This window comes from Streptomyces sp. NRRL B-1347 (genome assembly GCF_000720325.1).
In the GTDB taxonomy this organism is placed as follows: Bacteria; Actinomycetota; Actinomycetes; order Streptomycetales; family Streptomycetaceae; genus Streptomyces.
In genome coordinates, this window is sequence record NZ_JOJM01000027.1 from 1 (window position 1) to 56,933 (window position 56,933).

General features: G+C 71.4%; 49 protein-coding genes, 2 pseudogenes and 1 riboswitch (1 of these 52 running past the window's edge). Of the genes and pseudogenes, 17 read left to right on the forward strand and 34 right to left on the reverse strand.

Annotated elements, in window-relative coordinates; genetic code table 11:
- From IG74_RS46070 to IG74_RS0122680, 8 genes and pseudogenes are all read right to left on the reverse strand, one after another.
- Nucleotides 1-288, reverse strand: a pseudogene (locus tag IG74_RS46070) (histidine kinase); the annotation flags it as partial.
- A gap of 327 nt (nt 289-615) precedes the next feature.
- On the reverse strand, nt 616-1,338 hold the full coding sequence (locus tag IG74_RS0122645; RefSeq protein ID WP_030680266.1) for a potassium-transporting ATPase subunit C: 723 nt from the start codon (nt 1,336-1,338) through the stop codon (nt 616-618).
- Nucleotides 1,339-1,344: 6 nt separating this feature from the next.
- Nucleotides 1,345-3,489 carry a potassium-transporting ATPase subunit KdpB gene (gene kdpB, locus IG74_RS0122650; RefSeq protein WP_030680269.1) on the reverse strand — a complete coding sequence of 715 codons (2,145 nt, stop codon included), beginning with the start codon at nt 3,487-3,489 and terminating at the stop codon, nt 1,345-1,347.
- Nucleotides 3,486-5,150, reverse strand: coding sequence for a potassium-transporting ATPase subunit KdpA (gene kdpA / locus IG74_RS0122655; RefSeq protein ID WP_030680272.1), 1,665 nt, complete (start codon nt 5,148-5,150; stop codon nt 3,486-3,488). The genes kdpB and kdpA overlap by 4 nt, the downstream gene beginning before the upstream one ends.
- Nucleotides 5,151-5,158: 8 nt before the next feature.
- The gene (gene kdpF, locus IG74_RS48750) at nt 5,159-5,248 is read right to left on the reverse strand and encodes a K(+)-transporting ATPase subunit F (protein WP_033264828.1); all 90 of its coding nucleotides are present in this window, start codon (nt 5,246-5,248) and stop codon (nt 5,159-5,161) included.
- Nucleotides 5,249-5,593: 345 nt separating this feature from the next.
- Nucleotides 5,594-6,358, reverse strand: a complete 765-nt coding sequence (locus IG74_RS0122670; RefSeq protein ID WP_030680274.1) for a DUF3710 domain-containing protein — start codon at nt 6,356-6,358, stop codon at nt 5,594-5,596.
- A 1-nt stretch (nt 6,359) separates the two neighbouring features.
- Nucleotides 6,360-6,890 carry a dUTP diphosphatase gene (gene dut / locus IG74_RS0122675; protein ID WP_030680277.1) on the reverse strand — a complete coding sequence of 177 codons (531 nt, stop codon included), beginning with the start codon at nt 6,888-6,890 and terminating at the stop codon, nt 6,360-6,362.
- Nucleotides 6,887-7,471, reverse strand: coding sequence for a PaaI family thioesterase (locus tag IG74_RS0122680; RefSeq protein WP_030680279.1), 585 nt, complete (start codon nt 7,469-7,471; stop codon nt 6,887-6,889). Before IG74_RS0122680 ends, dut begins: the two co-directional genes overlap by 4 nt.
- A gap of 58 nt (nt 7,472-7,529) precedes the next feature.
- On the opposite strand from IG74_RS0122680, the gene IG74_RS0122685 reads away from it, so the two are divergent.
- The gene (locus IG74_RS0122685) at nt 7,530-7,976 is read left to right on the forward strand and encodes a DUF3093 domain-containing protein (protein WP_030680281.1); all 447 of its coding nucleotides are present in this window, start codon (nt 7,530-7,532) and stop codon (nt 7,974-7,976) included.
- 51 nt (nt 7,977-8,027) lie between these two features.
- On the opposite strand, the gene IG74_RS0122690 is transcribed toward IG74_RS0122685, so the two are convergent.
- The 4 genes from IG74_RS0122690 to IG74_RS0122705 all read right to left on the reverse strand — a co-directional run bounded on the left by IG74_RS0122690 (nt 8,028) and on the right by IG74_RS0122705 (nt 11,623).
- The gene (locus IG74_RS0122690) at nt 8,028-9,026 is read right to left on the reverse strand and encodes a hypothetical protein (RefSeq protein WP_030680285.1); all 999 of its coding nucleotides are present in this window, start codon (nt 9,024-9,026) and stop codon (nt 8,028-8,030) included.
- A 13-nt stretch (nt 9,027-9,039) separates the two neighbouring features.
- Nucleotides 9,040-9,336 (reverse strand): DUF4193 domain-containing protein, encoded by a 297-nt coding sequence (locus IG74_RS0122695; protein WP_030680288.1) that lies wholly within the window; start codon nt 9,334-9,336, stop codon nt 9,040-9,042.
- Between the two features lie 394 nt (nt 9,337-9,730).
- On the reverse strand, nt 9,731-10,963 hold the full coding sequence (locus IG74_RS0122700) for a sensor histidine kinase (protein WP_030680290.1): 1,233 nt from the start codon (nt 10,961-10,963) through the stop codon (nt 9,731-9,733).
- A gap of 6 nt (nt 10,964-10,969) precedes the next feature.
- Nucleotides 10,970-11,623, reverse strand: a complete 654-nt coding sequence (locus IG74_RS0122705; protein ID WP_030680296.1) for a response regulator transcription factor — start codon at nt 11,621-11,623, stop codon at nt 10,970-10,972.
- A gap of 330 nt (nt 11,624-11,953) precedes the next feature.
- Here IG74_RS0122705 and IG74_RS52775 point away from each other — a divergent pair, with 330 nt between their 5' ends.
- Nucleotides 11,954-12,127, forward strand: coding sequence for a hypothetical protein (locus IG74_RS52775; protein ID WP_199818877.1), 174 nt, complete (start codon nt 11,954-11,956; stop codon nt 12,125-12,127).
- Between the two features lie 90 nt (nt 12,128-12,217).
- Here the strand turns inward: IG74_RS52775 and IG74_RS0122715 are convergent, their stop codons facing one another.
- Both IG74_RS0122715 and IG74_RS0122720 read right to left on the reverse strand, forming a co-directional pair.
- Entirely contained in the window at nt 12,218-13,036 is an 819-nt protein-coding gene (locus tag IG74_RS0122715) for an inositol monophosphatase family protein (RefSeq protein WP_030680298.1), read from the reverse strand.
- Nucleotides 13,037-13,045: 9 nt separating this feature from the next.
- Nucleotides 13,046-14,185 (reverse strand): ferrochelatase, encoded by a 1,140-nt coding sequence (locus IG74_RS0122720; RefSeq protein ID WP_030680300.1) that lies wholly within the window; start codon nt 14,183-14,185, stop codon nt 13,046-13,048.
- A 333-nt stretch (nt 14,186-14,518) separates the two neighbouring features.
- On the opposite strand from IG74_RS0122720, the gene IG74_RS0122725 reads away from it, so the two are divergent.
- Together IG74_RS0122725 and IG74_RS0122730 are read left to right on the forward strand one after the other, a co-directional pair.
- Nucleotides 14,519-15,787 carry an MFS transporter gene (locus IG74_RS0122725; RefSeq protein ID WP_030680301.1) on the forward strand — a complete coding sequence of 423 codons (1,269 nt, stop codon included), beginning with the start codon at nt 14,519-14,521 and terminating at the stop codon, nt 15,785-15,787.
- On the forward strand, nt 15,717-17,066 hold the full coding sequence (locus tag IG74_RS0122730; protein ID WP_030680304.1) for a D-arabinono-1,4-lactone oxidase: 1,350 nt from the start codon (nt 15,717-15,719) through the stop codon (nt 17,064-17,066). The genes IG74_RS0122725 and IG74_RS0122730 overlap by 71 nt, the downstream gene beginning before the upstream one ends.
- A gap of 27 nt (nt 17,067-17,093) precedes the next feature.
- Here IG74_RS0122730 and IG74_RS0122735 read toward each other — a convergent pair whose 3' ends face one another.
- Entirely contained in the window at nt 17,094-18,350 is a 1,257-nt protein-coding gene (locus IG74_RS0122735) for a hypothetical protein (RefSeq protein WP_051855170.1), read from the reverse strand.
- A 499-nt stretch (nt 18,351-18,849) separates the two neighbouring features.
- Between IG74_RS0122735 and sepH the strand changes: the two genes are divergently transcribed.
- A complete protein-coding gene (gene sepH / locus IG74_RS0122740) occupies nt 18,850-19,911 on the forward strand; it encodes a septation protein SepH (protein ID WP_030680309.1) in 1,062 nt (353 codons plus the stop codon).
- A gap of 183 nt (nt 19,912-20,094) precedes the next feature.
- On the opposite strand, the gene IG74_RS0122745 is transcribed toward sepH, so the two are convergent.
- A complete protein-coding gene (locus IG74_RS0122745; protein ID WP_030680312.1) occupies nt 20,095-20,925 on the reverse strand; it encodes a sulfurtransferase in 831 nt (276 codons plus the stop codon).
- Nucleotides 20,926-21,380: 455 nt separating this feature from the next.
- On the opposite strand from IG74_RS0122745, the gene IG74_RS0122750 reads away from it, so the two are divergent.
- A complete protein-coding gene (locus tag IG74_RS0122750) occupies nt 21,381-22,208 on the forward strand; it encodes a VOC family protein (RefSeq protein WP_030680315.1) in 828 nt (275 codons plus the stop codon).
- 19 nt (nt 22,209-22,227) lie between these two features.
- On the opposite strand, the gene IG74_RS0122755 is transcribed toward IG74_RS0122750, so the two are convergent.
- The 4 genes from IG74_RS0122755 to IG74_RS0122770 all read right to left on the reverse strand — a co-directional run bounded on the left by IG74_RS0122755 (nt 22,228) and on the right by IG74_RS0122770 (nt 27,689).
- Complete coding sequence (locus IG74_RS0122755; RefSeq protein ID WP_030680318.1) at nt 22,228-22,905, reverse strand: thymidine kinase; 678 nt, start codon at nt 22,903-22,905, stop codon at nt 22,228-22,230.
- Nucleotides 22,906-22,956: 51 nt separating this feature from the next.
- Complete coding sequence (locus IG74_RS0122760) at nt 22,957-24,156, reverse strand: alkaline phosphatase family protein (RefSeq protein ID WP_030680333.1); 1,200 nt, start codon at nt 24,154-24,156, stop codon at nt 22,957-22,959.
- Nucleotides 24,156-24,761 (reverse strand): DUF5998 family protein, encoded by a 606-nt coding sequence (locus IG74_RS0122765; RefSeq protein WP_030680336.1) that lies wholly within the window; start codon nt 24,759-24,761, stop codon nt 24,156-24,158. Before IG74_RS0122765 ends, IG74_RS0122760 begins: the two co-directional genes overlap by 1 nt.
- A gap of 72 nt (nt 24,762-24,833) precedes the next feature.
- On the reverse strand, nt 24,834-27,689 hold the full coding sequence (locus IG74_RS0122770; protein ID WP_078868967.1) for a bifunctional GNAT family N-acetyltransferase/acetate--CoA ligase family protein: 2,856 nt from the start codon (nt 27,687-27,689) through the stop codon (nt 24,834-24,836).
- 179 nt (nt 27,690-27,868) lie between these two features.
- Here IG74_RS0122770 and IG74_RS0122775 point away from each other — a divergent pair, with 179 nt between their 5' ends.
- Nucleotides 27,869-28,150 (forward strand): HPr family phosphocarrier protein, encoded by a 282-nt coding sequence (locus IG74_RS0122775; protein ID WP_003981826.1) that lies wholly within the window; start codon nt 27,869-27,871, stop codon nt 28,148-28,150.
- 354 nt (nt 28,151-28,504) lie between these two features.
- On the opposite strand, the gene IG74_RS0122780 is transcribed toward IG74_RS0122775, so the two are convergent.
- The 4 genes from IG74_RS0122780 to IG74_RS0122795 form a co-directional block, all read right to left on the reverse strand.
- Complete coding sequence (locus IG74_RS0122780; RefSeq protein WP_030680344.1) at nt 28,505-29,179, reverse strand: GntR family transcriptional regulator; 675 nt, start codon at nt 29,177-29,179, stop codon at nt 28,505-28,507.
- 304 nt (nt 29,180-29,483) lie between these two features.
- Nucleotides 29,484-30,329, reverse strand: a complete 846-nt coding sequence (locus tag IG74_RS0122785) for a M23 family metallopeptidase (RefSeq protein ID WP_030680346.1) — start codon at nt 30,327-30,329, stop codon at nt 29,484-29,486.
- A 12-nt stretch (nt 30,330-30,341) separates the two neighbouring features.
- Nucleotides 30,342-30,504: riboswitch (cyclic di-AMP (ydaO/yuaA leader) on the reverse strand.
- A 240-nt stretch (nt 30,505-30,744) separates the two neighbouring features.
- Nucleotides 30,745-32,145, reverse strand: a complete 1,401-nt coding sequence (locus tag IG74_RS0122790) for a M16 family metallopeptidase (protein WP_030680349.1) — start codon at nt 32,143-32,145, stop codon at nt 30,745-30,747.
- Nucleotides 32,142-33,512 carry a M16 family metallopeptidase gene (locus tag IG74_RS0122795; protein WP_030680352.1) on the reverse strand — a complete coding sequence of 457 codons (1,371 nt, stop codon included), beginning with the start codon at nt 33,510-33,512 and terminating at the stop codon, nt 32,142-32,144. Before IG74_RS0122795 ends, IG74_RS0122790 begins: the two co-directional genes overlap by 4 nt.
- Before the next feature lie 375 nt (nt 33,513-33,887).
- Between IG74_RS0122795 and IG74_RS0122800 the strand changes: the two genes are divergently transcribed.
- Entirely contained in the window at nt 33,888-36,341 is a 2,454-nt protein-coding gene (locus IG74_RS0122800; RefSeq protein WP_030680355.1) for a DNA gyrase/topoisomerase IV subunit A, read from the forward strand.
- 3 nt (nt 36,342-36,344) lie between these two features.
- Here the strand turns inward: IG74_RS0122800 and IG74_RS49585 are convergent, their stop codons facing one another.
- The gene (locus IG74_RS49585; RefSeq protein WP_234334417.1) at nt 36,345-37,862 is read right to left on the reverse strand and encodes a CobW family GTP-binding protein; all 1,518 of its coding nucleotides are present in this window, start codon (nt 37,860-37,862) and stop codon (nt 36,345-36,347) included.
- 382 nt (nt 37,863-38,244) lie between these two features.
- Here IG74_RS49585 and IG74_RS0122810 point away from each other — a divergent pair, with 382 nt between their 5' ends.
- The 4 genes from IG74_RS0122810 (at nt 38,245) to IG74_RS0122825 (ending at nt 40,268) form a co-directional block, all read left to right on the forward strand.
- The gene (locus tag IG74_RS0122810) at nt 38,245-38,715 is read left to right on the forward strand and encodes a DUF6082 family protein (RefSeq protein ID WP_324607507.1); all 471 of its coding nucleotides are present in this window, start codon (nt 38,245-38,247) and stop codon (nt 38,713-38,715) included.
- A 138-nt stretch (nt 38,716-38,853) separates the two neighbouring features.
- A complete protein-coding gene (locus IG74_RS0122815; RefSeq protein WP_030680363.1) occupies nt 38,854-39,090 on the forward strand; it encodes a hypothetical protein in 237 nt (78 codons plus the stop codon).
- 125 nt (nt 39,091-39,215) lie between these two features.
- Entirely contained in the window at nt 39,216-39,476 is a 261-nt protein-coding gene (locus tag IG74_RS0122820) for a hypothetical protein (RefSeq protein WP_030680367.1), read from the forward strand.
- Between the two features lie 93 nt (nt 39,477-39,569).
- Complete coding sequence (locus IG74_RS0122825; protein ID WP_234334419.1) at nt 39,570-40,268, forward strand: DUF6082 family protein; 699 nt, start codon at nt 39,570-39,572, stop codon at nt 40,266-40,268.
- Between the two features lie 67 nt (nt 40,269-40,335).
- On the opposite strand, the gene IG74_RS0122830 is transcribed toward IG74_RS0122825, so the two are convergent.
- The gene (locus IG74_RS0122830) at nt 40,336-41,511 is read right to left on the reverse strand and encodes a citrate synthase/methylcitrate synthase (RefSeq protein ID WP_030680373.1); all 1,176 of its coding nucleotides are present in this window, start codon (nt 41,509-41,511) and stop codon (nt 40,336-40,338) included.
- 120 nt (nt 41,512-41,631) lie between these two features.
- Here IG74_RS0122830 and IG74_RS0122835 point away from each other — a divergent pair, with 120 nt between their 5' ends.
- The 4 genes from IG74_RS0122835 (at nt 41,632) to IG74_RS0122855 (ending at nt 46,523) form a co-directional block, all read left to right on the forward strand.
- Nucleotides 41,632-42,900, forward strand: coding sequence for a citrate synthase (locus tag IG74_RS0122835; protein ID WP_030680377.1), 1,269 nt, complete (start codon nt 41,632-41,634; stop codon nt 42,898-42,900).
- Nucleotides 42,901-42,933: 33 nt separating this feature from the next.
- Nucleotides 42,934-43,962 (forward strand): sucrase ferredoxin, encoded by a 1,029-nt coding sequence (locus IG74_RS0122840; RefSeq protein WP_078868968.1) that lies wholly within the window; start codon nt 42,934-42,936, stop codon nt 43,960-43,962.
- A gap of 147 nt (nt 43,963-44,109) precedes the next feature.
- A complete protein-coding gene (locus tag IG74_RS0122850; RefSeq protein ID WP_078868969.1) occupies nt 44,110-45,849 on the forward strand; it encodes a sensor histidine kinase in 1,740 nt (579 codons plus the stop codon).
- On the forward strand, nt 45,846-46,523 hold the full coding sequence (locus IG74_RS0122855; protein ID WP_030680386.1) for a response regulator: 678 nt from the start codon (nt 45,846-45,848) through the stop codon (nt 46,521-46,523). The genes IG74_RS0122850 and IG74_RS0122855 overlap by 4 nt, the downstream gene beginning before the upstream one ends.
- A gap of 34 nt (nt 46,524-46,557) precedes the next feature.
- Here the strand turns inward: IG74_RS0122855 and IG74_RS0122860 are convergent, their stop codons facing one another.
- The 6 genes and pseudogenes from IG74_RS0122860 to IG74_RS0122885 form a co-directional block, all read right to left on the reverse strand.
- A complete protein-coding gene (locus IG74_RS0122860) occupies nt 46,558-48,147 on the reverse strand; it encodes a cation acetate symporter (RefSeq protein ID WP_030680389.1) in 1,590 nt (529 codons plus the stop codon).
- A complete protein-coding gene (locus tag IG74_RS0122865) occupies nt 48,144-48,665 on the reverse strand; it encodes a DUF485 domain-containing protein (RefSeq protein WP_037825914.1) in 522 nt (173 codons plus the stop codon). Before IG74_RS0122865 ends, IG74_RS0122860 begins: the two co-directional genes overlap by 4 nt.
- 88 nt (nt 48,666-48,753) lie before the next feature.
- On the reverse strand, nt 48,754-49,410 hold the full coding sequence (locus tag IG74_RS0122870; RefSeq protein WP_030680397.1) for a response regulator transcription factor: 657 nt from the start codon (nt 49,408-49,410) through the stop codon (nt 48,754-48,756).
- Between the two features lie 215 nt (nt 49,411-49,625).
- Nucleotides 49,626-50,774, reverse strand: coding sequence for a sensor histidine kinase (locus IG74_RS0122875; protein ID WP_030680400.1), 1,149 nt, complete (start codon nt 50,772-50,774; stop codon nt 49,626-49,628).
- Between the two features lie 31 nt (nt 50,775-50,805).
- Nucleotides 50,806-51,294, reverse strand: coding sequence for a CcdC protein domain-containing protein (locus IG74_RS0122880; protein WP_030680403.1), 489 nt, complete (start codon nt 51,292-51,294; stop codon nt 50,806-50,808).
- Between the two features lie 317 nt (nt 51,295-51,611).
- Nucleotides 51,612-53,610, reverse strand: a pseudogene (locus IG74_RS0122885) (DNA gyrase/topoisomerase IV subunit B); the annotation flags it as partial.
- Between the two features lie 453 nt (nt 53,611-54,063).
- On the opposite strand from IG74_RS0122885, the gene IG74_RS0122890 reads away from it, so the two are divergent.
- Nucleotides 54,064-54,294: a DUF7455 domain-containing protein gene (locus tag IG74_RS0122890; RefSeq protein ID WP_030680408.1), complete on the forward strand. Its 231-nt coding sequence runs from the start codon at nt 54,064-54,066 to the stop codon at nt 54,292-54,294.
- A 360-nt stretch (nt 54,295-54,654) separates the two neighbouring features.
- Here IG74_RS0122890 and IG74_RS0122895 read toward each other — a convergent pair whose 3' ends face one another.
- Together IG74_RS0122895 and IG74_RS53475 are read right to left on the reverse strand one after the other, a co-directional pair.
- Nucleotides 54,655-55,485: a S1 family peptidase gene (locus IG74_RS0122895; protein WP_030680411.1), complete on the reverse strand. Its 831-nt coding sequence runs from the start codon at nt 55,483-55,485 to the stop codon at nt 54,655-54,657.
- Nucleotides 55,486-55,661: 176 nt separating this feature from the next.
- On the reverse strand, nt 55,662-56,933 hold the 3' portion of the coding sequence (locus IG74_RS53475; protein ID WP_030680414.1) for an RNA polymerase sigma factor. Its footprint extends 273 nt past the window's final position; only the last 1,272 of its 1,545 coding nucleotides appear in the window; its start codon lies off the right edge, out of view; its stop codon occupies nt 55,662-55,664.

Consider the following 56,933-nt stretch of genomic DNA (forward strand, 5'->3'; position numbering starts at 1 on the left):
CGGCACCGTCTCGCGCTGGCGCACCCCCGTGATCGACTCCACCACGTCACCCAGCGACTCCAGATGCTGGATGTTCACCGTGGATATGACGTCGATGCCGCTTTCGAGCAGCTCTTCGATGTCCTGCCAGCGCTTGGCGTTGCGCGAGCCCGGCACGTTCGTGTGGGCCAGCTCGTCCACGAGCGCCACGGCGGGGGCCCGGCGCAGGACCGTGTCCACGTCCATCTCGGTGAACGTCGCGCCCCGGTACTCCAGCTCCCTGCGCTCGACCTGCTCCAGGCCGCGAAGCTTGCCGCGTGCCATGGCCCCATTGTCTTCCTGAAACTGCTGTGTACGCAGCGTCGACCTTACGGCCAACAATCGCGGCAAAACGGATGAGGCGGGCGTTCTTGAGGGTCCTTGACACAACCCTGATGCGCCGGGCGCTCCGCTGGGTTCGCCGTGATCGGCCGTCGGGCGTCTGCGGCTTCGTCGTGGCTGGTCGCGCCCCGCGGCGGAGCCGCAAACAGACACAGCCCCGCGCCCCTTCGGGGCGCTCCCGCGAAGGCCCGTGGGCGTACGCGGAACGGCCTGTGGGCCCCCGGAGACTCCGGGGGCCCACAGGCCGGGGTGGTGTCAGCCCTTGGCCGCGACCAGGTGCTTCAGGGCGATGTTGAGCTTCAGGACGTTCACCCGGGGCTCCCCCATGAAGCCGAGGATGCGACCGTCGGTGTGGTCGTCGACCAGCTTCTCGACGTCCTTGACGTCCAGGTGGTTCCTCTCGGCGACGCGGTGCGCCTGGAGGTCGGCGTACTTCGGCGAGATGTGCGGGTCCAGGCCCGAGGCGGAGGACGTGACGGCGTCCACCGGGACGTCCGACGGCTCGATCTTGAAGTCGGCCGTCGAGTTGTCCTTGACGACGGCGTCCTGCGCGGCCTTCACCTGGGCGCACAGGCCGTCCTCGGCCTTGGGGTCGCAGACCTCGTTGCCGTCCTTGTCCTTCATGGACCCGGAGTCGCCCGAGAGGTTGGTCGCGCCGGACAGGAGCAGCTTGTACTGGGTGTTCACGCTGTTGCTGCCGAGGCCGTTGGACGGCCGGGGCTGGAACCACTTCAGGTCCGGGTCCGGCGTCTCCTGGCCCTTCTTCAGGGGCAGGTCGTAGCGCTGGCCGATCAGCTCGGAGCCGACGACCTTGCCGCCGTCCTTGATCTCGGAGCCGTTGGCCTTGTTGTGGAAGACGGCCTGGGCGACGCCGGTGACGACGAGCGGATAGATCACGCCGCAGACCACGGTCAGGACGAGCACGGCCCGCAGTCCCGCGCCCAGCAACCGGGCGGTGTTTCCGACGGAGTTATTCATGCCAAGTCACCCAATGCCGGGGATGAGGGAGAGGAGCAGGTCGATGATCTTGATGCCGATGAACGGCGCGATCAGACCGCCGATGCCGTAGATCCCGAGGTTGCGCCGCAGCATCCGGTCGGCGCTCATCGGCCGGTACTGGACGCCCTTCAGGGCCAGCGGGACCAGGGCCACGATGATCAGCGCGTTGAAGATGACGGCCGACAGGATCGCGGACTTGGGGCTGGACAGGTCCATGATGTTGAGCTTGTCCAGGCCCGGGTAGACCACCGCGAACATCGCCGGGATGATCGCGAAGTACTTCGCCACGTCGTTGGCGATCGAGAAGGTGGTCAGGGCGCCGCGCGTGATGAGCAGCTGCTTGCCGATCTCCACGATCTCGATGAGCTTGGTCGGGTTGGAGTCCAGGTCCACCATGTTCCCGGCCTCCTTGGCGGCCGAGGTGCCGGTGTTCATGGCCACGCCGACGTCGGCCTGCGCGAGCGCGGGCGCGTCGTTCGTGCCGTCACCCGTCATCGCCACGAGCTTGCCGCCGGCCTGCTCGCGCTTGATGAGCGCCATCTTGTCCTCGGGCGTGGCCTCCGCGAGGAAGTCGTCCACGCCCGCCTCGTCGGCGATCGCCTTGGCCGTCAGCGGGTTGTCACCCGTGATCATGACCGTCTTGATGCCCATGCGGCGCAGTTCGTCGAACCGCTCCCGCATGCCTTCCTTGACGACGTCCTTGAGGTGGATGACGCCGAGCACGCGGGCGCCCTCGGTGTCCTCGATCGCCACGAGCAGCGGGGTGCCGCCCGCCTGCGAGATCTTGTCGGTGAGCTCCTGGGCCTCGTCGGAGACCGTGCCGCCGCGCTCGCGGACCCAGGCGACGACCGAGCCGGTCGCGCCCTTGCGGACCTTGCGCCCGTCGACGTCCACACCCGACATCCGGGTCTGGGCGGTGAAGGCGATCCACTCCGCGCCGGTCAGCTCGCCCTGGTGGCGCTCGCGCAGGCCGTACTTCTCCTTGGCGAGGACCACGATGGAGCGGCCCTCGGGCGTCTCGTCGGCCAGCGAGGAGAGCTGGGCGGCGTCGGCCACTTCGGCCTCGGTGGTGCCCCGCACCGGTACGAACTCGGCGGCCTGGCGGTTGCCGAGCGTGATGGTGCCGGTCTTGTCGAGCAGCAGCGTGGAGACGTCACCGGCGGCCTCGACGGCGCGCCCGGACATCGCGAGGACGTTGCGCTGGACCAGGCGGTCCATGCCCGCGATGCCGATCGCGGAGAGCAGGGCGCCGATGGTCGTCGGGATGAGGCAGACCAGGAGCGCGCAGAGCACGATCATGGACTGCTCGGCACCGGCGTACACGGCGAACGGCTGGAGCGTGACGACCGCGAGCAGGAAGACGATGGTCAGCGAGGCGAGAAGGATGTTCAGCGCGACCTCGTTGGGCGTCTTCTGCCGAGCGGCGCCCTCGACGAGGTTGATCATCCGGTCGATGAAGGTCTCGCCGGGCTTCGTCGTGATCTTGATGACGACGCGGTCGGAGAGGACCTTCGTACCGCCGGTGACGGCCGAGCGGTCGCCGCCGGACTCGCGGATGACGGGCGCCGACTCACCGGTGATCGCCGACTCGTCGACGCTCGCCACGCCCTCGACGACGTCACCGTCGCCGGGGATGATGTCGCCCGCCTCGCAGACGACCAGGTCACCGATCCGGAGGTCGGTGCCGGGCACCTGCTCCTCGCTCTTGCCGTCGGCGGCCAGACGGCGCGCGACGGTGTCGGTCTTGGCCTTGCGCAGCGTGTCGGCCTGGGCCTTGCCGCGGCCCTCGGCGACCGCCTCCGCGAGATTGGCGAAGATCGTGGTCAGCCACAGCCACGCGGTGATCGTCCAGCCGAACCAGTCGCCCGGGTCCTTGAAGGCGAGCACGGTGGTGAGCACCGAGCCGATCAGGACCACGAACATCACGGGCGACTTGACCATGACCCGCGGGTCGAGCTTCCTGAGGGCGTCCGGGAAGGACTTCAGGAGCTGTGCCGGGTCGAAGAGACCGCCGCCGACCTTGTCGTCGTCCGGCTTGTGGCCGGTCGGCACGTCCTGGTGCGGCGCGCGCGTGGGAGTAGCGGTCGTCATGGAGCCGGGCTCCTCTTGCTTCCTGGTTTCGATGGTCATGACGCGAGACCCTCGGCGAGCGGTCCGAGCGCGAGCGCCGGGAAATACGTCAGACCGGTGATGATCATGATGGTGCCGACGAGGAGGCCCGTGAACAGCGGCTTCTCCGTGCGCAGGGTGCCCGCCGTCTTCGGGATCGGCCGCTGCTCGGCCAGGGATCCGGCGAGCGCGAGCACGAACACCATGGGCAGGAACCGGCCGAGGAGCATCGCGAGACCGATCGTGGTGTTGAACCACTGTGTGTCCGCGTTCAGGCCCGCGAAGGCCGAGCCGTTGTTGTTGGCGCCGGAGGTGAAGGCGTACAGGATCTCCGAGAAGCCGTGGGCGCCGCTGTTGGTCATCGAGTTCTTCGGCGTGTCCATCGCCATCGAGGCGCCGGTGAAGCCGAGGACGAGCGCGGGCGTGACGAGGATGTAGCAGGCCGCGAGCTTGATCTCGCGGGTGCCGATCTTCTTGCCCAGGTACTCGGGGGTGCGGCCGACCATCAGACCCGCGATGAAGACCGCGATGATCGCCATGATGAGCATGCCGTAGAGGCCGGACCCGACGCCGCCGGGTGCGATCTCGCCGAGTTGCATGCCCAGCATCGTGATCCCGCCGCCGAATCCGGTGTACGAGGAGTGGAAGGAGTTCACCGCGCCGGTCGAGGTGAGCGTGGTGGCCACCGCGAAGATCGACGAGCCGCCGACGCCGAAGCGCGTCTCCTTGCCCTCCATCGCCCCGCCCGCGAGGTCGAACGCCGGGCCGCCGTGGTGGAACTCGGTCCACATCATCAGCGCGGTGAAGCCGAGCCAGATCGTCACCATCGTGGCGAGGATCGCGTAGCCCTGCCGGATCGAGCCGACCATCCGGCCGAAGGTCCGGGTCAGCGCGAACGGAATCACCAGGATCAGGAAGATCTCGAAGAGGTTCGAGATCGGATTCGGGTTCTCGAAGGGGTGGGACGAGTTGGCGTTGAAGTAGCCGCCGCCGTTCGTGCCCAGTTCCTTGATGACTTCCTGGGAGGCGACCGCGCCGCCGTTCCACTGCTGTTCGCCGCCCAGGAACTGGCCGACCCCGTGAATGCCGGAGAAGTTCTGGATCGCGCCGCAGGCGACCAGGACGAGCGCGCCGATCACGGAGATCGGGATCAGGATGCGGACGACACCGCGGACCAGGTCGGTCCAGAAGTTGCCCAGCTCACCGGTGCGCGAGCGGGCGAAGCCGCGGACGAGCGCCACGGCGACGGCGATGCCGACGGCCGCGGAGACGAAGTTCTGCACCGCGAGACCGGCGGTCTGCACGACGTGGCCCATGGCCTGCTCGCCGTAGTACGACTGCCAGTTGGTGTTGGCGACGAACGACGCGGCGGTGTTGAACGCCTGGTCCGGGTCGATCGACTTGAAGCCGAGCGAGCCCGGCAGGGAGCCCTGGATCCGCTGCAGCAGGTACAGGAAGAGCAGGCTCGCCAGGGAGAAGGAGAGCACACCGCGCAGGTAGGCGGGCCAGCGCATCTGGGTGCCGGGGTTGGCGCCGATGCCCTTGTAGATCCACTTCTCGACGCGCAGGTGCTTGTCGGAGGAGTAGACGCCGGCCATGTAGTCGCCGAGCGGACGGTACGCGAGGGCCAGCGCGGCCACGAGCGCGAGCAGCTGGAGCACGCCAGCGAGGACGGGACTCATGTGGGGACTCAGAACCTCTCCGGGAACACAAGGGCGAGGACGAGATAGCCGAGGAGGGCGACGGCCACGACGAGGCCGACGATGTTTTCAGCGGTCACAGCTTCGCCACCCCCTTGGCGACGAGAGCCACCAGCGCGAAAACCGCGATCGTGGTGACGACGAAGGCCACGTCGGCCATCGTGTGCTCCTAGATGAGATTCGGAATTGCTGACGTCATGAGGAAACCGCCTCAATGGCGGGTTTCGATCGCCGTTGACGTCTCCCTAGCGGCCATTGGCGCGGCGTTGACGAATCTCTTACGGCGATACGTTCAACCAGTTCACACGCACGAAAACGCCCAGGGGCCGCACTCCCGAATCGGGAGTGCGGCCCCTGGGCTCGCGTCTCTTCGCGTCAGCTCTCGTGCCGGTGCCGACGGCTGTGTTGTCCGGCCGTCGTCGCCGTCAGCGGACCTCGGTGATCTCCGGTCCCCGGGCCAGCTGGCCCATGCCGCCGGAGAACCGCGAGGTCTCCTGGTCCTCCTGCTGGACGCCCTCGGCGACCATCTGCGCGTCGTCGGGCAGCTTGAGGACGATCGGGTCGCGCGGGGCCATCGGGCCCTCGCCGCGGACGACGACCGTGTCCCGGAAGATCTGCTCGAGCAGGCCCGCGGCCTGCGGCTGCACCGCGCCCTGCCCGGAGATCACTCCGCGCAGGAACCAGCGCGGGCCGTCCACGCCCACGAACCTGACGACCTGGAAGCCGCCCGTGCCGTCCGGCAGCTGTACCGGCACCTGCGCGCGCAGCTCCCAGCCGAGCGGCCCCTCGACCTCGTCGATGACCCCGCCCTGCTGGGTGATGCCGGAGGCGATCTCCTCGCGCACCTCGCCCCAGATGCCCTCCCGCTTGGGAGCGGCGAAGCCCTGCAGCTGGATGGCGCTGTCCTGGAGCACGACGGTGGCCGCGACGATCGCGTCACCCGCGACCTCCACGCGCAGCTCCATGCCCTCGACCCCCGGCACGAACAGACCGCCGAGGTCCACCCGGCCCTCGCCGGGCTCACGGACCTCGGAGTCGTCCCAGGGCCCGTCCGGGCGCGGCTCCGGCTCGAGGCGCACGCGCTGCGACGCCGCGTCCTCGGTCTCCGCGTCCTCCGTGCCGTCGACGACCTGCTCGGCCTCGCCCGCCGCGTCCTCGGCGGCACCGCTCTTCTTGCGACGTCCGAACACGTCACTGTCCTTCCCGGTCGGATACGACCGACGCGTATCGATTCCCACCCGTTTGTTCGCCCGAGCTGACGCCCACGGCGGCGTGACCGCCGGTGGACCCGAAGCCCCCCTCGGCCCGCGCCGAGCCGGGAAGCTCCGCCACCTCCTGGAAGCGCACCTTCTCGACCTGCTGGACGACCAGTTGGGCGATCCGGTCGAAGCGCTCGAACCGCACGCTGTCGCGCGGGTCGAGATTCACCACGATCACCTTGATCTCCCCACGGTACCCGGCATCAATCGTCCCTGGGGCATTCACCATGGCGACACCGCAGCGGGCGGCGAGACCGGACCGGGGGTGCACGAAGGCCGCGTACCCCTCGGGCAGGGCGATGGAAACCCCGGTCGGCAGCACCGCCCGCTCACCGGGCGCGAGTTCGCAGGCCTCGGTGGTGCGCAGATCGGCACCGGCGTCGCCGGGCATCGCGTACGCGGGCAGCGGTACGTCGGGGTCGACGCGCCTGATCAGCACGTCCAGGGGGGCACGGTCGGTCACGGGTTCACCTCGAAGGCGCGGGCGCGCCGGATCTGGTCCGGGTCGTTCATGGCCGCCCGGATCTCCTGGGGACGGCCGTTGTCGATGAAGTGGTCCACCTTCACCTCGATGAAGAGGGCGTCGGCACGGACGGCCAGCGGCCCGTCGGGGCCGCCGGTGCGCCCCTTGGCCCGCGAGTAGATCTTCCGTCCGGCGACGGCGGTGACCTCGGCCTCCAGGTGCAGCACCGTGCCGACGGGCACCGGCCGCACGAAGTCGGTCTCCAGGCGTCCGGTCACCGCGATCACCCGCAGCAGCCAGTTCAGGGAGCCGAGGGTCTCGTCGAGCGCGGTGGCGAGCACGCCGCCGTGGGCGAGACCGGGCGCACCCTGGTGCGCCTCGCGCACGGTGAACTCGGCGGTGACGGTGACGCCTTCGCCGGCCCGGGCCGCGAGGTGCAGCCCGTGGGCCTGGCCGTCCCCACAGCCGAAGCAGTGCGCGTAGTGCGCGCCGATCAGCTCCCCGGGCGCGGGCGCGTCGGGGTGGCGTACGGGGGGTATGGCGTCGGCCGGAGGCCGCAGGGCCGCATTGGTACCACTCACAGGCGCAGACCTTACCTCCGCGTCAGCGCACGTCGCGCACCATGCCAAGCTTGGCTTCATGCAGCCTTACGAAGAACGCCTGACCGCGCCGCGTTCGTGGTGGCTCGTCTCGGTGCTCGTCGGCATCGCGGCGGGCCTGACCGCGCTCCCGTTCGGCACCCTGCCGCTGCTCGGCGGCCTGGTCGCGGGCACGGCGCTCGCGGCGGTGCTCACCAGCGCGTACGGCTCGATGCGCATCCGGGTCGTGGCGGGCTTCCTGGTCGCGGGGGACGCCAAGATCCCGCTGACGGCGCTGGGCGCCGCCGAGCCCCTGGACGCGGCCGAGGCACGCGCCTGGCGGACCCACAAGGCCGACCCGCGCGCGTTCATGGTGCTGCGCAGCTACATCCCGACGGCGCTGCGCGTGGAGGTCACGGACCCCGAGGACCCGACTCCGTACGTGTACCTGTCGACCAGGAACCCGGAGGCGCTGGCGAAGGCGCTGGGGGCGGTCACTGCGGCGTAGCCCCGCCGGGGGCGGCGGGGAGCCGGAGGAGCGCCGGAGTGCGCCGACGGCTCAGGACTCCAGCTCCTTGGGGCCGGTGAGCGGCGGCAGCTCCTCCAGGGCGTCCCAGGGCACCTGCATGCGGCGCAGGTCGGTGCGGACGCGCTCCGCGAGCTTCTTCGTGTCGCGGCGGTTCATGAACGCCCCGACCGCGGCTCCGACCATGAACGGCATCAGGTTCGGCAGGTTCCGCACCATCCGCTTCATGATCTGCTGGCGCAGCTCGCGCTTCATCTGGCCGCCGAGCGCGGCGTTTATCGACGCGGGCTTGGCCACGTCGATCCCGCGCTCCTCGGTCCACGACCGCAGGTACTCCGTGCTGCGCTGCTTGAGGGTGCCGGGCGGACGCCGTCCGTAGACCTCGTGCAGCTCGGCGATGAGCTTCAGCTCGATCGCGGCGACGCCGGTGATCTCGGCGGCGAGCTCGGCGGGCATGGCCGGCGGCACCGGCAGCATGGCGGCGGCGCCGACTCCGGCGCCCACCGTGGAGGTCGCGTTCGCCGCGCCCGTGATGAGTTTGTCCGCGAGCTGCTCGGGGCCGAGGCCCGGGAACTGCTTGCGGAGGGTGGCCAGGTCCCGGACGGGGACCCGCGGGGCGTTCTCGATGATCCGGTCGGCCAGGTAGCCGATGCCGGCCTTGGCTCCGCGGCCACCGCGGAGCGCCCCGTTCTTCAAGCCGTTCGCGACGGCGGAGAAACGCTTGCCCTTGGTCGTGGGGCCCTCGTCTTCCGCCGTCGTCGCGGTCTGCACGGCCTCGACGGCCGTGTGCGGCGACGGCGCCGCCGCGTGGTGCACGAGCGCGGGGACCGCCTCGTACGCCGTCTCAGCGCCGTTCTGCGCCCTGGCGGGGCCCTGGTGGCCGACGGGGTCGGCCGGGTCCGCCCCCGACGCGTCGACGGGCCTGAGCGAGGCCCCAGGGCCCCGCTCGGCGTCCGTCGCGCCGGGTGGCACGGCTGCGTCCGCTTCGTGGTCGCCGAAGCGGTTCTTCCCAGGCGGGGTCGAACCTGTCACGGCTGACCTCGTCTCAGTCGCAGTCGCGGCAGATCGGCTGACCGTTCTTCTCCCGGGCCAGCTGGCTGCGGTGGTGCACCAGGAAGCAGCTCATGCAGGTGAACTCGTCCTGCTGCTTGGGGAGCACGCGCACGGCGAGCTCCTCGTTGGACAGGTCCGCTCCGGGCAGCTCGAGGCCTTCTGCGGCCTCGAACTCGTCGACGTCGACGGCCGAGGAGGACTTGTCGTTCCTCCGGGCCTTCAGCTCTTCAAGGCTGTCCGAGTCGACGTCGTCGTCGGTCTTGCGTGGGGTGTCGTAGTCCGTTGCCATGTCGCTCTCCCCCTCTGGGTGTCTGCGGTGTCTCAGCGCACGTAACGCGTGAGAGGCCGGACTTGTGCCCGACCTGAGGCGGAGATTTTGCCTCACATCAAGGTCTGTTACTCAATCGACACCCAACCGCACCCCTGAAGAGGTGATCGGTTTGGATGGCGATCGGGACCGTACACGGTCCGAATGTCGCACTTCACGGGCGCCACCCCGTGTACTTCCCGTGATCAAGACCCTCGAAAACCCGGATTTTCCCGGCTTTCCGACGACTTTCGCGGTCACGGAGAGTAGATGGCCAAAAATTCGCCTCTGTGATCGATCACACACGAAATTGACAGGATCAGATCCCGAAAATTCCGCTCAAAGCGAACATCCGGCGCGTCACGGCGGCAGCATCTCAGATCGGCAGGGTGACGCGCATCACGAGCCCACCCCCCTCACGAGGCTCCGCGATGATACGGCCCCCGTGGGCGCGCGCCACCGACCGGGCGATGGACAGGCCGAGACCCACCCCCTTGTCGCTGCCGGTGCGCTCCGTACGGAGCCTGCGGAAGGGCTCGAAGAGGTTGTCGATCTCGTACGCGGGGACCACGGGTCCGGTGTTCGTCACCACGAGCACGGCCTGGCCGTGCTGGGCCTCCGTGGTGACCTCGACCCAGCCCTCTTCCTTCACGTTGTACCGGACGGCGTTCTGGACGAGGTTGAGCGCGATGCGCTCGAGCAGGACGCCGTTGCCCTGCACGATCGCGAGGCCGCGCTCGCCGCGGATCTCGACGCCCTTCTCGTCGGCCTCGGAGCGCGCCTGGTCGACGGCGCGGTTGGCGACCTCGGCGAGGTCCACGGGCTTGCGCTCGACGATCTGGTTGTCGCTGCGGGCGAGCAGCAGCAGGCCCTCCACGAGCTGCTCGCTGCGCTCGTTGGTGGCGAGCAGCGTCTTGCCGAGCTGCTGGAGCTCGGGCGGCGCGTTCGGATCGGAGAGCTGCACTTCGAGGAGCGTGCGGTTGATCGCGAGCGGGGTGCGCAGCTCGTGCGAGGCGTTCCCGACGAAGCGCTGCTGGGCCGTGAAGGCGCGCTCCAGGCGGTCCAGCATCTCGTCGAAGGTGTCGGAGAGCTCCTTCAACTCGTCGTCGGGGCCGTCCAGTTCGATGCGGCGCTTGAGGTCCGTGCCCGCCACGCGGCGCGCGGTACGGGTGATGCGGCCGAGCGGCGAGAGGACGCGGCCCGCCATCGCGTACCCGAAGGCGAAGGCGATCACGGCGAGGCCGAGCAGGGCGAGCAGCGAGCGGCTCAGGAGGTTGTCCAGGGCGTGCTGGCGCTGCTCGTTCACGCACGCGTTCATCGCCGCGTTGAACTCGTCGGGCGAGGCGCGGCTCGGCAGCTCGCAGACCTTGCTCTCCACCCGGCCCGAGACGATCTTGAAGGGCAGCTCACTGCCCACGTTGAGCGCCTGCGCGGCGAGCAGGTAGATGATCGAGAGCAGCAGGATGCCCGCGATCAGGAACATGCCGCCGTACAGGAGCGTGAGCCTTATGCGGATGGTGGGGCGCAGCCACGGGAAGGGCGGTTCGACCTTCCGGGGGTCCCACGTCGGCTTGGGGGGCGCCGCTGGCGGCGCCGGTGTCGCGGCCACCGGAGATCAGATCCGGTAGCCCGAGCCGGGCACCGTGACGATGACGGCGGGCTCACCGAGCTTGCGGCGCAGGGTCATGACCGTGACCCGGACGACGTTCGTGAACGGGTCCGTGTTCTCGTCCCAGGCCTTCTCCAGGAGCTGCTCGGCGGAGACCACGGCGCCCTCGCTGCGCATCAGGACCTCAAGGACCGCGAACTCCTTCGGCGCCAGCTGGATCTCCCGGCCCTCGCGGAACACCTCGCGGCGGTTCGGGTCGAGCTTGATGCCCGCGCGCTCCAGGACGGGCGGCAGCGGCACGCTGGTGCGCCGGCCCAGGGCCCGGACGCGTGCCGTCAGCTCGCTGAACGCGAACGGCTTGGGCAGGTAGTCGTCGGCGCCGATCTCCAGGCCCTCCACGCGGTCGCTGACGTCGCCGGAGGCGGTGAGCATCAGGACGCGCGTCGGCATGCCGAGCTCGACGATCTTGCGGCAGACGTCGTCGCCGTGCACGAGCGGGAGGTCGCGGTCCAGGACGACCACGTCGTAGTCGTTCACGCCGATGCGCTCCAGGGCGGCCGCACCGTCGTACACGACGTCGACGGCCATGGCCTCCCGGCGCAGTCCGGTGGCCACCGCATCGGCGAGCAGCTGCTCGTCCTCGACGACGAGTACGCGCACGTCGCTGTCCTTCCTCTGTGCCCGGCCCCGGTTCTCCCGTGGGCGGGCAGGTCTGATCTGGGGGTGAGACCTCCATCCTGCCCCTTTCGGCCATAAACCGGCTGTAAGACGGCCGGTGCCCCTGGGAACACGGGAATTTCTCGGACTTCCGCCCGCGTTTGAGGTTTCCCTGAGGAGGGCCGGGGGGAGGACGGCCTGTACACCCCGCGATCACGCTTCGTATGTGATGCGCCACGGCGCGCTCCACGCAGCGTCATCGGACGTGATCGCCGCTTCTCGGGCACACCCCCGTGCCACCGACCCACACGACCCAGCCGAGGGGGCGCAACCATGGACGCATTCACCGCAGGTCTCCTGCAGCGCATAAAGGCCACGGAATCCGACCTCGCGCAGGCCCGCGAGACGGGCGACGACTTCCTGGCCGAGGTCGAGCTGGCCGAGCTGGAGGACCTGCACCGCCTGGCCGCCGAGCACGGTGTGGAGGTCGCCGTCTCGTCCTCCTGACCGGCCGACACGTGACACGTCAGGGCCCCGGCACCGCGCTCCTGCGGGGTGCCGGGGCCCTGACGTGTGCTCCGCGAGCCGTGCGGGTCCTCAGTCGTGCCAGGCGCCCCGCTCGTCCAGGAACGTCTGCAGCTGCTCGAAGAGGCCGGGCGGGCCCGCCACCGTCAGCTCGGTGGACAGGGCCTCGCCGGGGCGGCCGCCGGTGCGGGCGCCCGCCTCGCGCGCGATGAGGTCTCCGGCGGCGAAGTCCCAGTCGTTCAGGCCGCGTTCGTAGTACGCGTCCAGGCGGCCCGCCGCCACGTCGCACAGGTCGATGGCCGCCGAGCCGGCGCGGCGGATGTCCCGCACGCGCGGCAGCAGCTCCCGGGCGACCTCGGCCTGCTGGGCGCGGCGCTCCGCGACGTACCCGAAGCCGGTGCCGATCAGGGCCTGGTCGAACGGGGGCGCAGGACGGACGCGCACCTGCCGGTCGTTGACGTACGCGCCCTGGCCGAGGACCGCGCGGAACGTCTCGCCGCGCACGGGCGCGTGCACGACGCCGACGAGGGTCTCGCCGCCCGCGCGCGCGGCGATGGACACCGCCCAGTCGGGGCGGCCGTACAGGTAGTTCACGGTGCCGTCGATCGGGTCGATCACCCACTGGACGCCGCTGCTGCCCTCGAAGCTCGCGCCCTCCTCGCCGAGCACGCCGTCATCGGGCCTGCGGGCGGCGAAGAAGTCCGTGATGAGCTTCTCGGACGCGATGTCCATCTCGGTGACGACGTCGACGGCGCTGCTCTTCGTGGCGGCCACCCCCAGGTCGTCCGGGCGGCCGTCGCGCAGCAGCTCACCGGCGCGGTGCGCGGCTTCCAGGGCGACGGCGAGGAGTTCGGCCTTCAGGCCGTCCTGAGCGGTGGTGCGGTCGGTCACGGGGGCTCCTCAGACGAACGGGCTGTCGGCGCCCGCGGCGGCGGGCTTGGGGGTGCGCGCGGGGCAGCAGCCCACCGGGCACAGGTCGTGGCCTGCGCCGAGCGCGCCCAGGGCACAGGGCGTCACCGCGCGCCCGCTCTCGGCCGCCGCGCGCTCCAGGACCAGCTCGCGCACCGCGGCGGCGAACCGCGGGTCGGCGCCCACGGTGGCCGAGCGCCGCACCGGCAGGCCCAGCTCGGCCGCCTTCGCCGTGGCCTCGGTGTCGAGGTCGTACAGGACCTCCATGTGGTCCGACACGAAGCCGATCGGGACCATCACCACGGCGGGCGCCCCGGCGCCGTGCCGCTCCTCCAGGTGGTCGCAGATGTCGGGCTCCAGCCACGGGATGTGCGGGGCTCCGGAGCGCGACTGGTAGACCAGCTCCCAGGGGCGGTCGACGCCGGTCTCCGCGCGCACGGCGTCCACGATGACGCGGGCGACGTCCAGGTGCTGTCTCACATACGCCCCGCCGTCCCCGTGGTCGGCCGGCGGGCCCGAGGTGTCGGCGGCGGCCGTCGGGATGGAGTGCGTGGTGAACGCCAGGTGCGCGCCGTCCCGCACCTCGTCGGGGAGGTCGGCGAGGGACTCCAGGACGCCGTCGACCATGGGGCGCACGAAGCCCGGGTGGTTGAAGTAGTGCCGCAGCTTGTCCACGCGCGGGGGCTCCAGGCCCTCTTCCTGGAGGGTCGTGAGGGCGTCCGCGAGGTTCTCGCGGTACTGACGGCAGCCCGAGTACGAGGCGTACGCGCTGGTGGTGAGGGTGAGCACGCGGCGGTGGCCGTCGCGCGCCAGGTCCCGGAGGGTGTCCGTCAGGTACGGCGCCCAGTTGCGGTTGCCCCAGTAGACGGGCAGGTCCAGGCCGTGGTCCGCGAAGTCCTTGCGCAGGGCGTCCAACAGGGCGCGGTTCTGGTCGTTGATGGGGCTGACGCCGCCGAAGAGGAAGTAGTGCTGCCCCACCTCCTTCAGGCGCTCCTTGGGGATGCCGCGGCCCCGCGTCACGTTCTCCAGGAACGGAACGACATCGTCCGGGCCTTCGGGCCCGCCGAACGAGAGCAGCAGCAGGGCGTCGTACGGAGTGGGATCCAGTGGGGAATCCAGCGCATCGGACATGTCTTTGATCCTGCCACTCGCCACTGACAGCCGGAAAACGGCGGTACTCCCCACCGGGGACGACGCGGCTTCGCCACCGGGGACGACGCGGCTTCCCCAGCGCCGACGGCCCGGCTTCCCTCGCCGCAGACGGCCGCTCCCTGCCGTCGGGAGGGCCGGGTGGGAAGAATCGGGTGGGGTGAGCCGGGCGGGGAGAGCCGGGTGGAGAGAGCCGGAAATTACCGGTGCGCCGGAGGCCTGCGCGGCCGTAAGCTGTATCAGCCATCTTCACGCCTTACCGGAGCCGCGCGACCCCTCACGGGTCGGCCGCCCCTGCGCCCCCGCGGAGTCCACGTGCCGAGCCCCTACCGCGCCATCTTCGCCGCCCCCGGCAGCAAGGGCTTCTCCGCCGCCGGATTCATCGGGCGGATGCCGCTGTCGATGATGGGCATCGGCATCGTGACGATGGTCTCCCAGATCACCGGGCGGTACGGCCTCGCGGGCGCCCTGTCCGCCACCGTCGCGCTCTCGGCCGCCGCGATCGGCCCCCAGATATCCCGGCTCGTGGACCGGCACGGCCAGCGCCGGGTGCTGCGGCCCGCGACCCTGGTGACGCTCGTCGCCGTCGCAGGGCTGCTGCTCGCCGCGCGGCTTGAGCTGCCGGACTGGACGCTGTTCGTCTTCGCCGCGGTGGCGGGCAGCGTGCCGAGCCTCGGCTCGATGGTCCGGGCGCGCTGGGCGGCCCTGTACCGCGACACCCCGCAGCTGCACACGGCGTACTCCTTCGAGTCCGTCGTGGACGAGATCTGCTTCATCTTCGGGCCGATCATCTCGATCGGCCTGTCCACGGTGTGGTTCCCCGAGTCGGGGCCGCTCCTCGCCGCCGTCTTCCTCGCCGTGGGCGTCTTCTGGCTGACCGCGCAGCGCGCCACCGAGCCGGTGCCGCACCCGCGCGAACACCACACCCGGGAGTCGGCCCTGCGCTCCCCCGGCCTCCAGGTCCTGGTCGCCGCGTTCGTCGCCACGGGCACGATCTTCGGCGCCGTGGACGTGGTCACGGTGGCCTTCGCCGAGGAGGAGGGCCGCAAGAGCGCCGCGAGCCTGGTCCTCGCCGTGTACGCGCTCGGCTCGTGCCTCGCCGGTGTCGGCTTCGGGCTCATGCACTTCAAGGGGTCGCCCGCGCGCAGGTGGGTGGTGGGCCTCTGCGCGATGGCCGTGAGTATGATCCCGCTGCAACTGGTCGGGAGCCTGCCGTTCCTGGCCGCGGCGCTCTTCCTCGCGGGCCTTTCCATCGCACCGACGATGATCACGACCATGGCCCTCGTCGAACAGCACGTACCACGCGCGAAGCTGACCGAGGGCATGACCTGGGTCAGCACCGGACTCGCCGTCGGGATCGCGCTCGGCTCCTCCGCGGCCGGCTGGGTGATCGACGCCGCGGGACCGAGCGCCGGGTACGGCGTGGCGGGCGTGGCCGGGGCGCTCGCGGCCGCGGTCGGATTCCTGGGGTATCGCCGGCTGAAGCGGCCGGATCCGCGACGGGGAGGGACCCATGAGCAGGGCAACGGGCAGAGGCACGGGCGCGGCAGCGACCAGCGGGAGGAGTCGAGCGGCGTGGCGTAACTGGGCGGGCACCGTCAGCGCGCACCCCGCGCGCGAGGCGACGCCCGCCTCGGTCGACGAGCTCGTCGCGGCGGTCCGCGGGGCCAGGGCCGACGGCCTGACCGTGAAGCCCGTGGGCACCGGCCACTCCTTCACGGCCGCCGCCGCGACCGACGGCCTGCTGATACGTCCCGACCTGCTCACCGGCATCCGCGCGATCGACCACGCCGCGGGCACCGTCACCGTCGAGGCGGGCACCCCGCTCAAGCGCCTGAACGCCGCGCTCGCCCGCGAGGGCCTGTCGCTGACGAACATGGGCGACATCATGGAGCAGACCGTCTCCGGAGCCGTCAGCACCGGGACGCACGGCACGGGCCGCGACTCCGCGTCGGTCGCCGCCCAGATCGCGGCGCTCGAACTGGTCACCGCGGACGGCGAGATCCTCACCTGCTCCCGGGACGAGCACCCCGACGTCTTCGCCGCCGCGCGCGTGGGCCTCGGCGCGCTCGGCGTCATCAGCGCGATCACGTTCTCCGTAGAGCCCCTCTTCCTCCTGAGGGCCCGCGAGGAGCCGATGACCTTCGACCAGGTCACCAGGTCGTTCGACGAACTCGTCACCGAGAACGAGCACTTCGAGTTCTACTGGTTCCCGCACACCGACAACTGCAACACCAAGCGCAACAACCGCAGCCTGGGCCCCGCTGACCCGCCGGGCGCGATCAGCGCCTTCGTAGAGGACGAACTGCTCTCCAACGGCCTCTTCCAGGTCGTCAATTCGCTCGGCCGCGCCGTGCCCGCGACCATCCCGTCCATCGCCAAGATCTCCAGCAAGGCCCTGTCGGCCCGCACCTACACGGACATCCCGTACAAGGTCTTCACCAGCCCCCGGCGGGTGCGCTTCGTGGAGATGGAGTACGCCGTCCCGCGCGAGGCGCTCGTGGACACGCTGCGGGAGCTGAGGACGATGATCGAGCGCTCCCCGCTGCGCGTCAGCTTCCCCGTGGAGGTCCGCACGGCGCCCGCCGACGACATCACGCTCTCCACGGCGTCCGGCCGCGACAGCGCGTACATCGCCGTGCACCTCTACAGGGGCACGCCTTTCCGCACGTACTTCAGCGCCGCGGAGCAGATCTTCGTCGCCCACGAAGGGCGGCCCCACTGGGGCAAGCTACACACCCGCGACGCCGCGTACTTCGCCGAGGCCTACCCGCGCTTCGCCGAGTTCACGGCGCTGCGCGACCGCCTCGACCCGGACCGGCTCTTCGCCAACGCCTATCTGCGGCGGGTCCTCGGCGACTGAGCCTCCGGGCCGTGGCGGTCGCGCCGCTCACTGCTCGGACGACTGCTGCTCCCCCTGGAGGCCGTTCCCGCCGCCGTTCGACGGCGTGGGTGTCGGCGTCGGGGTCGGGGTCGGAGTGGGCGTCGGAGTGGGCGTAGGCGTCGGGTCGACCTTCGAACCGCCGTCGTCCTTGCCGCCGTCGTCGTCCTTGCCGCCCTGGTCCTTGCCGGTGTCGGTCCCGGTGTCCGAGCCGGTGTCGTCGCCCGGCGAGGGCGTGCCGGTGGGGTCCTTGGAGGTGTCGTCGCCCTCCTTGGAGCCGTCGTCCGTGCCGGAAGTGCCCTGGTCGGTGGGCTGGTCGGAGTCGTCGCCCGGCTGCGGGCCGTCCGACTTGGAGGACGAGTTCTTGCCCTTCACGAAGTCGCCGATGGACGTGCTCTTGTCGTCACCGCTGAAGCTCTGGCCGCTCACCAGCTCGTACGTGGTGATGCCGGTGAGCGCCACTCCGAAGACGACGGCGGCGGCGACCAGGGGCCGCTTCCAGCTCGTCACCCGCGCGCGGTGCGTGGTGCCCTCGGTGAACTCGTCCGACGGGAGCGGCGGTTGCGGCGGGCCGGGAACCGACGGGCCGGTGGCGCGCAGCACTTGGGTCCGCTGGTCGCGCGGCAGCAGCTGGGTCGCGTCCACGGACCCGAGGAACTGCGTCTGTTCGGCGTCCGCGGACGCGGCGGGCAGGACGGTGGTGGGATCACCGGCCCCGGCCCCGGCCCCGGCCCCGACCGCGGGCAGGGCGACCGTCGGATCGGCCGCCGCCATCGGCAGCGCGGCCGTCGGGTCGGCCGCACCGGCCATGGGCAGTGCGGTCGTCGGGTCGGCGTCCGGGGCGTGGCGGCCCGCCGACTGCCTGCCCCACGTGGTGGTCACCGGCCCCGTGCCGGTCGCGTAGCCCGACGGGGGCCCGGAAGGCGTGGCTCTGAAGGCCTCGGGCACCGGTGTGGCCGCCGTCACCGGCACCTGCTGCGCCTTCGGCTTGGCCTGCACCGCGACGTCGCGTATCTGCTCGCCCGTGCGCTTGAAGAAGTGCTGGAAGACCGTGCCGCCGCAGGTGGCGATGCCACTCACCAGACCGGCGCCGAGGATCGTTCCGTACACGCCGAAGCTGGACGCGAGCTTCGCGGCCAGGACGGCGGCCACGGCGCTGCCCGCCACCTGCGGCACGCTCAGGTCGAGCCGCTTCTTCGGCGCGTCCTCCGACGTGCCTTCCGAGGTGTCCTCCGACGTCCCGCCGGTATCCGGCTTCCCACGCATCTCCGACTCTTGCCGCCTTTCTCGCCTTGCCGACTTCGCTGCTGATTCGCGTACGAGTCACGCGAGTCACATGAGAAAGGGACGTACGTCCGAAGAAAATAGTTCCGTTTCTGGCGTTTACGTGAAGAGCGCCACCTGCGCGCGGGGCGTTCGCGCCCCTTGCCGCCATCAACTCCCTTCACCCGGGAGAAGTTCGGCGGCGTGCCGGTCCACCCGGGTGGCCCGAATGGAGTAGTGTTGCGAGCCCTGGGTCCGGTCTCCAGCCAGGGTGCCCGGGGCCAGCCAGGACCGCCGGGAGGGGGCCCGCTGCACAGGGTGACGGAACTTGGTCACTTAGCGTTGCGAATAGGTAACCGTGCCATAACGGCGATCCAGGGCCCATGCCCGACACGCCGGGCAACTCGGCAAGGTTGTGGCAGGCTGCACCCGGGCAGGCCACACTCGACTAGCGGAAGCAGCGACGCACGTGACGTCGGCAGGCACCACCCGGGAGGTCCCCATGCCCGAACTGCGTGTCGTGGCCGTCAGCAACGACGGCACACGGCTGGTGCTGAAGGCTGCGGACAGCACGGAGTACACGCTTCCCATCGACGAACGGCTCCGCGCCGCCGTACGCGGCGACCGCCCGAGACTCGGCCAGATCGAGATCGAGGTGGAGAGCCACCTCCGACCCCGGGACATCCAGGCCCGTATACGCGCTGGGGCCAGCGCGGAAGAAGTCGCCTCGCTCGCCGGCATCCCCGTCGACCGCGTCCGCCGCTTCGAGGGCCCCGTGCTCGCCGAGCGCGCCTTCATGGCCGAGCGCGCCCGGAAGACCCCCGTGCGCCGCCCCGGCGAGAACACCGGACCCCAGCTCGGCGAGGCCGTCCAGGAGCGGCTGCTGCTGCGCGGCGCCGACAAGGAATCCGTCCAGTGGGACTCCTGGCGCCGCGACGACGGCACCTGGGAGGTGCTGCTCGTCTACCGCGTCGCCACCGAGCCGCACTCCGCGAGCTGGACGTACGACCCGCCGCGCCGCCTCGTCCAGGCCGTCGACGACGAGGCCCGCGCCCTCATCGGCGAGACCGACGACATCGCCGCGCCCGAGCCCAGCTTTCCGTTCGTGCCGCGCATCGCCCGGCTGCCCCGGGACCGGCCGCTGGAGCGCACCCTCGACCGCCCCGGCACCCCGGCGCCCGAGCCCGCGGAGGAGCCGGGCCCGAGCGGGGCGATCGCCGAGCAGGAGCGCGACTCCCTGACCAGCCTCCTGGAGGCGGTGCCGAGCTTCCGGGGCGACATGGTCGTCCCGGAGCGCCCCACCACCGCACCCTCCGAACTGCCGTCCGCACAGGACGAGCCGGAGCAGGAGCCCGAGGCCGAGGAGCCCCCGGCGTCCGCGGCGTCGGCCGGTTCGGCGTACGCGGACGTGCTGATGCCGCGCGCCGTGGCCAGCCACCGCGAGCGCCTGGTCGGCTCCACGGACCGCCAGGCCGAGGCGGACGGCGTCCGGCCCGGCCGCCGCGCCGCCGTGCCGAGCTGGGACGAGATCGTCTTCGGCACCCGCCGCAAGAAGCAGGAGTAGCCGCGCGGAGGTGGAGGAACCATCCTCCGCCCGCCGCCGCGGACACACCGAAGGGTCCGTACGCAAGATCCGTACGGGCCCTTCACATGACACTCACGTGTCACAGAGCGTGACAGGTGGTCGCTTACGGAGCGTGAGCATCGCGCCGCGATGCTCGGCCCCGCGAGCGCCGACGACGCCCCTTTACTGCGGATCCGGTCCCTTCGCCACCGGACGGGACGCGTCCGATGACCACTCCGACCACGAACCGACGTACAGCGCCGCCGGAATGCCCGCCACCGCGAGGGCGAGGACCTCGTGGGCGCCCGAGACGCCCGAGCCGCAGTACACCCCCACCTCCGGGGCGTCGGCGGCACCCAGGGCCGTGAAGCGGGCCGTCAGCTCCCCGGCCGGACGGAACCGGCCATCCTCGGAGACGTTCTCCGTCGTGGGGGCCGAGACCGCGCCCGGGATGTGACCGCCCACGCGGTCGATCGGCTCGACGTCGCCCCGGTAGCGCTCCGCGGCCCGGGCGTCCAGGAGCAGCCCCGAGCGGGCCACGGCGGCCGCGCCGTCCGCGTCCAGCCGGGCCACCGAGTCGGGGACCGGCTTGAACGTGCCCTCCTCGGGCGGCCGCACGTCACCGGACTCCAGCGCGCCGCGCCACGCCGCGAGCCCGCCGTCCAGGACGCGCACCGACGGATGCCCCGCCCAGCGCAGCAGCCACCAGGCGCGCGCCGCGGCCCAGCCCTGGCCGCCGTCGTACACGACCACGCTCCGGTCGCCGGAGACGCCCGCCGCCCGCATCACCGCGCCGAAGCGCTCGGCGTCCGGCAGCGGATGCCGGCCGGCCGCTCCGGCCGGACCGGCGAGTTCGGCGTCCAGGTCGACGAAGACCGCCGACGGGATGTGCGCCTCCTCGTAGGCGGGGCGCTGGTGCGGCCCGCCGAGCTGCCAGCGGACGTCGAGGAGCACTGGCGGATTCCCGCCCGCCAGGTCGCTCGCGAGTTGGGATGCGGAGATGATGGCATTCATAAGGCCCAACCTTGCCCACGGGGTGGCCGCCGCGTCCAGGTCCGGCTAGCCTGCTCGGCCGGACCCGCCCGAACACGTGGCGTACGGAACCGGGCACGCCCTGTACCGAAGACGGACACGGCTCGGCAATCGCACGTTTACGGATGGGAAACGGCAGACCGGGCATCCTCCGCCAGGAAACGGGAAAGGGCGGCGCGGCCGGGGGGCGCCGGGCGGCGGGTGGTGCAAGCATCTGCACGGACGGGCATGCGCGCGGCCAGGGTACGCGCGTTCGAAAGGCGAATCGAAGCGGAGTGGCGACGGCTGACCGACGGCGGGTGACGGTGGCGGACGGCAGCGGGCGGACGAGCGACGTCATGGAGCAGATGACGGATCGCGGGTCCGGTCCCCTGGCGTCGGCCGTCCGCGACCGCCGTGAGCCACCGGCGCCACGAGGGCCCGAGGAGAGAGTGACGATGACCGAGGCACGGTGGCCGGACAGCCGACGCGTACGGACCGCGCGGCCCGCACCCGGCACGCCCTGCTGGGTGAGCCTGATGGCACACGACCTGACCGCGACCCAGGAGTTCTACGCGCAGCTCTTCGGCTGGACGTACCGGCCCGGGCCGCAGCAGCTGGGTCCCTACGTGCGCGCCTTCCTCGGCGAGTGCGAGGTGGCCGGGATCGGCGAGCTGCCGGCCGACCGGCGGCTGCCCATCGCCTGGACCCCGTATCTGGCGTCGGACGACGCGGGCGAGACGGCGGAGATGGCGCGGCACTGCGGCGGCACGGTCGGCGTCGGCCCGCTGGACGCGGCCGAGGCCGGGCGGATGGCGATCGCGTCGGACCCCGCGGGCGCGGTGTTCGGCATCTGGCAGCCCGCGGAGCACCTGGGCACCGCGGTGGCCGGGGTGCCGGGCGCGCCCGCCTGGAACGAGCTGGTGACCCGGGAGACGGGCGAGGTCGCCAAGTTCTACCGGACGCTGTTCGGCTACACCGAGGAGGCGTCCGGCGGCCCGGACGCGGACTTCCTGACGTTCTTCCTGGAGGGCCGGGCGGTGGCGTCGGTGCAGGGCGTCGGGAACGCGCTGCCGCGCGACCGGGGCGCGTACTGGATGACGTACTTCGAGACCGCGGACGTGGACGCGGCGGCGGCGCGGGTGGTCGGCCTCGGCGGCCGTGTCGTGCGTCCCGCGCGCGAGAGCGCGTACGGCCGGATCGCGACGGTCGCCGACCGGGAGGGCGCGGTGTTCACGCTCGTGCACTCCGAGCGGTCCTGCCAGGAGCCCGCGGCGACGGTCTGACGGCCGCGGCGCGGGTGCCCTAGGAGCGTTCCAGGGTGCCCACGGCGCTGTCGCTGTCGAGCGGCAGGACGTCCGGCGACAGGGCGCCCGCGTGGGCGGACGCGGCGGTCATGCGACGGCGGTGGTGACGGCGGCACACGACTTCGTAACCCACCTCGTCGGCCGCGTGGTTGACGTCTCCGACGACGACCTGGGCGCCTTCGACGACCATGTGGCCGCCGACGGTGCGGGCGTTGTGGGTGGCACGGGCGCCGCACCAGCACAGGGCCTCGACCTGGAGGACCTCTATGCGGTCGGCGAGCTCGACGAGCCGCTGGGAGCCGGGGAAGAGCCGGGTGCGGAAGTCGGTGGTGATGCCGAAGGCGAAGACGTCCAGGCCGAGGTCGTCGACCACGCGCGCGAGCTGGTCGACCTGCTCCGGGGTGAGGAACTGCGCCTCGTCGACGATGACGTAGTCGGCGCGGCCGCCCTGGGAGAGGCGCTCGACGAGGTGGGCGTAGAAGTCGAGGCCGTCGGCGACTTCGAGGGCCTGGGTGACGAGGCCGAGACGGGAGGAGAGCTTGCCCGCGCCCGCGCGGTCGTTGCGCGCGAAGATCAGCCCCTCGAGGCCGCGTGCCGAGCGGTTGTGCTCGATCTGCAGCGCGAGGGTGCTCTTCCCGCAGTCCATCGTTCCGGAGAAGAACACCAGCTCAGGCATGGGGAGTTGAGGGCCTTTCATCGTGTGGGGGGGTGCGGGGGCGCCGGGCGGCTAGGAGCGTACTTCGAGCAGCGGTACGAGCTGCTCGGCGGGGGTCATGGAACCGTGGTTGCCGACCATCGCGGACTCGTGGGGCTCGGTGCGGGACGCGATGATCAGGGCGTCGTCGTGCGCGGCGGCCACGACGTCGCCGATGCGGCCGTGGACGCGCTCGTCGACGCGCGGGCCGAACCACCCCGCCGCTATGGCCTCCTCGCGTCCGGCCACCCAGAAGCGCTCGCCCAGGACCTCCCGCCAGACGGTGAGGACGTCGGCCTCGGCACCGGGGACGGCGTAGACGTGCCGGGCACGGCCCTCGCCGCCGAGCAGCGCGACGCCCGCGCACAGCTCCCAGTCCTCGTCGAAGTCGATCCGGGACTCTTCGTCGAAGGGGATGTCGACCATGCCGTGGTCGGCGGTGACGTACAGGGCGCTGCGCGGCGGGAGTTGCTCGGCGAGGCGCTGCACGAGGCGGTCGACGTACATGAGCTGGCCGCGCCAGGCGTCGGAGTCGAGGCCGAAGCGGTGGCCCTTGCCGTCGACCTCCGCGTAGTACGTGTAGACCAGGGAGCGGTCACCGGCGGCGAGCTGCTCGGCGGCGAGGTCCATGCGGTCCTCGCCGGACAGCCGGCCGCGGAAGGTGCCGCCGCTCAGGGCGATCTTGGTGAGCGGCGTGTGCTCGAAGGTCGGCGAGGAGACCTGGGCGGTGTGGACGCCCGCCTCGTGGGCCCGCTGGAAGATCGTGGGGTACGGCTGCCAGGCGTGCGGGTCGGTCCACGGCTTCCAGCGGAGCTGGTTCATCAGCTCGCCGGTGTCGGGGTTGCGGGCGGTGTACCCGGGCAGGCCGTGGGCGCCCGGGGGCAGGCCGGTGCCGACGGAGGCGAGGGAGGTGGCCGTGGTGGCGGGGAAGCCCGCGGTGATGGGGCGTCCGGTGCCGCCGCGCGAGGAGGCCAGGAGCGAGGTCAGGAAGGGCGCTTCGGCGGGGTGGGCGCGCAGCTGCTCCCAGCCGAGCCCATCGATGAGGAAGACGCAGTTCCGGTCGGCGGGGGCCAGCTCGGCGATCGTCGGCGCGAAGCCGTCGACCTCCTGGTGGGCGACGAGGGTGGGCAGCAGGTCGGCGAGCGACCCGGTGCCGTACTCGGGCAGCGGCGCGGTGGCGAGGTCCAGGGGCTGGGCGTCGTCCCAGCCGCCGGTCCAGTCGGCTGTGACCATCAGCGGGCGGCGCCCGTGCTGCCGGCGGTGGCCGCCGTGGCCTCGGAGAGGGCCTGGGCGAAGGCGAGGGTCTGGCGGACCGTGTCGGGGCCGTCGCCGGCCTCGCTGACGCGCAGGCTGAGGTCGTCGGCGGTGGAGCTGCCCGTGTAGCCGTGGTCGGCCTCGCAGTTGGGGTCGCCGCAGGCGGCCGGTTCGAGGTCGATGCGGGACACGGCGCCCCAGCCGATGGTGAGGACGACCTCACGGGGCAGGGAGCCGGGAACGTACTTCTCGGGGTTGGCGACGACGCGGCTGACGACGACCGACGAGATCCGGCCGATCTTCACCGACTCGGTGGAGGTCGTGGCGTACGGAGTCGGCGAGGTGCTGTCGGCCGCCTGCTCGTCGGTGTGGCTGACGATGAAGCGGGTGTCGGTGAGGACGAGCACCGTCACGTGACGCCGTACTTCGTTGGCGTCGAAGGTGGTCTCCTGGTGGACCAGGTACGACCCGATGGTCTCGCCGCCGACCGCGGCCTCCACCGCCTCGGCCACGAGGGCCGGGTAGTAGCCGCTGCGCTCGATCGCCGCGCGCAGCCCCTGGGTCGTGGTACCGGTCTTTGCCATGACGCCCATCCTACGGCCCGGCGCCTGCCCCGAGGTGCGCGGTGGCCGCCTCGGCGGGCGCCGCGGGGTTCGTCAGTAGGCGGGCAGGGTGCGCGGCCCCAGATCGTCGCGGGCCGGCGGCGGGGCGAGCCGGACGGTGCCGCTGAGGACGGACAGGCCGTCCTGGGCGACGACCACCGGTTCCAGTGAGACGGTGACCACTTCGGAGTGGTCGTCGACGAGGCGCGAGACCCGCTGGAGGAGCTCTTCGAGGGCAGGGGTGTCCACGGGGGCCGAACCGCGCCAGCCGAAGAGGAGGGGAGCGGTCCGGATCGATCGCACGAGGGTGCGCGCGTCCCGGTCGGTGACGGGAATCAGCCGGTGGGCGGTGTCCCCGAGGAGTTCGGACGCCGCGCCCGCGAGGCCGAAGGACATGACCGCCCCGGCTGCGGGGTCGTGGCCCGCGCGCACGACGGTGTCGACGCCCCGCGCGACCATGGCCTGCACGACGGGCCGCAGCTCGGCCGGGCGGCCGAGGGCCTGGGTGAGCTCGCGGTAGGCGCGGCGCAGCTGCTCCTCGTCGGCGAGGTCGAGGCGTACGCCGCCGAGGTCGGGGCGGTGGCGCAGGTGCGGGGCGGTGGTCTTGAGGGCGACGGGGTAGCCGAGCCTGCGGGCGGCGTCGGCGGCCGCGTCGGCGTCGGGCGCGGGCAGGACGGGGCGGACGGGGATGCCGTAGCGGCCGAGCAGGTCGCGGGCGTCGTCCGGGTCGAGGGTCAGGCCGTGCGGGTCCTCGCCCTTGGCGAGGAGGCCCGCGATCAGGTCGGCGGCGCCCTGTTCGTCGATGTCGTCGTACTCGGGCACCTTGCCGGGGTCGGCGATGTCGTGGCGCCACTGGGCGTAGGTGACGGCTTCGGCGAGGGCGCGCACGGCCCGCTCGGCCGCGGGGTAGGCGGGGATGCGGGCGTGCGGTGGCGGGGCGTCGGCCGCGGGCGGGGCGGCGGGCGGCCGGTCGTCGGGGCGGGCGGCGGCGCGTGGCTTGGTGCTCGCGGCGGCGGAGAGGGCCTCGGCGAGCTCGCCGAGCTCCACGTGGACGACGGCGACGGGCTTGGTGGGACACGCGGCCGCGGCGGACCGCAGGGCGGTGGCCAGGGTCTCCCCCTGGCCCTTGCGGCTCGATTCGCCGAGCGAGGGGATGACGGTGACGACGGCCGCGTCGCAGGTGTCGGCGGCGAGCGCGGCGCCGAGCGCGGTCCGGAAGTCCTCGGGCGTCGCGCCCGTGGTCAGGTCGCGCGGGGGCAGCGGGCGCAGGCCTTCGGCGACGCACGCGTCGTACGTGAGCAGGCCGAGGGACTCGGAGTTGCCGAGGATGGCGACGCGGGGTCCGGCGGGCAGCGGCTGGCCCGCGAGCAGGAGCCCGGCGTCGACGAGTTCGGTGACGGTGTCGACCCTTATGACCCCGGCCTGGCGGAGCAGCGCCGAGACGGTGGCGTGCGGGAGCCGGGTCGCGGCCCCGGCGTGGCCGGTGGGGGCGATGCCGCTGTGCCGGGCGCCCTGGACGACGACGAGGGGCTTCGCGGCGGCGGCGCGGCGGGCGAGGCGGGTGAACTTGCGGGGGTTGCCGATGGATTCCAGGTACATGAGCGCGACGTCGGTGTCCGGGTCGTCGTACCAGTACTGGAGGACGTCGTTGCCGGAGACGTCGGCGCGGTTGCCCGCGCTGACGAAGGACGAAAGGCCCGCGCCGCGGCGGTGCAGCCGGGACAGCAGGGCGATGCCGATGGCGCCGGACTGGGTGAACAGGCCGATGCGTCCCGCGGCGGCGAGTTCGGGGGCCAGTGAGGCGTTCAGGCGTACGTCGGCCGCGGTGTTGATGACGCCGAAGGCGTTGGGGCCGATGAGGCGCATGCCGTAGGAGCGGGCCCGGCGGACGAGTTCGCGCTGGCGTTCGAGTCCTTCGGGGCCGCTCTCGGCGTATCCGGCGGAGAGGACGACGAGCCCCTGGACGCCGTGTTCGCCGCACTCGGCGACCGCTTCCGGCACATGCTCGGCGGGGACGGTGACGACGGCGAGGTCGACGGGCCCGGCGATGTCGCGCACGGAGCGGTGGGCGGGGACTCCCTCGACGCCCTCGGCGACGGCCTGGTCGGTGAAGGCGCGGTTGACGGCGTGGACGCGGCCGGTGAAGCCCGCGCGCAGCAGGTTGCGCAGGACGCCGCGGCCGACGCTGTCCCCGGCGCGGCCGACGCCGATGACCGCGACGGAGCCGGGCGCGAGCAGCCGCTGGACGGAGCTTGCCTCGGCGCGCTGTTCGCGGGCGCGCTGGACGGCGACGGAGCGGTCGGTGGGCTCCAGGTCGAGTTCGAGGCGGACGACGCCGTCCTCGAAGCTGCGCTGCTGCTGGTATCCGGCGTCCGTGAAGACCTTCACCATCTTGGTGTTCGAGGGCAGGACCTCGGCGGCGAAGCGGCGGATGCCGCGCTCGCGGGCGACGGCCGCGATGTGTTCGAGCAGCGCGGAGGCGACGCCGCGGCCCTGGTGGGCGTCCTGGACGAGGAAGGCGACCTCGGCCTCGTCGGCGGGCCCGGAGGCGGGGCGGCCCTGGGCGTCGATGCGGTCGTAGCGGACGGTGGCGATGAACTCGCCGCCGACGGTGGCCGCGAGTCCGACGCGGTCCACGTGGTCGTGGTGCGTGAAGCGGTGCACGTCCTTGGCGGAAAGGCGGGGGTAGGGCGCGAAGAAGCGGTAGTACTTCGACTCGTCCGAGACCTGCTCGAAGAAGCTGACCAGGCGGTCCGCGTCGGCGGCCGTGATGGGCCGGATGCGGGCGGTGCCGCCGTCGCGCAGCACTACGTCGGCCTCCCAGTGGGAGGGGTAGGGGTGCTGGTCCCGCGGGGCGGGCGCGGCGCTGTCCGACGAGGTGTGCGCTGGGCCGTCCGCAGGGGTCTGCATGGGGCCAGGGTACGGGTCGCGCGGCCGCCCGGGCCGGGGCAATGTAGGAGGGGTCGAAAGGCGGTCGGGTGGCGGGAGGCGGGTCGTGGGGCAGCGCGGCACCGGCCCTGCGGGAGCACCCGGGTCGACATGAGACACTGGTCTAGACAAGTGTGAGACACCTGGAAGGGCAGCAACACATGGCTGAGCGCCGCGTCAACGTCGGCTGGGCCGAGGGCCTCCACGCCCGGCCCGCATCCATCTTCGTCCGTGCGGCCACGGCCTCGGGCGTCCCCGTGACGATCGCCAAGGCCGACGGCAACCCCGTCAACGCGGCCTCGATGCTCGCGGTGCTCGGCCTGGGCGCGCAGGGCGGCGAGGAGATCGTGCTCGCTTCTGACGCCGAGGGCGCGGACGCCGCCCTGGACCGGCTGGCGAAGCTCGTCGCCGAGGGCCTCGAGGAGCTCCCGGAGACCGTCTGACACTGTCGGACACAGCGCGCCGGAGCCGCGCGGACCACTTGGTGGCCGCGCGGCTCCGTCGTGTTGCGGGGCTCCGTCGTGTTGCGCGGCTCCGTCGTGTTGCGGAGCGCCGCCGTGTTGCGGAGCGCCTCGTGTTGCGGAGCCCGAGGGCGCCGCTCAACCTGTGATGTCGCCGCCGGCAAAGGCGCGGCGTGAATTCACGAGCCGGTGGCGCGAGCCGGTGGAACAAACACCGTGTGGTGGCGGGAAAATCCGGCGGTGAATTCCCACGCCGGTATGCCGGGCTTTCCCGGACGCCGGGTATGAGGTCCGGTACGCGCATCTCGTATACGAGTCCTGTGTACGGGGTCCCTGTTAATTCCGTACGCCCACTTTGTTGACGGCGTGTTGCGAACCCCTCACGCGCCCGGCGCGCGGCCGGTACGCGGACGCCGTGCGCTCGGCGTGCAGGAGCGTGAGCGCGCGGGCCCGGTCCGCGTCCTGGCGGGCGACCGCGTCGACGACCGCGGCGTGCCCGGCCCACAGCTCCGCGGCCACGACCGGCGCGTCCGCCACGTACATCCAGGCGACCTTGTGGCGCAGCTGCGTGAGCAGGGCGATGAGGCCGGGGCTGCCGGAGGCCTGGGTGAGCGTCTCGTGGAACCAGCCGTCCAGCGAGCGCAGGTCCTCGCCGCCGCCGCGCCGGACCCGCTCCTGGCCGAGCCGCACGAGGCCGCGCAGGACCTTCAGATGGGCTTCGGTGCGGCGCTGCGCGGCACGGGCGGCCGCCAGCGGCTCCAGGAGCGTACGGACCTCCAGGAGGTCGGCGGCGTCCTGCTCGGTCGGCTCGGCGACGCAGGCGCCCGCGTGCCTGCGGGTGACGACGAAGCCCTCGGCCTCCAGGGTGCGCAGGGCCTCGCGCACGGGGACGCGGGAGACGCCGTAGCGGCGGGCGAGGAGTTCTTCGGTGAGCCGCGTGCCGCGTTCGTAGACACCGGAGACGATGTCGTCCCGGATGGCCGTGCAGACCGAGTGCGCGGGAATGCGCATGACGGACCTCCGCTTTAATGCCCGCGAAACGCGTCGCGCGACGCGTTGAAGACGCTGGTGCGGCAACTCTATGGACGCTGTCGCCACGGACTCTATTGCAGATGGCCGCATTTTCCGATGGGGCACCGGAATCCATGGATATCTTTTGGCCAAAGGTTGTGCGGCCGCGGGGCGCCGACGCCGAAAGCCCCGGCTCGGCGAGCCGGGGCTTTCGGGAAGTGCGCGGGGCGCGGATGGGTCGCGCACGCCGTGGGAGCGTCAGCCGCTCGCGGCGTGGGACGTCAGGTGCGCACGCCGTGGGGCGTCAGACGCTCACGCCGTGGGAGCGCAGGTACGCGATCGGGTCGATGTCCGAGCCGTAGTCGGCGCCGGTGCGGGCCTCGAAGTGCAGGTGCGGCCCGGAGGAGTTGCCGGTGGACCCGGAGAGGCCGATCTGCTGGCCCGGGGTGACGGCCTGGCCGACGGTGACGCTGAGGGACGACATGTGGCCGTACTGGGTGTACGTGCCGTCGTTCATCTTGATCACGACGTTGTTGCCGTAGGCGCCGCCCCAGCCCGCCTCGACGACGGTGCCCGCGCCGACCGCCTGCACCGAGGTGCCGGACGCGGCGTGGAAGTCGATGCCGGTGTGGCTGCCGGAGGACCACATGCCGCCGCCGGCCTTGTAGGAGGTGGAGACGTACGAGCCGGCGACCGGGGCGACGTAGGCGTTCAGGCGCTTGCGCTCGGCGTCGCGGGCGGCGCGCTCACGGGCCCGCTCCTTGGCCTCCTTCACCGCCTTGGCCTCGGCCTCCTTCTTGGCCTTCTCCTCGGCCTTCTCCTTGGCGGCGGCCTCGGCCTTGCGCTTCTGCTCGGCGGCCTTGTGGCGCGCGGCCTCCTCGGCCTTCTTCTGCGCGGCGGCGTCGTTGGCGGCCTGCTTCTGGGCGGCGGCCTGGGCGTCGATCTCGTCGGCCAGCGTGTCGTTGATGGCGATGGCCTGCGTGAGGCCGGTGCTCGCGTGGTCCGCGGAGGAGTCGGCGGCGAGTGCCGGAGCGGCCAGGCCCGAGATGACACCGGTGGTGGTGAGGGCGGCGACGCCCGCGGCGCTTGCGGTGGTGCGCGAGATGCGGCTCGGGCGGCGGTGCTTGCCGGTCGGGCGGATGAGCGCCATGAAGCGGCTGGTCCTTTCCTTCCTTCTCGCCTACCGGGTTAGCTGACGGGTTCGGAGCAGGAAGGTCTCCTACGGACTCCTCGCCTCGCGGCAAGGGGACCGATTCACCCCAGGGGACGTGTGGGTCCCCGGCTCCCCTGGCTCACGCCGTACGGGGACTCGGCGATGACTGTCCGGTGCCGCGGACGCGGCTTGGTGCCTGACGGGCAGCCGCATTGACGCTAAACGCCTCATCTTTCAATCGACAAACGGATCCTGCCTTTTGTAGCGCACGCCACACGGCAGACACCCAACCTCCATGCCAATTCGGACATATGGCAGCATGCAGGGACCCCGGAGGCTTCCTAAGCCTCCGGGGTCCCTTGAGTTACGCGGTGTTCGTACCGGTTTGCCCAGCGCGGCCGGGCGGGGGCAATCAGCCGGTGACGACGGTCACTTCGCCGATGCCGAGGGCCCGCACGGGCTCCTCGATCTGCGCGGCGTCACCGACGAGCACCGTCACCAGCCGGTCGCTCGGGAACGCGCTCACGACGGCCGCGGTGGCCTCCACCGTGCCGGTCCCGGCCAACTGCCGGTACAGGCTCGCCTGGAAGTCGTCCGGCAGCTCCTGCTCCACCTGGTCGGCGAGCGTGGCGGCGACGGCCGCGGCCGTCTCGTACTTCAGCGGGGCCACGCCCACCAGGTTCTGCACGGCGACGTCGCGCTCGGCGTCCGTGAGGCCCTCGGCGGCCAGGACGCGCAGCACCTTCCACAGGTCGTCGAGGGCCGGGCCCGTGTTCGGCGTGTCCACGGAGCCGCTGATGGCCAGCATGGCGACGCCCGGGGCGCCTTCCGGTGACCGCGGCGCCGCGGAGCGCAGCACCTGGCTGAAGGCGCGCACGCCGTACGTGTACCCCTTCTCCTCGCGCAGGACGCGGTCCAGACGCGAGGTGAGGGTGCCGCCCAGGCAGTACGTGCCGAGGACCTGCGCGGGCCAGACGATGTCGTGCCGGTCCGCGCCCACGCGGCCGATGAGGAGCTGCGTCTGGACGGCGCCGGGGCGGTCCACGATGACGACGCGCCCGGTGTCGTCGGCGGTCACCTGGGGCATCACGTGCGGCTCGGCCGAACCGCCCGTCCAGGCGCCGACGGTGTCGGCGAGGACGGCGTCCAGGTCCGTGCCGGTCAGGTCACCGACCACGACGGCGGTGGCCGTGGCGGGGCGCACGTGCTTCTCGTAGAAGGCGCGTACGGCCGCGGAGTCGATGGCGGTGACCGTCTCCTCGGTGCCCTGGCGCGGGCGCGACATGCGCGAGGTGGCCGGGAAGAGCTGCTTGGCCAGCTCCTTGGCGGCGCGGCGCGCGGGGTTGGCGGTCTCGTGCGGGATCTCGTCCAGGCGGTTGCGGACGAGGCGCTCGATCTCGCCGTCCTCGAAGGCGGGGGCGCGCAGCGCGTCGGCCAGCAGGCCCAGGGCCTTCGGCAGGCGCGAGACGGGCACTTCGAGGGAGAGCCGGACACCGGGGTGGTCGGCGTGCGCGTCCAGCGTGGCGCCGCAGCGGTCGAGCTCGGCGGCGAACTCCTCGGCGGAGTGCTTGTCGGTGCCTTCGGAGAACGCCCGGGCCATGATCGTGGCCACGCCGTCCAGGCCCTGCGGCTCGGCGTCCAGGGGCGCGTCGAGGTGGATCTCGACGGCGACGAGCTGCTGGCCGGGGCGGTGGCAGCGCAGCACCGTCAGGCCGTTGGCCAGGGCGCCGCGCTCGGGGGCCGGGAAGGCCCAGGGCTTGGCCGTGCCCGCCTGGGGCTGCGCGTGGAACTGCATGGTCGCGGCCTCGGTCACTTCGCCGCCTCCTCTTCCTGCTGGGTCTCGGCGGCTTCCTGGGTCCCGTCGGCGTCCTCCGCGGCGGTCACCGGCTCGTACACCAGGACCGCGCGGTTGTCGGGGCGCAGGCGGGCCTTGGCGACCTCCTGGACCTCGGCCGCGGTGACGTCGAGGACGCGCTGGACGGCGGTGAGGGCGAGCTGCGGGTCACCGAAGAGGACGGCGAACCGGCACAGTTCGTCCGCGCGGCCCGCGACCGTCCCGAGGCGGTCGAGCCACTCGCGCTCCAACTGTGCCTGGGCCCGCTCCATTTCCTCCGGGGTCGGGCCCTCCTCGGCGAACCGGGCGAGCTCCTCGTCGACGGCGGCCTCGATGACGGGGACCTCGACGTCGCCCGAGGTCTTCACGTCGAGCCAGCCGAGCGACGGCGCACCGGCGAGCCGCAGCAGGCCGAACCCGGCGGTCACCGCCGTGCGGTCGCGGCGCACCAGGCGGTTGTAGAGCCGCGAGGACTCGCCGCTGCCGAGCACCGTCAGGGCCAGGTCGGCCGCGTCGCACGCGCGCGTGCCGTCCTCGGGCAGGCGGTAGGCGGCCATCAGGGCGCGGGCGGGGACGTCCTCCTCGACGACCTCGCGCAGCTCCTTGCCGATGCGCTCGGGCAGCGAGCCGTCGCGCGGCTGCTGCTTGCCGTCGTGCCCGGGGATGGAGCCGAAGTACTTCTCGACCCAGGCGAGCGTCTGCTCCGGGTCGATGTCACCGACCACGGACAGGACCGCGTTGTTCGGCGCGTAGTACGTGCGGAAGAAATTGCGGGCGTCCTCGAGGGTGGCCGCGTCCAGGTCGGCCATGGAGCCGATCGGGGTGTGGTGGTAGGGGTGGCCCTCCGGGTACGACAGGGCGGTGAGCTTCTCGAAGGCCGTGCCGTAGGGGACGTTGTCGTAGCGCTGGCGGCGTTCGTTCTTCACCACGTCGCGCTGGTTCTCCATGGACTCCTCGTCGAGTGCCGAGAGGAGGGAGCCCATGCGGTCCGCCTCCAGCCACAGGGCGAGCTCCAGCTGGTGCGCGGGCATGGTCTCGAAGTAGTTCGTGCGCTCGAAGCTGGTGGTGCCGTTCAGCGAGCCGCCGGCGCCCTGCACCAGTTCGAAGTGACCGTTGCCGTGCACCTGCTGCGAGCCCTGGAACATCAGGTGCTCGAAGAGGTGAGCCAGACCGGTACGCCCCTTGACTTCGTGGCGCGAGCCCACGTCGTACCAGAGGCACACCGCGGCGACCGGGGTCAGGTGGTCCTCGGAGAGCACCACGCGCAGGCCGTTGGCAAGGCGGTGCTCGGTCGCTGTCAGACCGCCGGAGCCTGCCGCGGCTGTGGCCGTGTGACCCATGGGCATGTACGTCCCTTCGATCGCTGAATCCTCAATAGCTTTTGCCGGTCCTGCCACTGTATGCAAGCCCGCGGACCCCTGGCGAAGTTCCCGATCCGCGCTCCGATTAGTCGGTGTTCGCCGTGGGCGTGATCGCGGCTGGGTGTGTACGGGGCGCGGGCAGGGCGCGGGCGGCGGGCGGGGCCCGGTGCGGGCCGCCGCTCCGGGCCGGTTCGCGGTGCTCCGCGGGGGCGTCGGACGGCCCTGGCGTGCCCGCGCCACGCCGCCGACCGCCTGGTTGCCGCGCGGCCCCGACCGGGTCGTGGTCGGGGTTGTCAGTGGGACGGTCCACAATGGTCGGCGTCAGATCCCGCACTTGTTGGTGAAGGAGCCGCAGCAGCGATGGCCCGCCGCAGCACGAAGACCCCACCGCCCGACGACTCGTTCGAGGAGAAGATCCTCGACATCGACGTCGTCGACGAGATGCAGGGCTCCTTCCTCGAGTACGCCTACTCGGTCATCTACTCCCGCGCCCTGCCCGACGCCCGCGACGGCATGAAGCCGGTGCAGCGCCGCATCGTCTATCAGATGAACGAGATGGGCCTGCGCCCGGAGCGCGGCTATGTGAAGTGTGCCCGCGTCGTCGGCGAGGTCATGGGCAAGCTGCACCCGCACGGCGACGCGTCCATCTACGACGCGCTCGTCCGCATGGCGCAGCCGTTCTCCATGCGCCTGCCCATGGTCGACGGCCACGGGAACTTCGGCTCGCTGGGGAACGACGACCCGCCCGCCGCGATGCGGTACACGGAATGCCGCATGGCGGACGCCACGTCCCTCATGACGGAGTCGATCGAAGAGGACACGGTCGACTTCACGCCGAACTACGACGGCCAGGAGAAGGAGCCGGTAGCCCTCCCGGCGGCCTACCCGAACCTCCTGGTGAACGGCTCGTCCGGCATCGCCGTAGGCATGGCGACGAACATGCCGCCGCACAACCTCAGCGAAGTCATCGCGGCCGCCCGGCACCTGATCAAGCACCCGGCCGCCGACCTCGAGACGCTCATGAAGCACATCCCGGGCCCCGATCTGCCCACGGGCGGCCGGATCGTCGGCCTGTCCGGCATCAGGGACGCGTACGAGACGGGGCGCGGCACCTTCAAGATCCGCGCGACGGTCTCCGTGGAGGCGGTGACCGCGCGCCGCAAGGGCCTGGTCGTCACGGAGCTGCCGTTCAGCGTCGGCCCGGAGAAGGTCATCTCCAAGATCAAGGACCTGGTGGGGTCCAAGAAGCTCCAGGGCATCGCCGACGTCAAGGACCTCACCGACCGCGAGCACGGCCTGCGCCTGGTCATCGAGATCAAGAACGGCTTCGTCCCGGAGGCCGTCCTGGAGCAGCTGTACAAGCTGACGCCGATGGAGGAGTCCTTCGGCATCAACAACGTGGCGCTGGTGGACGGCCAGCCCCTCACCCTCGGCCTCAAGGAGCTCCTCGAGGTCTATCTCGACCACCGGTTCAACGTGGTGCGCCGCCGCAGCGAGTTCCGCCGCGGCAAGAAGCGCGACCGGCTGCACCTGGTGGAGGGCCTGCTCATCGCCCTCCTGGACATCGACGAGGTCATCCGCCTCATCCGCTCCAGCGACAACAGCGCGCAGGCCAAGGAGCGCCTGATGGAGCGCTTCTCGCTGACCGAGGTGCAGACGCAGTACATCCTGGACACCCCGCTGCGCCGCCTCACCAAGTACGACCGCATCGAGCTGGAGTCCGAGCGCGACAAGCTGAACGCGGAGATCGACGAGCTGACCCGCATCCTGGAGTCGGACGCGGAGCTGCGCAAGCTGGTCTCCTCGGAACTGGCCGCCGTGTCCAAGAAGTTCGGCACGGAGCGGCGCACGGTGCTCCTGGAGTCCTCCGGCTCCCCGGCCCCCACGGTGTCCCTCCAGGTCGCCGACGACCCGTGCCGGGTCCTGCTGTCCTCGACGGGTCTGCTGGCCCGCACGGCCAACGGCGAGCCCTTCGCGGAGGGCGACGGCAAGCGCGTCAAGCACGACGTGATCGTTTCGGCGGTGCCGACGACCGCGCGCGGCGAGGTGGGCGCGGTGACGTCCGAGGGACGCCTCCTCAGACTCTCCGTGGTCGACCTGCCGCAGCTCCCGGACACGGCGTCCGCGCCCAACCTCTCGGGTGGCGCCCCGGTCACCGAGCTCCTCTCCCTGGAGGGGAACGAGAAGCTGATCTGCCTGATGACGCTCGACGAGTCCTCCCCGGGCCTGGCGCTCGGCACGGAACAGGGCGTGGTCAAGCGCGTGGTGCCCGACTATCCGGCGAACAAGGAAGAGCTGGAGGTCATCACCCTCAAGGACGGCGACCGCGTCGTCGGCGCGATGGAGCTGCGCACGGGCGAGGAGGACCTGGTCTTCATCACGGACGACGCCCAGTTGCTGCGCTATCCGGCAGCGCAGGTGCGGCCGCAGGGCCGCCCGGCGGGCGGTATGGCGGGCATCAAGCTCACACAGGGCGCGAAGGTCATCTCCTTCACGGCGGTCGACCCGGCGGCGGACGCCATGGTGTTCACGATCGCGGGCTCGCGCGGCACGCTCGATGACTCGGTGCAGACGACGGCGAAGCTCACGCCGTTCGACCAGTATCCGCGCAAGGGGCGCGCGACGGGCGGCGTGCGCTGCCAGCGCCTGCTGAAGGGCGAGGACTGCCTGAGCTTCGCCTGGGCGGGCCCGACGCCGCCGCGCGCGGCGCAGCGCACGGGCACCCCGACGGAGCTGCCGGAGCCCGACCCGCGCCGGGACGGCTCCGGCGTCTCCCTGGCGAAGCCGGTGGCCGCGGTGGCGGGGCCGGTGTAGCAGTCAGCGGCGGTCGGCTCGGGGGTCGGGGGCGGCCTCCGGGCCGAAGTCGGCTTCGACTTCGGGCTCGGGGTCGGGCGCGGCCCCCGGGTCGAGGTGGGCTCCGACTTCGGGTTCGAGGTCGATCTCGGCTTCGGGGTCGAGGTCGGAGCCGAAGTCGAGATCGGCGTCGGGGTCGGCGTACGGGTTGAGGCCCTCGTCGGAATCGGCGTAGTCGGGCTCGGCGTACGGGTCGACGGCGGCGGTGTCGGGGGCCGAGGCAGGATCCAGCCCGGCCACGGGCCCGGAGCCGGCCATGGACGCGGCGCCGCCCTCGCTCTCGGGCTCCGGCGCCTCCTCCGCCTCCGGCTCCTGTACGTACCGCAGCACGCCCCACATGCCGAACTCATCCGCGTGCGGGGCGTCCTCGTCGTTCTCCCGGCACAGCGTCAGCCCGCCGTGCAGCTCCGGTACGTCGATGCCGGAGCCGATGAGGACGAGCTGCGTGAGCCGCTTCTCGCCGGGCTCCCACGGCTCGGGGTAGAAGCGCAGGAACCGCCCCACGGAATGCACCGCGTACCGGTTGCGGGCGTCGGCGGCACCGAAGTCGACGTACCCCTTGATGCGGTAGAGCCCCTCGGGCCTGCTGTCGAGGAACTCCATGAGGCGGCGGGGGTTCATGGGCGCTTCGGAGGTGAAGGCGAGGCTTTCGTAGCCGCTGTGCAGATGGGTGTGACCGCAGTCGGTGTGTCCGCAGTCGCCGTGGAGGGCGGCGTGCTCGGGGTCGCTGCACGAAGCGGCGCGGTCGTAGTCGGGGGCGCGGTCACGGTCGGGGCCGTGGTCGTGGTCGAGGCCGTGGTCGCGGTCTCCGAGGGGGCGCTCCTCGGCCTCGCCGTGGTCGTGCAGGTCGTCGAAGGAGAGCTGGCCGATGCGCTCCCCCACCGGCTTGCGGTCCAGGAGGAGCCCCACGTCCACGCGCCCGTACGTGGCGGCGACGACGGCGGCCCGGTCGGTGTGGCGGCGCACCTCGTCCAGGACGCGGTCGCGCTCCCCCGCCGGTACCCGGTCGGCCTTGTTGACCACGACGAGGTCGGCGATCTTCAGATGCCGGTCGACCTCGGGGTGCCGCTCCCTGGTGCTGTCGAACTCGGCGGCGTCCACGACCTGCACCAGACCGCCGTACACGATGTGCGGGTTCTCGCTGGCGAGCACCATGCGCACGAGTTCCTGCGGCTCGGCGAGGCCGCTCGCCTCGATGACGATGACGTCGATGCGGGCAGAGGGCCGGGCGAGCCGTTCCAGATACACATCGAGTTCACTGGCGTCCACGGCACAGCACAGACATCCATTGCCGAGGGACACGGTGGAGTCGCCCAGCTGCCCGGCGACGGCCATGGCGTCGATCTCGATGGAGCCGAAGTCGTTGACGATCGCACCGATGCGGCTGCCGCCGCTGCGGTGCAGCAGATGATTCAACAGTGTCGTCTTGCCGGACCCCAGGAATCCCGTGAGGACGACGACTGGAATCTGCTGCTCACGCACGTGTGGCCCCTCGCATCAACACACATCAAGGTGGATCAAGTCGCTCAAGACGCGTACACCTCGCAGGCGACGAGCATGTACGGCATTTGAACACCACTCCAGGATATGTGCGCGTAGACGTGCCGGTAGGCGAACGATTCCGTGCGGCGCCGACGGGGCACACATTGGGCACGGCGCAGGGATGTCAGAGCCCGGATTCCTGCCGTGCTTCCGTGCGCCTCCTCTCCGCCTCCCGGCCGATCAGAGCCGCTCGGCACCCTGGGAGACGGCAAGCGCCGCCCATCGCTCGCCGGTCCGCCCTGCCGCCCCGCGCCCGAAGACCGGCGGACGGTCGCCTGATTCGGGGGTTGACATGACCACACAAACATCTTGGATACGGGGGGTGGGTCCGGCCGCGGTGGCGGGGCTCGCGCTCACGACTGGAGCACTGACTCTCGCGGCCGCGCGGCTACGCAGGAACATGGCCCTGACCGAGCAGCACCGTCTGCACTTCGCCCTGCTCTGCAAAGCCATGGAGGACGAGGCGCTGGCCGCGGTCCTGGACACCTACGACAGCGAGGTGCCGCCGGACAGGCAGCGCCAGTTCTTGTTCGCCAACGCCCTCTACACCAACGCTCTGCACGCGTACCGGACCGGGGCCATGAGCTTGGGAGAGCTCTACGGACACCTTCGGGTGATGTGTCAGAACCCGGTCTTCCGCGCGTACTGGGAGGCCACCCGCCACCACCGTGCCAGCCTGCGCCGCTCGTCGGAGGAGGCGGAGGTGGGGCGCGTCCTGGACGGTCTGGCGCGGGAGCTCCGAGAAGCGGATACGGACGAGTGGTGGGTGGTCGGGCACCCGCCCACCGACTAGCCGGGACCCCATCGCCAGGCGGGGATCTAACCGCCCTTGAGATGAATCCAGTTGGAGCACTCCACAGCTCCCTGAGATGGACATTCAGGGTTAATCTGTCATCGCCCTTCCGTCTATCACCCAAGGACCAGGATCCCCTTGAACATCCTGCGCCGCATCGGCGCCTCTCCCCGCGAGCGGGGCAGCGCCACGGGCCAGACGTGCCCCGACATCTTCGAACTGAGCAATGGCGATTTCGCCGTGATCGGAACCGAGATGACCGCGGATCTCACGGGCGCACTGCCCGCCGACGCCGCACGCGCAGACTACGAAGGCATTGTCGTGATCAGCCGAGAGACCCTCATCCGGGCCAAGGCAGACATCCCCGACGCCTGATCGGCAACCGGAGCAGGACGCGACGCCCGACTCCGGCGCTCCGCCCCCGAGCCACCTTCACGTGAGTGATCCCTCACCACAGGTGCCTCCCCTCGCTCCGCTCGCTCTGCGCTCCACCCCACCTCATGCACCCATGGAGATCCGCTGTGCCCGAAATCCTCCGTCGAATAGGCCCTCCCCCGCGTGAGCGGGGCAGCCTCGCCGGCGCCAACTGCCCGGACATCTTCGAACTGACCGATGGCAATTTCCTCGTGATCGGGACCGAGATGACCGCGGACCTCGACGGCGAGCTGCCCGCCGACGCAGCTCGCGCCGACTACGAACGCATCGTCGTGATCAGCCGAGAGACCCTCATTCGGGCCAAGGCAGACATCCCCGACGCATAGCCCGTCGACGGATCCATCACCCTGCGGCACCCACCATCCCGGGCGCCGTTTTCTGTACCCACCCCTGGGAAGACTCTCGCCCAGGGGTGACTGATGCCAGGTCAACACGCATGGCGTTCGGCACGCACCATCTTCCTGTGGACCACCGCCGTCACTGTCGGCATCGCGCTCGTGGGCCTGGCGTCCATCGTCGTGAGCGGCCTGTTGATACGGGGCGTGGAGACCGCCAACGGCGGCAGCAGGGCGGCGGAGAAGCGAAGTCAGATCGGGGACTACTTCGGCGGCGTGAGCGCCGTCTTCTCCGGGGTCGCCCTCCTTCTGCTCATCGCCACACTGCTCCTGCAACAGCGTGAACTGCGCATGCAGCGGCAGGAGCTCGCGCACCAGCGCGAGGAACTGTCGGCGTCGCGGGCGGAGTTGCACCGGAGCGCCGAGGCAGACATGCGCGCACTCCATGTGCAACTGACGGAGATGGTCATGAACAACCCCGACCTGGCCGAGGTATGGGACGACCTCCCCCGTGAGTCGACCACGGAGTTGCGTCAGAACCTGTTCTCCAATCTGACCTTCAATCACTACGTCCTGGCGCTGAGCTGGGGCACCTTCACCGAGGAAGACCTCGTCGTCTACGCGTCGAGCCTGCTGTCCAGCCCTACCTTCCTGCGCTACTGGAACGCCACGCGTGAGCACAAAAGCCAACTGCCGGCCGACAGCGCGGAGGGCCGCATGTTCCGGGTCTTCGAGCGCGCTCTGGCCGACCAGCGCCGCGGGGCGCCCCCGTCCACAGCGTGAACGAGGGCGCTCCGTCGGCCCGGCTCCGTCCGCCACCCAGCCGGCCCGTCCCGTGGCCGCACCCACCTCAATCCAACGGCGGTACCGCCACCGGCGGCTCCTGCCCCACGTACCGGGCCGCGGGCCGGATGATTTTCGAGTCCTCCGCCTGCTCCAGGATGTTGGCACTCCAGCCCACCACGCGCGCGGACGCGAACGTCGGCGTGAACATCTCGCGCGGCAGCCCGCACAGCTCCATGACCACGCCCGCGTAGAACTCCACGTTCGTGTGGAGTTCGCGCCCCGGCTTGAGCTCCGCGAGGATGGCCTCGACCTGCCGCTCGACCTCCACCGCGAACTCCACGAGCTCGCCGCCGAACTGCTGCGCGATGCCCCGGAGCATGCGGGAGCGCGGGTCCTCGGTGCGGTAGACGGGGTGCCCGAAGCCCATGATCCGCTCGCCCGCTCGTACGCGTTCCCGGATCCAGGAGTCGATGCGGTCGGGCGTGCCGATCGCGTCGAGCGTGTCCAGGGCCCTGCTGGGGGCGCCACCGTGCAGGGGCCCGGACAGCGCGCCGACGGCACCGACGAGACAGGCCGCGACATCCGCACCCGTCGACGTGATGACGCGAGCCGTGAAGGTTGACGCGTTGAAGCCGTGATCAATGGTTGAGATCAAGTATTGCTCGACGGCCCGGGCCCGGGTGGCGTCCGGTTCGGAACCGGTGAGCATGTAGAGATAGTTGGCGGCGTACGACAGATCGTCGCGCGGCTCCACCGGGTCGAGGCCCTGGCCCAGCCGGTACAGCGCGGTGAGCAGGGTCGGCACGACGGCGGAGGCGGCGAGCGCGTCGGCGCGGCGCCGGTCGCCGTCGATGTCGTACACCGGCCGGAAGCCCTTCGAGGCACCGAAGAGCGAGAGCGCGGTACGCAGCCCGGAGAGCGGACCGGAGAGCGCGCTGGCGCGGGCGATGGCGGGCAGCGCCGCGCGCACCTCTTCCGGCAGGTGCCGCAGGGCCGCGGTCTGCTCGGCGAAGGCGGCCCGCCGCGCGGCGTCGGGCAGCGTGCCGTGGAACATCAGGTGCCAGACGTCCTCGAAGCCGCGGGTCTGCGCGAGCTCCACGGCGGAGTACTGGCGGTAGTGGTAGAAGCCCTCGTATCCCCTGACGTCGCCGAGTTGGGTCTCGGTGACGACGACACCCGCGAGGCCGCGGGGGACCTCGACGGGCGCGGTGGGGGTGGCGGCGGAGCCATTGATCGGCATGGTGTTCCTCGACTTCCTCCCTGGACTTGATTCGACTGTCCATGCTTGACTCAATTTCTGTCAATGTTGATTGAATCAATATGTAAATACAGCTGTCCGGACGCAGATACGGTGACGCCCATGACGGATCAAGAAGCGGGTGCGGTCGCGCACGAAGGTCGGCGGATCAGCACCAAGGAGGCCGCGGAGCTGCTCGGCGTGAAGCCCGAGACCGTGTACGCGTACGTGAGCCGGGGCCAGCTCAGCAGCCGCCGCGGCCCCGGAGGGCGCGGCAGCACCTTCGACCCCAAGGAGGTGCGGGCCCTCGCGCGCAGAAACCGCCGCGAGCCCGCCGTCGCGACCTCGGCCAACGAGCTCTCCGTCCGCACCCGCATCACCCTGATCGACAAGGACCGCTACTACTTCCGCGGCGTCGACGCGGCCGAGCTGGCCCTGGGCCACTCCTACGAAGAGGTCGCCGAGTGGCTGTGGACCGGCGTCCTGCGCCCGGGCATCCACTTCACGGCACCGCCCGAGCCGGCGGGTGCCGCGCGGCTCGCCGTACGCGCCCTGCCCGCGCACTGCGCCCCCACGGACCGGCTGCGCGTGGCGGCGATCTCGGCGGCGGCCGCCGACCCGCTCCGCTTCGACCTCTCCGAGGAAGCGGTCGTCGGCACGGCCCGCACGTTGATTCCCACCATGGTCGCGGCGCTCCCGCCCCTCCTGCCGACGCACCGCGACGGCGGCCCGCTGGCCGGACGGCTGTGGGGGCGGCTGAGCGGCCGCAAGCCCGACGAGGCCTCGCTCCACGCCCTGGACACCGCCCTCGCGCTGCTCGTCGACCACGACCTCGCGGCATCCACGCTGGCGGTCCGCGTGGCCGCGTCCGCGCGCGCCCACCCTTACGCGGCGGTGTCGGCGGGCCTCGGCGTCCTGGAGGGCCCCCTGCACGGCGCGGCGAGCGGCCTCGCCCACCGCATGCTCCTGGAGGTCCTCGACCGGGGCAGCGCGGCACCCGTCGTCGCGGACGAGCTGCGCGCGGGCCGTCGCGTTCCCGGCCTCGGCCATCGCGTGTACGCGGGCGAGGACCCGCGCGCCCAGGCACTGTTCGGCCTGCTCGAAGTGATGCCCAAGGCCGGGCCCGCGCTCGCGGCGGCGCGCGACGTGGTGGCCACCACCGCCCGCCACACCGACCTGCACGCCAACATCGACCTCGCGCTCGCCGTCCTCACCGTGTCGTCCGGCATGCCCGCGGAGGCGGGCGAGACGGTCTTCGCGGTGGCGCGCACGGCCGGCTGGATCGCGCACGCCCTGGAGGAGTACGAGGAGCGGCCGATGCGGATGCGTCCTGTCGGCCAGTACGTCGGACAGCGCCCGCCGCAGCCGTTGCCCACCAAGCAGGACGCGTGAATCCGGCCGGGGCCGCAGGTTAGGCTCACCTCCGTGAGTACCTGCGCCACCGCATCGCGGGACCTGAGCGAACCCCTCGCGGGCACCGCGGCCACCGCCAAGACGTGGCTGCTCCTGGAACAGCCGGGCCCTTGGGGTGCCAAAGCGCTCACGTCGAGCCACTTGGACCCGGAGGTCGGCCGCGCACTGGAGCGCGCGGCCGAGTCGACGGGCGTACGGGTCGCGCTCATCCGGCGCCCCGGACGGCACGCCGACTGTCACACGCCCGCACGGCACCGGGTGTTCATCGCCCACACCTCGCCGGGAGCCACCTGGCTGCGCGCCCATGTGATCGACGAGCCTCGGCAGTTGCTCGACCTGGACTTCGCGGCGCTCGGCGCGGGCGACCACGGCGGCTTCGGGCGCCCGCACACCGGCGCCCCGCTCGCGCTCGTGTGCACGAACGGCAAGCGGGACCGCTGCTGCGCCCTGCTCGGCCGCCCGCTCGCCGCCGAACTCGCCACGTCCGGCGAGGAAGGCGTCTGGGAAATCACTCATCTAGGTGGTCATCGCTTCTCCCCCACCCTGCTGGTGCTCCCGTACGGGTACGCGTACGGCCGGACGGCGGCGCCCACGGTGAAGGGCGTCCTGCAGGCGGTGCGCGAAGGGCGCGTCGTCACCGAGGGCTGCCGGGGCAACTCCGCCTGGGAGCGCCCCGGGCAGGCCGCCGAGCTGGCGGTGCGCGCCGCCGCCCACGAGGACCGCGCGGGCGTCCTGAGCGTCGTAGGGACGACGGGCGACGCCCCGCGCTGGGAGGTCACCGTGGCCCACACCGACGGGCGGCACTGGCGGGTCACCGTCGCCCAGGGCTCCTCGCTGCCGCCGCGCCCGGAGAGCTGCGGCGCGGCCCTGGGGTCACCGGCACGGATGGACGTGATGGCGGTCCGCGAGATCACGGAGGCCGTGCCGGCCGGGACCGAGGACAAGCACGACGACAGGAACGGGGACGGGCCCAAGAGCGGGGCCGTGGACGGGAGCGGGGCCGAGACCGGGGGCGCATCCGCTCGCAGTGCGCTCGCCTAGGCGCACAAGGGCGCGCGGGAGCGCACGAGCCGCCCGGCAGGCGCCAGGACCGCCTCCTGAAGCCCCCGGGCGAGGCTCCAGGAGGCGTACGAGATCCACGCCACACTCCCTTAAGAGAAGACCGCCCGCCGCCGTACCGTTCGTCACATGAGCCCGACTCCTCCTGCCAGACGACTGCGCCTCGGCCTGCCGCGGCGCGTCTTCTCGCAGGTGCTGCTGATGCAGCTGGCGATCGCCGCCGGGGTCACGGTGCTCGCCACGGGGCTGTTCCTCGCGCCGCTCAGCAAGCAGCTCGACGACCAGGCCATGCGCCGCGCGCTCGCCATTGCGCAGACGACAGCGGCACAGCCGCAGATCGTCCGGGACCTCACCTCGACGCGTCCGGCGGCCGACGGGCCCGTCCAGGCGGCGGCCGAACGCATCCGCGAGGCCAGCGGGGCCGAGTACGTCGTGATCATGAACAAGCTGGGCGTGCGCTGGTCGCACACCGACCCCGGGGAGATCGGCAAGGTCGTCTCGACCGACCCCAGCGACGCGCTCGCCGGCCGTGACGTCATGCAGATCGACAACGGCACGCTGGGGCGCTCCGCGCGCGGGAAAGTGCCTCTGCGAGTCGCGGGCGGCGAGATCGTCGGCGCCGTCTCCGTAGGCATCGCGTACGACAGCGTCCGCGACCGTCTGATCCATACGATCCCGAGCCTCTTCGCGTACGCGGGCGGCGCCCTAGCCGCCGGTGCGCTCGCCGCCTACCTGATCTCCCGGCGCGTGCAGCGCCAGACAAGGGACCTGGCCTTCTCCGACATCTCGGCGCTGCTCGCGGAGCGCGAGGCGATGCTGCACGGCATCCGCGAGGGCGTCGTCGCCCTGGACCGCGCCGGACGCGTCCGGCTGCTCAACGACGAGGCGCAGCGGCTCCTCGGGCTCGGCACGGAGGTGATCGGCCGCCCCTTGGACGAGGCACTCGGACCGGGCCGTACGACGGACGTGCTCGCCGGGCGGGTCACGGGCACCGACCTGCTGACCGTACGGGGCCAGCGCGTCCTGATCGCCAACCGCATGCCCACGGACGACGGAGGTGCCGTCGCGACCCTGCGCGACCGCACCGAGCTGGAACAGCTCGGCCGCGAACTCGACTCCACGCGCGGCCTCATCGACGCCCTGCGCGCCCAGGACCACGAGCACGCCAACCGCATGCACACGCTGCTCGGCCTGCTGGAGCTGGAGATGTACGAGGAGGCCGCTGAGTTCGTCGGCGAGGTGGCGGGCGCCCACCGGGTGACGGCCGAGCAGATCACCGAGAAGGTCCACGATCCGCTGCTCTCCGCCCTGCTCGTCGGCAAGGCCACCGTGGCCGCGGAGCGCGGCGTGACACTCGCCGTCTCCGGAGACACGGCGTTGCCCGACCGGCTCGTCGATCCGGGCGGCCTCGTGACGATCGTCGGGAACCTCGTGGACAACGCGTTGGACGCAGCGACCGGCACACGGCACGCACGCGTAGAGGTCGTTTTGCGTACTGAGGGTCTACAGGGACGCACGGTTGTCCTCCAGGTACGCGATACCGGCCCTGGTGTTCCGCAGGATCAGCGCGAGGCGGTGTTCACGGAGGGCTGGTCCACGAAGGAACCGCCCGCGCACGGGCAGCGGGGCATCGGGCTGGCGCTGGTGCGCAGGCTCGCCGAGCGCCAGGGCGGCAGCGCACGCGTCGGCGCGGGCCCCGACGGGGGTGCCGAGTTCACCGTGGTCCTCCCCGAAGGACTGGCGGAACCGCAGCCAGTGGCCGGGGAGCAGCCCCCCGCCGCCACCGACCCGCAGTCGGTCCCCCCACCAGTCACCACGTCGGCCACTACATCGGTCACTACATCGGTCACTACGGAGGAGGCACGATGATCGAGGTACTGGTCGTGGACGACGACGTCCGGGTCGCGGACGTCAACGCCGCCTACGTGGAGAAGGTGCCGGGCTTCCGTGTCGCCGGCCGGGCCCACAACGCGGCCGAGGCTCTGCGCTTGATCGACGAGGTCCCCGTCGACCTCGTACTCCTCGACCACTACCTGCCGGACGAGACGGGCCTCACCGTCGTGCGCACGCTGCGCGAACGCGGCCTCCAGACCGACGTGATCATGGTGACGGCGGCCCGCGACGTCACCACCGTGCAGGCCGCGATGCGCCACGGCGCGCTCCAGTACCTGGTGAAGCCGTTCTCGTACGCGGGACTCCGTACGAAGCTCGACGCGTACGCGACCCTGCGCCGCACCCTGGACGGCGGCGGCGAGGCCGAGCAGGCCGAGGTCGACCGGATCTTCGGCGCGCTCTCGGCGACTCCGGCACCGGAGCTGCCCAAGGGGCACTCCCCCACGACCGCGGAGCTGGTCCGCAGGGCCCTGATGGCCGCCGAGGGGCCGCTCTCCGCCCAGGAGCTGGGGGAACGCACCCGGCTCAGCCGCCAGACCGCCCAGCGCTATCTGAAGCTCCTGGAGCGCACCGGCCGGGTGCGGCTGAGCCTGAAGTACGGCGACACAGGACGCCCCGAACACCGCTACGAGTGGTCGTCGAGTCGCTGACCCACCCGGCGCGGTGCCCCTCGGCCCAGGTCGGCTACACGGCGCCCGCCCCGGTCAGCGAACGCACCTCCGTCTCCGCGTGCTTGGCCTGGTCCGCCCGGTCCGCCGACGTGACCGTCCCGAGCCAGCCCGCGAGGAAGCCCAGCGGGATCGAGACGAGCCCCGGGTTGTCCAGTGGGAAGTACTGGAAGTCCACGCCGGGGAACAGCGAGTCCGTGCTCCCGGACACCACCGGCGACAGCACGACGAGCACCAGCGCCGGCAGCAGCCCGCCGTACACCGACCACACGGCGCCCCGCGTGGTGAACTCCCGCCAGAACAGCGAGTACAGCAGCACCGGCAGGTTCGCGGACGCGGCGACCGCGAAGGCGAGTCCCACCAGGAACGCGACGTTGAGATCGCGGGCGAGCAGACCGAGTCCGATCGCGACCACCCCGATCCCGGCGGCGGCGACACGCGCCACCGCCACCTCACTGCGCTGCTTGGTCCGCCGCCGCAGGGACGCGTAGAGGTCATGGGCCACCGACGCCGAGGAGGCGAGCGTGATCCCCGCAACCACGGCGAGGATCGTCGCGAACGCCACGGCGGCGACCACCGCGAAGAGAACCGTTCCTCCCGTGGAGTCCGCGCCCCCGCCCAGATCGAGCGCCAGCAGGGGCACCGCCGTATTGCCCGCCGCGTTCGACCCGCGCACCGCGTCGGAGCCGACGATCGCCGCGGCCCCGAAGCCGAGCACGATCGTCATCAGGTAGAAACTGCCGATCAGGCCGATGGACCAGACGACAGAGCGACGGGCGGCGCGCGCGGTCGGCACGGTGTAGAAGCGGGAGAGGATGTGCGGAAGCCCGGCCGTGCCGAGCACCAGGGCGAGCCCCAGGCTGATGAAGTCCAGCCGCGACGTCCAGTCCCCGCCGTACTTCAGTCCCGGCGCCAGGAAGTCACTTCCGTGCCCACTGCGGTCGGCCGCCGTACGCAGCAGCTGGTCGAAGTCGCCGTGGAATCGCATCAGGACGAGCACGGTCAGCGCGATCGCACCGCCCATCAGCAGCACCGCCTTGACGATCTGGATCCACGTGGTGGCCCGCATCCCGCCCAGTGACACATAGATGACCATGAGCGCGCCGACACCGATCACCGCCCACGTCCGGGCGGCCTCACTCGTCTCCCCCAGCAGCAGCGCGACCAGTGAACCCGCGCCCACCATCTGCGCCACCAGATAGAGCACGGACACGGTCACCGATGACGTGCCCGCGGCGATGCGCACCGGCCGCTCCCGCATCCGCGCCGCGACGACGTCGGCGAGCGTGAACCTGCCGCAGTTGCGCACCAGTTCCGCCACGAGGAACAACACGACCAGCCATGCGACGAGAAAGCCCACCGAATAGAGCAGACCGTCGTAGCCGTACAGCGCGATCAGCCCGGAAATGCCGAGGAACGAGGCGGCCGACATGTAGTCGCCCGCGATGGCAAAACCATTCTCCATGGGCGAGAACAGCCGCCCGCCCGCATAGAACTCCTCCGCCGAACCATGCCTGTTACGGCTCACATACGTCGTGATCCCGAGCGTGATCGCCACGAACACGCCGAACAGCACGAGCGCCAGCGTCTGATGGTCACCGGTCACCGCTCGGCCCCCTGCCTCAGCTCCCGCTCTCTGTTCTGCTCGAACACGGCCCAGCGCAGATCCAGCGCCGGCCGGTCCCGCCGCAGCCGGGCATGCCGGGCATACGCCCAGGTCAACAGGAACGTCGTGAGGAACTGCCCGAGCCCTGCCACCATCGCCACATTTACCGCTCCGGCGACGGGCCGCGCCATCAGCCCCGGCGCCGTCGTCGCCGTCACGACGTACGCCACATACCAGGTGAAGAAGGCGATCACCGCCGGGACGACGAACCTTCGGTAGCGGCGGCGCACTTCCTGGAACGCCGCGCTCGCCTGCACCTCCAGGTAGATGTCGGCCGCGCTCCCGTGCCGCCGCGGCGCGGTGGCGGGATCCGTGGGCGTGGGCGTGCCCGTGCCGTCCAGCTCGCCCCAGCCGGCGGCGAGCTCGTCGTACCACGGATCCTTCAGGTCACCGGGCCGGTCCCGCCCGGCATCGCAGCCGTCGTCCTTCTCCACCGAACTCTCCTTGTCCGCAGCCATGTTCGGCCGCGAGCCCAAGGATGGGCAGAACAGGAAGATCCGTCCCTCTTCTCTCCCCGCTCTTCACCCCATCAGGTGACGGGGATCCTCACCTGCGGCTACTCCCCGGCGGCTGCGCGAGACCGTGCCGGTAGGCGTAACGCACCGCCTGCGCACGGTCCTTGAGACCCGCTTTGGCGAAGAGATTGTTGATGTGGGTCTTCACCGTGGCCGTGGAGACCTGCAACGTCCGTGCGATCTCCTGGTTCGTCAGCCCCTCCGCGATCAGCGCGACCACCTCCGTCTCCCGCAGCGTCAGGCCGTCCGGCGGCTCCACCGGTCGCGCGGGGGGCTCCGGCTCCGAAAGCCGCTCCAGGAGCCGCCGTTGGATCTGCGGCGATAGCCCGGCCTGCCCCGAGAGCACGTCCTCGATGGCCCGCACGATCTCCTCACCACCCGCGTCCTTGGTGAGATATCCCCGCGCCCCGGCCTTGAGCGCCGGGAACAGCGACTCGTCGTCGGCATACGTGGTGAGCACCACGACCTGCGTGCCCGGGTACTCGGCGCGGATCCGGCGGGTGGCCTCCGCCCCGTCACAACGCGGCATGCGCAGGTCCATCAGCACCACGTCCGGCGAGAGTTCACCCACGAGCCGCACCGCCTCCTCGCCGTCACCCCCGGCCCCGACGACTTCGACGCCCGGCAACAGCCCCAAGAGCATCACGATGCCCTCACGCACCACGGTCTGATCGTCGACGACGACCACGCGCGCGGGCGCCTTGCCCTCTCTCGCAGCCCCCTGCCCCGACGACCGTGCCAACCCGGCATCGACACCAACAACCGCCCCTGAAGCACCACTTCCCGGCGCCCCCACTCCAGCCCCGGCGCCCGGCTCAGCACCAGCACCAGCACCAGCACCAGCACCAGCACCAGCACCAGCACCAGCCACGGAAGCACCGTCGCGACGCCCGTCGTCCCCTGTCATCCCGGCACCCTCAGCCTCACGGCGAAGCCCTCGTCCTCCGGCCCCGCCTCCAGCGAGCCGCCGAGCAACTCGGCACGCTCACGCATTCCCAGCAGACCGTACCCGGCTCCCGATGCCGTGAATTCCCCCGGCGTTCCCCCCGAATCGGTCACATCCAAGGTGACCTCCCCCTCTCCATACTCGAAGCACACCGCCACCTTGGCCCCCGGCGCGTGCTTCCGTACGTTCGTCATCGCCTCCTGCGCCACCCTTCGCACCGCCTGCGATGCCTCCGCGGGGAGTACCCGCCGCTCCCCGGAGACCGCGACGGACGCACCGTCCGTACGAGCGAGCTCCCGCAGGAATTCCTCGACCGGAGTCATCTCCCCGCGCAGCGCCGACAGCGCCTGACGCGTCTCGGCAAGCCCCTCCGCGGCCATCGACCGCGCCGCCACGACCCGGCCCAGGACCTGGTCCCGGTCCGCGTCCCGCTCGATCAGCAGCCGGGCCGCCTCCAGGTGGACCAGCTGAGCGGAGAGGCTGTGCGCCAGCACGTCGTGGATCTCCCTGGCGATACGGGCACGCTCCCCCAGGGCCGCCGACTCCGCCTCTGCGGCCCGTGCGGCTCGCTCCTGTGCGAGCAGCCGCTGCGCGTTGCCCCGCGCCTCGGCGTCCAACCGCAGGACATACCCGGCGAGGCCGAGCCCCACGGTGATGGCTGCCGTCGTCGGCCAAGGGTCCTCGTTCACCACGGCGAACGCCCCCAGTGACGTCAGCGCGGCGACCGCCGCCACGGCCAGGGGCAGTCGCTCCAGCGCCATCATCGCGCTGGCACACCACAGCACGGCCGCGGGCGTCTCGAACCCGGTCCCCTGTGCCGCCCCTCCCGCGATCAACAGCACGCCCCACAACGCCAGTGACGGCCACAAGCGCCGCTCCAGCGTGGTGTGGAGGAACCACGCCGCCGCCCCCGCGCAGAGAACGATCACAAGCACCGCGAGGGCGAGGCCCCAGCCGAGGATCTCCCGCCGCGCGAAAGCGCTCCACAGCAGCATGCCGATGAACACCGCGCGCACGCCCCAGGTGAGCAACCGGCGAGGCCGGGTCAGCTCCTGCTGGGTGAGTGCCTCCCGCGCGGGCCAGCGCGTCCAGATGCCACGCGTCACACCCGCTCCTCCCGTCAGTGCGGCCAGCTTGTCACCGTATGGCGCCGACGAGTGCCGGGCCTGTGCGGAGGGTGTGGGCCCGCAGCTCCAGGAGACCCGCGCGCACCAGCAGGGATGCCGCGAGGGCGAGCAGCAGCGCACCGGCGCCCTGGTGGATGCCAATGAGGAGGCCTATGCCCATGAGCCCGAGCCGCGAGGCTATGCCGACGACCCACACCACAGCTGTGGCCTTGGTGCCGCGGCTCCACACGGATCCGTCCTGCTCGGCCCAGACATGACTGGTGCGCGCCCAGGCGGCGCCCATCAGCAGGCCTATGAACAGCTCACTACCGAGCAGCGCGAGCGACTCCACCCGGTGGCCGGGGTCGATGAGGCCCGATTCCCGCAGGCCGCAGTACGCGAGGACGGCGGGCACCAGCCACCAGCGCCGGGCGTCGGTCAGCCGCTGCGGCTTCATCTGGCGTATGACGACCAGCGCAATGACTGCGGGGATCAGCAGCGCTTGGGCGAACCCGGGCATCACGGCCTCCGATGACGTGCGCGGACGATGAAGTGCGACGCCATCGACGTTACGGATTCGGCCTGGCCGGGGGATCGGAGCACGGGTGGATCTTGGGTGGACCAGATGCCTCCACCCGAGGGTGGAGGCACCCGACGTGGCGGGTCGGCAGGCGGGCGACGAGGCAGCCGACCGGCCTGTGCGCCGCCTGACGAACTGCCTGCCTCACGCCCGGCGCGCGCCGTGACCGGCTACCGGGGCTACCGGGGCTACCGGGGCTACCGGGGCTACCGGGGCTACCGGGGCTACCGGGGCTACCGGGGCTACCGGGGCTACCGGGGCGCGGCGCAGGGTGCGGTAGCGCGGGTCCATCGTGGTCTCGGCCAGCTGGTCGGCGTCCATCTCTCCGAGGCCCTTGTAGCGCTGGATGGAGTCCTTGTACCGGACGCCCTTGCGCTCGAACTCGAGCAGGGTCTCCCGCAGCTCGCGGTCCGAGTACGTGTAGACGTACTTGTCCTGGCCCTTCTTGGGCTGGGTCAGCTCGATGCGGTGCAGCGGCGGGACGGCGGCGAAGACCCGGCCCGCCTCGACCATCGGCCGCATGTAGCGCTGGAAGAGCGTCAGGAGCAGGCAGCGGATGTGCGCGCCGTCGACATCGGCGTCCACCAGCAGAATGATCTTGCCGTAGCGGGCGGCGTCGAGGTCGAAGGTCCGGCCGGACCCGGCTCCTATGACCTGGATGATCGCGCCGCACTCGACGTTCTTGAGCATGTCCGACACGGACGACTTCTGGACGTTGAGGATCTTGCCGCGGATCGGCAGCAGGGCCTGGAACTCGGAGTTCCGGGCCAGCTTGGCCGTGCCGAGCGCGGAGTCGCCCTCAACGATGAAGAGCTCGCTGCGGTCGACGTCGTCGCTGCGGCAGTCGGCGAGCTTCGCCGGGAGCGAGGAGGACTCGAGAGCGGTCTTGCGGCGCTGGGCGTCCTTGTGCTGGCGGGCGGCGATGCGCGTCCGGGCGGCGGCGACGACCTTCTCCATGACCGCGCGGGCCTGCGCCTTGGCATCGCGCTTGGTGGAGGTCAGGAACGCCTTGAGTTCCTTGGCGATGACGTTGGCGACGATGCGGTTGGCCGCCGACGTGCCGAGGACCTCCTTGGTCTGGCCCTCGAACTGCGGCTCCGCCAGGCGGACGGTGACGACGGCCGTCAGCCCCTCCAGGGCGTCGTCCTTGACGACGTCGTCCTCGGCGACGCGGAGCAGCTTCTGGGCACGCAGCACCTCGTTCACCGTCTTGGTGAGCGACCGCTCAAAGCCCGTGACGTGGGTGCCGCCCTTGGGTGTGGCGATGATGTTGACGAAGGACCGGATCGTCGTGTCGTACCCCGTGCCCCAGCGCATGGCGACGTCCACGCCCAGCTCTCGGGTGACCTCCGTCGGCGTCATCTGGCCGCGGTCGTCGAGTACCGGAACGGTCTCCTTGAAGGTGCCCTGCCCGGAGAAGCGCAGGACGTCGCAGACCGCCTTGTCCTGTGCCAGGTATTCACAGAATTCGCTGATGCCACCGTCGAAGCGGAAGGATTCCTCACCCTTCGTGCCACCCTCGCCCAGGCCGTACTCGTCGCGGACGACGATGGTCAGGCCCGGCACCAGGAAGGCGGTCTGGCGTGCACGCTGGTGCAGGTTCTCCAGGCTGAGCTTGGCGTCCTTGAGGAAGATCTGGCGGTCGGCCCAGTACCGCACGCGGGTGCCGGTGCGGGCCTTGGGGACCTTCTTGACCTTGGTCAGCCGCGCCGCGGAGTCGAAGGCGGCGTCGGGGCCCGACTTCGCAAACGCACCGGGAACGCCGCGCCGGAAACTGATGGCGTGGGTGTGCCCGGCACGGTCCACCTCGACGTCCAGGCGGGCCGACAGGGCGTTCACCACGGAGGCGCCCACGCCGTGCAGACCGCCGGAGGCCGCGTACGAGCCGCCGCCGAACTTGCCGCCCGCATGCAGCTTGGTCATGACGACCTCGACTCCGGAGAGCCCGGTCTTCGGCTCGACATCCACAGGGATGCCCCGGCCGTTGTCCCGGACCTCTACGGAGGCGTCGTCGTGAAGGATGACCTCGATGTGGTCGCAGAACCCGCCCAGGGCCTCGTCGACGGAGTTGTCGATGATCTCCCAGAGGCAGTGCATCAGGCCGCGGCTGTCCGTCGAGCCGATGTACATGCCCGGACGCTTGCGGACGGCCTCGAGCCCTTCCAGGACGAGCAGGTGCCGCGCGGTGTAGTTGGAACCGTCCCGGTCGGCTCCGGTCAGCAACGCTGTGGACGGCACGGACGTCTCGGCGGTCACGCGGTTCGCTCCTCGCTGAATTTCAAGTGAGGCCCTTGGGGGTAAGGGCTCGGCTTCTACTGCCGGTGAGAGGGTACCGAGGCCTGGTAGAGCCGTTGTCACGCCACCCTCAAGTCAACCCGCACTCGGTCCAGACTAGTCCAGAAGCGTACGCGTGTTCGATCCCTCGATGGAGTGAAGCGCACGTCACGTTCCCTTCCAGGCATGAACCATTTAGGCTCCGGGCACGTCCTCATGAACAACCGGCAAGCCAGCCGGCGGATGACCTGACCTGACAGACAGCGCGAAACCGTACGACACGTAAGACACGCAATACGGCACATTCGCCGCCAACCGGCAGCAGACAGCCTCCTCGAAAGAAAAGTTCGGGGAAAAGCCACGAGCGGGAACGTTTTCGGGCTGGTTGGATGTTGACCCTGGTACGACAGCTCGTCGAGCTAGAGAAGAGGCGACGTGACTACTGTTCTGACCCCCGCGAGCCCCCTGACGGCCGCTGACCGCTGCGACCGCTGCGGCGCCCAGGCATACCTGCGCGTCGTCCTGTTGAGCGGCGGTGAACTGCTCTTCTGCGCCCACCACGGTCGCAAGTTCGAGCCGGAACTCAAGAAGATCGCCGCTGAGATACAGGACGAGACGGAGCGTCTGACGGCCGCGCCGGCGAGCGCGACCGAAGAAGAACGCTGACGCCTCGCACCCACGACGAGCGAGCGCCGGACCACCAGACCGGCACGGGCGGCTCCCCCTGTGACCCAGGGGCAGCCGCCCGCTCTCGTTCCTGGACTCCTGACGCTCCCGATGGGCCTATCCGGCCCATCAACGTCGATGCGGACCTTCGGCCTCGACGCGAGGCCCAGAGCGCGGCCTCCACGGGCCGTGCGGCACCCCTCTGTAGGCCTTCAGGGCCCGCGTGGGCGCCCCGGGCCCGCCGGACCGGCCCGCGAGCCCTCAGGCGCCGCCACAAGCCGCTCCAGGCCGCCGACTGGCGGCCCCATGAGGCCCCAGACACCTCTGGGCACCCCGCTAGGCCCTCAGCCCGCCGCAGGCCTACACATACCGCTGCACCACCCGGGCAACGTCCGAGACGCGCGTATAGACCCCGGGGCTGTCCGCCCGGCCGCACCCGCTTCCCCACGACACCAGGCCGATGAGCCGCCCGTGAGCGACCAGCGGGCCGCCGCTGTCGCCCTGGCAGGCATCCCGGCCTCCCCGCGGTTCGCCCGCGCAGAGCATCGACGACCGCGTGTACGTCCCGTCGACGCTGCCCCGATAGGCCCGCTCGCACACCGCGTCCGACAGCACCGTCACGCGCGCTGAACGCAGCGTGCGCGCGTAGTGACCCATCCCCGTCGTATCGCCCCAGCCGTACACGGCGGCGCCCGTGCCGGGCTCGTACGCGGCGTCCCCGGCCCGCGCCATGGGAATCACCTGAGCCTGCGAAAGCGGCTTCGACAGGGTGAGGACCGCAACGTCACCTGCGTTCGTGTAGGGGTCGTACTCGGGGTTGACCCACACGTCGCGTACCGGAATCTCACTCCCCGCATCGGTGTCCAGGTCTTCACGGCCCGCGATGACCCTGAGGTCCCGCATCTCGCGGAGGGGCACCCCGAGCACCTCCTCGCCCATGCAGTGGGCCGCAGTCAGGACCGTCGACGGCCCGATCACGACGCCGCCGCAGAACTGGCCCGAGCGCGTACCCCCGAACTGGTCACGGCTGGCGACCGCCACCGCCCACGGGCTGTCCGCCACCCTCGCGGGCGTGCCTCCGACGACCACGCTGTCGGCCGCCGCGGGAGACGGGGAGGCCAGTGGCAGGACGGCCACCGCGCCCCCCAGGGCCAGCGTTCCGACCAGCGCTCGGGCGAAGGGACGACGCATGCGATCTCCTCACTCTGGGTTGCCATCGCGTACCCAGAGTCAACTACCGTCGCGCGCGCCGCACACCTTTGCCACGCGGACAGACGAAAGACCCGGAGCCCCTCCCGCGCGGGAAGGAATCCGGGCCTTTCGGTGGCGCTGTGACTCGAGCCTGGGCCTGGCCCAGGGAGTCGGACCTAGTCCAGGTAGTCGCGCAGGACCTGCGAGCGCGACGGGTGGCGCAGCTTCGACATCGTCTTCGACTCGATCTGGCGGATGCGCTCACGCGTCACCCCGTAGACCTTGCCGATCTCGTCGAGGGTCTTCGGCTGACCGTCGGTGAGACCGAAGCGCATCGAGACGACGCCCGCCTCGCGCTCGGAGAGCGTGTCGAGGACGGAGTGCAGCTGCTCCTGGAGGAGCGTGAAGCTGACGGCGTCGGCCGGGACGACGGCCTCGGAGTCCTCGATGAGGTCACCGAACTCGCTGTCGCCGTCCTCGCCCAGCGGGGTGTGCAGGGAGATGGGCTCGCGGCCGTACTTCTGGACCTCGATGACCTTCTCCGGGGTCATGTCGAGTTCCTTGGCCAGCTCCTCCGGGGTGGGCTCGCGGCCCAGGTCCTGGAGCATCTGGCGCTGCACGCGCGCCAGCTTGTTGATGACCTCGACCATGTGCACCGGGATACGGATGGTGCGGGCCTGGTCGGCCATGGCGCGGGTGATGGCCTGACGGATCCACCAGGTGGCGTATGTGGAGAACTTGTAGCCCTTGGTGTAGTCGAACTTCTCTACCGCGCGGATCAGGCCGAGGTTGCCCTCCTGGATGAGGTCCAGGAAGAGCATGCCGCGGCCCGTGTAGCGCTTGGCCAGGGAGACCACCAGACGGAGGTTGGCCTCCAGGAGGTGGTTCTTGGCGCGGCGGCCGTCCTCGGCGATGATCTCCAGCTCGCGCTTGAGCTTCGGCGCGAGCTTGTCGGCGTTGGCGAGCTTGTCCTCGGCGAACAGACCCGCCTCGATGCGCTTGGCGAGCTCGACCTCCTGCTCGGCGTTGAGCAGGGGGACCTTGCCGATCTGCTTCAGGTAGTCCTTGACCGGGTCGGCGGTGGCGCCGGCCGCGGCGACCTGCTGCGCGGGCGCGTCGTCCTCGTCCTCGTCGGAGAGGACGAAGCCCTGGGCACCCTCTTCCGCGGGCTCGCCCTCGCCGGGCTTGCCGACGGCGGGCGTCTCCTCGGTGGCTTCCTCGTCGAGGAACTCGCCGTCCTTCTTGGAGGCGGTCTTCTTGGCCGTGGTCTTCTTGGCGGCGGTCTTCTTCGTGACGGTCTTCTTGGCCGTCGTCTTCTTGGCAGCGGCCTTCTTGGCCGTGCCGTCCTCGTCCATGCCTTCGGCGGCGGGCTTCGCGGAAGCGGCCGTGGCGGTGGCCGGCTTCGCGGTGGCGGTCTTGGCCGCGACCGTCCTGGTCGCGGTGCGCTT

What these genes read in the sequence shown, in the direction of transcription:
- IG74_RS0122820 (WP_030680367.1), top strand. Translation starts at nt 39,216, where the DNA reads ATGCACCCATGGAGATCCGCTGTGCCCGAAATCCTCCGTCGAATAGGC.
- IG74_RS0122785 (WP_030680346.1), bottom strand. Translation starts at nt 30,329, where the DNA reads ATGGCGCTCATCCGCCCGACCGGCAAGCACCGCCGCCCGAGCCGCATC.
- kdpA (WP_030680272.1), bottom strand. Translation starts at nt 5,150, where the DNA reads ATGAGTCCCGTCCTCGCTGGCGTGCTCCAGCTGCTCGCGCTCGTGGCC.
- IG74_RS0122775 (WP_003981826.1), top strand. Translation starts at nt 27,869, where the DNA reads ATGGCTGAGCGCCGCGTCAACGTCGGCTGGGCCGAGGGCCTCCACGCC.
- IG74_RS0122865 (WP_037825914.1), bottom strand. Translation starts at nt 48,665, where the DNA reads ATGGCTGCGGACAAGGAGAGTTCGGTGGAGAAGGACGACGGCTGCGAT.
- IG74_RS52775 (WP_199818877.1), top strand. Translation starts at nt 11,954, where the DNA reads ATGGACGCATTCACCGCAGGTCTCCTGCAGCGCATAAAGGCCACGGAA.
- IG74_RS0122685 (WP_030680281.1), top strand. Translation starts at nt 7,530, where the DNA reads ATGCAGCCTTACGAAGAACGCCTGACCGCGCCGCGTTCGTGGTGGCTC.
- IG74_RS0122695 (WP_030680288.1), bottom strand. Translation starts at nt 9,336, where the DNA reads ATGGCAACGGACTACGACACCCCACGCAAGACCGACGACGACGTCGAC.
- IG74_RS0122755 (WP_030680318.1), bottom strand. Translation starts at nt 22,905, where the DNA reads ATGCCTGAGCTGGTGTTCTTCTCCGGAACGATGGACTGCGGGAAGAGC.
- IG74_RS0122750 (WP_030680315.1), top strand. Translation starts at nt 21,381, where the DNA reads ATGACCGAGGCACGGTGGCCGGACAGCCGACGCGTACGGACCGCGCGG.
- IG74_RS0122855 (WP_030680386.1), top strand. Translation starts at nt 45,846, where the DNA reads ATGATCGAGGTACTGGTCGTGGACGACGACGTCCGGGTCGCGGACGTC.
- IG74_RS0122835 (WP_030680377.1), top strand. Translation starts at nt 41,632, where the DNA reads ATGACGGATCAAGAAGCGGGTGCGGTCGCGCACGAAGGTCGGCGGATC.
- IG74_RS0122760 (WP_030680333.1), bottom strand. Translation starts at nt 24,156, where the DNA reads ATGGTCACAGCCGACTGGACCGGCGGCTGGGACGACGCCCAGCCCCTG.
- IG74_RS0122735 (WP_051855170.1), bottom strand. Translation starts at nt 18,350, where the DNA reads ATGCGTGGGAAGCCGGATACCGGCGGGACGTCGGAGGACACCTCGGAA.
- IG74_RS0122720 (WP_030680300.1), bottom strand. Translation starts at nt 14,185, where the DNA reads ATGTCCGATGCGCTGGATTCCCCACTGGATCCCACTCCGTACGACGCC.
- IG74_RS0122830 (WP_030680373.1), bottom strand. Translation starts at nt 41,511, where the DNA reads ATGCCGATCAATGGCTCCGCCGCCACCCCCACCGCGCCCGTCGAGGTC.
- IG74_RS0122770 (WP_078868967.1), bottom strand. Translation starts at nt 27,689, where the DNA reads ATGCAGACCCCTGCGGACGGCCCAGCGCACACCTCGTCGGACAGCGCC.
- IG74_RS0122645 (WP_030680266.1), bottom strand. Translation starts at nt 1,338, where the DNA reads ATGAATAACTCCGTCGGAAACACCGCCCGGTTGCTGGGCGCGGGACTG.
- IG74_RS0122800 (WP_030680355.1), top strand. Translation starts at nt 33,888, where the DNA reads ATGGCCCGCCGCAGCACGAAGACCCCACCGCCCGACGACTCGTTCGAG.
- IG74_RS0122795 (WP_030680352.1), bottom strand. Translation starts at nt 33,512, where the DNA reads ATGCCCATGGGTCACACGGCCACAGCCGCGGCAGGCTCCGGCGGTCTG.
- IG74_RS0122730 (WP_030680304.1), top strand. Translation starts at nt 15,717, where the DNA reads ATGAGCAGGGCAACGGGCAGAGGCACGGGCGCGGCAGCGACCAGCGGG.
- IG74_RS0122850 (WP_078868969.1), top strand. Translation starts at nt 44,110, where the DNA reads ATGAGCCCGACTCCTCCTGCCAGACGACTGCGCCTCGGCCTGCCGCGG.
- IG74_RS0122780 (WP_030680344.1), bottom strand. Translation starts at nt 29,179, where the DNA reads ATGCGCATTCCCGCGCACTCGGTCTGCACGGCCATCCGGGACGACATC.
- IG74_RS0122745 (WP_030680312.1), bottom strand. Translation starts at nt 20,925, where the DNA reads ATGAATGCCATCATCTCCGCATCCCAACTCGCGAGCGACCTGGCGGGC.
- IG74_RS0122765 (WP_030680336.1), bottom strand. Translation starts at nt 24,761, where the DNA reads ATGGCAAAGACCGGTACCACGACCCAGGGGCTGCGCGCGGCGATCGAG.
- IG74_RS0122880 (WP_030680403.1), bottom strand. Translation starts at nt 51,294, where the DNA reads ATGCCCGGGTTCGCCCAAGCGCTGCTGATCCCCGCAGTCATTGCGCTG.
- kdpB (WP_030680269.1), bottom strand. Translation starts at nt 3,489, where the DNA reads ATGACCATCGAAACCAGGAAGCAAGAGGAGCCCGGCTCCATGACGACC.
- sepH (WP_030680309.1), top strand. Translation starts at nt 18,850, where the DNA reads ATGCCCGAACTGCGTGTCGTGGCCGTCAGCAACGACGGCACACGGCTG.
- IG74_RS0122825 (WP_234334419.1), top strand. Translation starts at nt 39,570, where the DNA reads ATGCCAGGTCAACACGCATGGCGTTCGGCACGCACCATCTTCCTGTGG.
- IG74_RS0122895 (WP_030680411.1), bottom strand. Translation starts at nt 55,485, where the DNA reads ATGCGTCGTCCCTTCGCCCGAGCGCTGGTCGGAACGCTGGCCCTGGGG.